Annotated in this window: 61 protein-coding genes and 1 tRNA gene (1 of these 62 running past the window's edge); 39 read left to right on the top strand and 23 right to left on the bottom strand. The window is 61.7% G+C overall.

The features are described from left to right. The 5 genes from nudC to MCUHO_RS02360 form a co-directional block, all read right to left on the bottom strand. Positions 1-685, bottom strand: partial view of an NAD(+) diphosphatase gene (gene nudC / locus MCUHO_RS02380; protein ID WP_067072966.1) — the 5' portion only. Its footprint begins 158 nt before the window's first position; 685 of the gene's 843 nt are visible here — the first part of the coding sequence; the start codon lies at positions 683-685; the stop codon falls past the left edge of the window. 59 nt (positions 686-744) lie between these two features. Next, a complete protein-coding gene (locus MCUHO_RS02375; protein WP_067073202.1) occupies positions 745-1,545 on the bottom strand; it encodes a 4Fe-4S binding protein in 801 nt (266 codons plus the stop codon). A 306-nt stretch (positions 1,546-1,851) separates the two neighbouring features. Continuing rightward, positions 1,852-1,926, bottom strand: a tRNA-Arg gene (locus tag MCUHO_RS02370). A gap of 105 nt (positions 1,927-2,031) precedes the next feature. Then, positions 2,032-2,421: a DUF473 domain-containing protein gene (locus tag MCUHO_RS02365; protein WP_067072963.1), complete on the bottom strand. Its 390-nt coding sequence runs from the start codon at positions 2,419-2,421 to the stop codon at positions 2,032-2,034. Between the two features lie 6 nt (positions 2,422-2,427). After that, on the bottom strand, positions 2,428-3,141 hold the full coding sequence (locus MCUHO_RS02360) for a proteasome assembly chaperone family protein (protein WP_067072961.1): 714 nt from the start codon (positions 3,139-3,141) through the stop codon (positions 2,428-2,430). 59 nt (positions 3,142-3,200) lie between these two features. Between MCUHO_RS02360 and MCUHO_RS02355 the strand changes: the two genes are divergently transcribed. Next, positions 3,201-3,527 carry a DUF5611 family protein gene (locus MCUHO_RS02355; protein ID WP_067072945.1) on the top strand — a complete coding sequence of 109 codons (327 nt, stop codon included), beginning with the start codon at positions 3,201-3,203 and terminating at the stop codon, positions 3,525-3,527. A gap of 639 nt (positions 3,528-4,166) precedes the next feature. Here MCUHO_RS02355 and leuS read toward each other — a convergent pair. From leuS to MCUHO_RS02335, 4 genes are read right to left on the bottom strand one after another with little or no spacing between them, the layout of a single operon-like run. Beyond that, positions 4,167-6,944, bottom strand: coding sequence for a leucine--tRNA ligase (leuS, locus tag MCUHO_RS02350; protein WP_394328820.1), 2,778 nt, complete (start codon positions 6,942-6,944; stop codon positions 4,167-4,169). Positions 6,945-6,979: 35 nt separating this feature from the next. Continuing rightward, positions 6,980-8,878: a PINc/VapC family ATPase gene (locus tag MCUHO_RS02345; RefSeq protein ID WP_067072941.1), complete on the bottom strand. Its 1,899-nt coding sequence runs from the start codon at positions 8,876-8,878 to the stop codon at positions 6,980-6,982. 23 nt (positions 8,879-8,901) lie between these two features. Further along, positions 8,902-9,267: a phosphoribosyl-AMP cyclohydrolase gene (gene hisI / locus MCUHO_RS02340; protein ID WP_067072933.1), complete on the bottom strand. Its 366-nt coding sequence runs from the start codon at positions 9,265-9,267 to the stop codon at positions 8,902-8,904. A 6-nt stretch (positions 9,268-9,273) separates the two neighbouring features. Continuing rightward, on the bottom strand, positions 9,274-10,077 hold the full coding sequence (locus tag MCUHO_RS02335; RefSeq protein WP_067072931.1) for an A24 family peptidase C-terminal domain-containing protein: 804 nt from the start codon (positions 10,075-10,077) through the stop codon (positions 9,274-9,276). Positions 10,078-10,449: 372 nt separating this feature from the next. Here MCUHO_RS02335 and MCUHO_RS02330 point away from each other — a divergent pair, with 372 nt between their 5' ends. Genes MCUHO_RS02330 through MCUHO_RS02315 form a run of 4 tightly spaced genes read left to right on the top strand, consistent with a single transcriptional unit; the run spans position 10,450 to position 15,553 of the window. Beyond that, positions 10,450-11,094, top strand: coding sequence for a hypothetical protein (locus MCUHO_RS02330; RefSeq protein ID WP_067072929.1), 645 nt, complete (start codon positions 10,450-10,452; stop codon positions 11,092-11,094). Continuing rightward, positions 11,075-13,582 carry a type II/IV secretion system ATPase subunit gene (locus tag MCUHO_RS02325; protein WP_067072927.1) on the top strand — a complete coding sequence of 836 codons (2,508 nt, stop codon included), beginning with the start codon at positions 11,075-11,077 and terminating at the stop codon, positions 13,580-13,582. The genes MCUHO_RS02330 and MCUHO_RS02325 overlap by 20 nt, the downstream gene beginning before the upstream one ends. After that, positions 13,579-14,502, top strand: coding sequence for a type II secretion system F family protein (locus MCUHO_RS02320; protein WP_067072925.1), 924 nt, complete (start codon positions 13,579-13,581; stop codon positions 14,500-14,502). The genes MCUHO_RS02325 and MCUHO_RS02320 overlap by 4 nt, the downstream gene beginning before the upstream one ends. A gap of 1 nt (position 14,503) precedes the next feature. Next, positions 14,504-15,553, top strand: coding sequence for a type II secretion system F family protein (locus MCUHO_RS02315; protein ID WP_067072923.1), 1,050 nt, complete (start codon positions 14,504-14,506; stop codon positions 15,551-15,553). A 33-nt stretch (positions 15,554-15,586) separates the two neighbouring features. Here the strand turns inward: MCUHO_RS02315 and MCUHO_RS02310 are convergent, their stop codons facing one another. Then, the gene (locus MCUHO_RS02310; RefSeq protein ID WP_201786412.1) at positions 15,587-16,171 is read right to left on the bottom strand and encodes a GrpB family protein; all 585 of its coding nucleotides are present in this window, start codon (positions 16,169-16,171) and stop codon (positions 15,587-15,589) included. A 105-nt stretch (positions 16,172-16,276) separates the two neighbouring features. Continuing rightward, positions 16,277-17,770, bottom strand: a complete 1,494-nt coding sequence (locus MCUHO_RS02305) for a cobyric acid synthase (protein WP_067072921.1) — start codon at positions 17,768-17,770, stop codon at positions 16,277-16,279. A gap of 59 nt (positions 17,771-17,829) precedes the next feature. Between MCUHO_RS02305 and MCUHO_RS02300 the strand changes: the two genes are divergently transcribed. From MCUHO_RS02300 to MCUHO_RS02290, 3 genes are all read left to right on the top strand, one after another. Next, positions 17,830-19,476, top strand: a complete 1,647-nt coding sequence (locus MCUHO_RS02300; RefSeq protein WP_067072919.1) for an adenosylcobalamin-dependent ribonucleoside-diphosphate reductase — start codon at positions 17,830-17,832, stop codon at positions 19,474-19,476. Positions 19,477-19,519: 43 nt separating this feature from the next. Next, on the top strand, positions 19,520-19,825 hold the full coding sequence (gene yciH, locus MCUHO_RS02295; RefSeq protein ID WP_011844832.1) for a stress response translation initiation inhibitor YciH: 306 nt from the start codon (positions 19,520-19,522) through the stop codon (positions 19,823-19,825). A gap of 132 nt (positions 19,826-19,957) precedes the next feature. Continuing rightward, positions 19,958-20,293 carry a type II secretion system protein E gene (locus MCUHO_RS02290; RefSeq protein WP_067072917.1) on the top strand — a complete coding sequence of 112 codons (336 nt, stop codon included), beginning with the start codon at positions 19,958-19,960 and terminating at the stop codon, positions 20,291-20,293. Positions 20,294-20,298: 5 nt separating this feature from the next. On the opposite strand, the gene MCUHO_RS02285 is transcribed toward MCUHO_RS02290, so the two are convergent. Together MCUHO_RS02285 and MCUHO_RS02280 are read right to left on the bottom strand one after the other, a co-directional pair. Beyond that, a complete protein-coding gene (locus MCUHO_RS02285) occupies positions 20,299-20,559 on the bottom strand; it encodes a hypothetical protein (RefSeq protein ID WP_067072915.1) in 261 nt (86 codons plus the stop codon). After that, the gene (locus MCUHO_RS02280) at positions 20,552-21,049 is read right to left on the bottom strand and encodes a YkgJ family cysteine cluster protein (RefSeq protein WP_235808133.1); all 498 of its coding nucleotides are present in this window, start codon (positions 21,047-21,049) and stop codon (positions 20,552-20,554) included. The genes MCUHO_RS02285 and MCUHO_RS02280 overlap by 8 nt, the downstream gene beginning before the upstream one ends. A gap of 96 nt (positions 21,050-21,145) precedes the next feature. Here MCUHO_RS02280 and MCUHO_RS02275 point away from each other — a divergent pair, with 96 nt between their 5' ends. After that, positions 21,146-22,324, top strand: coding sequence for a sugar phosphate nucleotidyltransferase (locus MCUHO_RS02275; RefSeq protein ID WP_067072913.1), 1,179 nt, complete (start codon positions 21,146-21,148; stop codon positions 22,322-22,324). Positions 22,325-22,366: 42 nt separating this feature from the next. On the opposite strand, the gene MCUHO_RS02270 is transcribed toward MCUHO_RS02275, so the two are convergent. Both MCUHO_RS02270 and MCUHO_RS02265 read right to left on the bottom strand, forming a co-directional pair. Continuing rightward, positions 22,367-23,335: a hypothetical protein gene (locus tag MCUHO_RS02270; protein ID WP_067072912.1), complete on the bottom strand. Its 969-nt coding sequence runs from the start codon at positions 23,333-23,335 to the stop codon at positions 22,367-22,369. A gap of 75 nt (positions 23,336-23,410) precedes the next feature. Further along, positions 23,411-25,417, bottom strand: coding sequence for a hypothetical protein (locus MCUHO_RS02265; RefSeq protein ID WP_067072910.1), 2,007 nt, complete (start codon positions 25,415-25,417; stop codon positions 23,411-23,413). Positions 25,418-25,688: 271 nt separating this feature from the next. On the opposite strand from MCUHO_RS02265, the gene MCUHO_RS02260 reads away from it, so the two are divergent. Both MCUHO_RS02260 and MCUHO_RS02255 read left to right on the top strand, forming a co-directional pair. Next, positions 25,689-27,113, top strand: a complete 1,425-nt coding sequence (locus MCUHO_RS02260; protein ID WP_011844825.1) for a hypothetical protein — start codon at positions 25,689-25,691, stop codon at positions 27,111-27,113. A 1-nt stretch (position 27,114) separates the two neighbouring features. Beyond that, positions 27,115-27,612 carry a hypothetical protein gene (locus MCUHO_RS02255; protein WP_011844824.1) on the top strand — a complete coding sequence of 166 codons (498 nt, stop codon included), beginning with the start codon at positions 27,115-27,117 and terminating at the stop codon, positions 27,610-27,612. Positions 27,613-27,913: 301 nt separating this feature from the next. Here MCUHO_RS02255 and MCUHO_RS12535 read toward each other — a convergent pair whose 3' ends face one another. The 3 genes from MCUHO_RS12535 to MCUHO_RS02240 form a co-directional block, all read right to left on the bottom strand. Further along, on the bottom strand, positions 27,914-28,111 hold the full coding sequence (locus MCUHO_RS12535; RefSeq protein WP_153019980.1) for a hypothetical protein: 198 nt from the start codon (positions 28,109-28,111) through the stop codon (positions 27,914-27,916). A gap of 163 nt (positions 28,112-28,274) precedes the next feature. After that, positions 28,275-29,063, bottom strand: a complete 789-nt coding sequence (locus tag MCUHO_RS02245; RefSeq protein ID WP_067073196.1) for a CBS domain-containing ParB/RepB/Spo0J family partition protein — start codon at positions 29,061-29,063, stop codon at positions 28,275-28,277. Between the two features lie 66 nt (positions 29,064-29,129). Further along, entirely contained in the window at positions 29,130-29,600 is a 471-nt protein-coding gene (locus tag MCUHO_RS02240) for an Hsp20/alpha crystallin family protein (RefSeq protein ID WP_067072906.1), read from the bottom strand. Positions 29,601-29,756: 156 nt separating this feature from the next. Here MCUHO_RS02240 and MCUHO_RS02235 point away from each other — a divergent pair, with 156 nt between their 5' ends. Together MCUHO_RS02235 and MCUHO_RS02230 are read left to right on the top strand one after the other, a co-directional pair. Beyond that, positions 29,757-30,455 (top strand): hypothetical protein, encoded by a 699-nt coding sequence (locus MCUHO_RS02235; RefSeq protein ID WP_067072903.1) that lies wholly within the window; start codon positions 29,757-29,759, stop codon positions 30,453-30,455. A 47-nt stretch (positions 30,456-30,502) separates the two neighbouring features. Continuing rightward, a complete protein-coding gene (locus MCUHO_RS02230) occupies positions 30,503-30,781 on the top strand; it encodes a thioredoxin family protein (RefSeq protein ID WP_067072901.1) in 279 nt (92 codons plus the stop codon). A gap of 3 nt (positions 30,782-30,784) precedes the next feature. Here MCUHO_RS02230 and MCUHO_RS02225 read toward each other — a convergent pair whose 3' ends face one another. Further along, positions 30,785-31,375: an HVO_0476 family zinc finger protein gene (locus MCUHO_RS02225; protein ID WP_067072899.1), complete on the bottom strand. Its 591-nt coding sequence runs from the start codon at positions 31,373-31,375 to the stop codon at positions 30,785-30,787. 32 nt (positions 31,376-31,407) lie between these two features. On the opposite strand from MCUHO_RS02225, the gene MCUHO_RS02220 reads away from it, so the two are divergent. Beyond that, a complete protein-coding gene (locus MCUHO_RS02220; protein ID WP_067072898.1) occupies positions 31,408-31,833 on the top strand; it encodes a DUF371 domain-containing protein in 426 nt (141 codons plus the stop codon). An 18-nt stretch (positions 31,834-31,851) separates the two neighbouring features. Here MCUHO_RS02220 and MCUHO_RS02215 read toward each other — a convergent pair whose 3' ends face one another. Next, positions 31,852-32,040: a hypothetical protein gene (locus MCUHO_RS02215; protein ID WP_067072897.1), complete on the bottom strand. Its 189-nt coding sequence runs from the start codon at positions 32,038-32,040 to the stop codon at positions 31,852-31,854. Positions 32,041-32,180: 140 nt separating this feature from the next. Here MCUHO_RS02215 and MCUHO_RS02210 point away from each other — a divergent pair, with 140 nt between their 5' ends. Continuing rightward, positions 32,181-34,136, top strand: a complete 1,956-nt coding sequence (locus tag MCUHO_RS02210) for a PAS domain S-box protein (RefSeq protein ID WP_067072896.1) — start codon at positions 32,181-32,183, stop codon at positions 34,134-34,136. Here the strand turns inward: MCUHO_RS02210 and xseB are convergent. Both xseB and xseA read right to left on the bottom strand, forming a co-directional pair. Further along, a complete protein-coding gene (gene xseB, locus MCUHO_RS02205) occupies positions 34,111-34,296 on the bottom strand; it encodes an exodeoxyribonuclease VII small subunit (protein ID WP_067072895.1) in 186 nt (61 codons plus the stop codon). The two genes, MCUHO_RS02210 and xseB, sit on opposite strands and share 26 nt — an antisense overlap. Beyond that, a complete protein-coding gene (gene xseA, locus MCUHO_RS02200; protein ID WP_235808132.1) occupies positions 34,280-35,527 on the bottom strand; it encodes an exodeoxyribonuclease VII large subunit in 1,248 nt (415 codons plus the stop codon). Before xseA ends, xseB begins: the two co-directional genes overlap by 17 nt. Positions 35,528-35,566: 39 nt before the next feature. Between xseA and MCUHO_RS02195 the strand changes: the two genes are divergently transcribed. The 22 genes from MCUHO_RS02195 (at position 35,567) to MCUHO_RS02095 (ending at position 49,074) form a co-directional block, all read left to right on the top strand. Continuing rightward, positions 35,567-36,391, top strand: coding sequence for a sugar phosphate isomerase/epimerase family protein (locus tag MCUHO_RS02195; protein WP_067072894.1), 825 nt, complete (start codon positions 35,567-35,569; stop codon positions 36,389-36,391). A gap of 95 nt (positions 36,392-36,486) precedes the next feature. Further along, entirely contained in the window at positions 36,487-37,767 is a 1,281-nt protein-coding gene (locus MCUHO_RS02190; protein ID WP_067072893.1) for a hemolysin family protein, read from the top strand. Positions 37,768-37,788: 21 nt separating this feature from the next. Beyond that, positions 37,789-38,415 (top strand): phosphoribosylglycinamide formyltransferase, encoded by a 627-nt coding sequence (gene purN, locus MCUHO_RS02185; protein WP_067072892.1) that lies wholly within the window; start codon positions 37,789-37,791, stop codon positions 38,413-38,415. A gap of 71 nt (positions 38,416-38,486) precedes the next feature. Then, positions 38,487-38,804 carry a ribonuclease P protein component 4 gene (locus tag MCUHO_RS12225; protein WP_084385877.1) on the top strand — a complete coding sequence of 106 codons (318 nt, stop codon included), beginning with the start codon at positions 38,487-38,489 and terminating at the stop codon, positions 38,802-38,804. Then, positions 38,801-39,061, top strand: coding sequence for a YhbY family RNA-binding protein (locus tag MCUHO_RS02180; protein ID WP_067072890.1), 261 nt, complete (start codon positions 38,801-38,803; stop codon positions 39,059-39,061). The genes MCUHO_RS12225 and MCUHO_RS02180 overlap by 4 nt, the downstream gene beginning before the upstream one ends. A 51-nt stretch (positions 39,062-39,112) precedes the next feature. After that, positions 39,113-39,562, top strand: a complete 450-nt coding sequence (locus MCUHO_RS02175) for a 30S ribosomal protein S19e (RefSeq protein ID WP_067072888.1) — start codon at positions 39,113-39,115, stop codon at positions 39,560-39,562. 19 nt (positions 39,563-39,581) lie between these two features. Then, entirely contained in the window at positions 39,582-39,920 is a 339-nt protein-coding gene (locus MCUHO_RS02170) for a DNA-binding protein (protein WP_067072886.1), read from the top strand. Beyond that, the gene (locus tag MCUHO_RS02165) at positions 39,920-40,510 is read left to right on the top strand and encodes a DUF7411 family protein (RefSeq protein WP_067072884.1); all 591 of its coding nucleotides are present in this window, start codon (positions 39,920-39,922) and stop codon (positions 40,508-40,510) included. Before MCUHO_RS02170 ends, MCUHO_RS02165 begins: the two co-directional genes overlap by 1 nt. 21 nt (positions 40,511-40,531) lie before the next feature. Beyond that, positions 40,532-40,684, top strand: a complete 153-nt coding sequence (locus MCUHO_RS02160) for a 50S ribosomal protein L39e (protein ID WP_054848054.1) — start codon at positions 40,532-40,534, stop codon at positions 40,682-40,684. Positions 40,685-40,688: 4 nt separating this feature from the next. Next, positions 40,689-40,952: a 50S ribosomal protein L31e gene (locus tag MCUHO_RS02155; protein WP_067072881.1), complete on the top strand. Its 264-nt coding sequence runs from the start codon at positions 40,689-40,691 to the stop codon at positions 40,950-40,952. Between the two features lies 1 nt (position 40,953). Next, positions 40,954-41,616 (top strand): translation initiation factor IF-6, encoded by a 663-nt coding sequence (locus MCUHO_RS02150; RefSeq protein WP_067072880.1) that lies wholly within the window; start codon positions 40,954-40,956, stop codon positions 41,614-41,616. Positions 41,617-41,623: 7 nt separating this feature from the next. Then, positions 41,624-41,815, top strand: a complete 192-nt coding sequence (rpl18a, locus tag MCUHO_RS02145; protein ID WP_067072878.1) for a 50S ribosomal protein L18Ae — start codon at positions 41,624-41,626, stop codon at positions 41,813-41,815. Position 41,816: 1 nt separating this feature from the next. Continuing rightward, positions 41,817-42,266, top strand: a complete 450-nt coding sequence (gene pfdA, locus MCUHO_RS02140) for a prefoldin subunit alpha (protein ID WP_067072876.1) — start codon at positions 41,817-41,819, stop codon at positions 42,264-42,266. Further along, a complete protein-coding gene (ftsY, locus tag MCUHO_RS02135; RefSeq protein WP_067072874.1) occupies positions 42,266-43,351 on the top strand; it encodes a signal recognition particle-docking protein FtsY in 1,086 nt (361 codons plus the stop codon). The genes pfdA and ftsY overlap by 1 nt, the downstream gene beginning before the upstream one ends. Next, entirely contained in the window at positions 43,351-44,682 is a 1,332-nt protein-coding gene (locus tag MCUHO_RS02130) for a signal recognition particle protein Srp54 (protein ID WP_067072872.1), read from the top strand. Before ftsY ends, MCUHO_RS02130 begins: the two co-directional genes overlap by 1 nt. Then, entirely contained in the window at positions 44,679-45,248 is a 570-nt protein-coding gene (gene trmY / locus MCUHO_RS02125) for a tRNA (pseudouridine(54)-N(1))-methyltransferase TrmY (protein ID WP_067072870.1), read from the top strand. The genes MCUHO_RS02130 and trmY overlap by 4 nt, the downstream gene beginning before the upstream one ends. Next, positions 45,248-46,486: a tRNA pseudouridine(54/55) synthase Pus10 gene (locus tag MCUHO_RS02120; RefSeq protein ID WP_067072868.1), complete on the top strand. Its 1,239-nt coding sequence runs from the start codon at positions 45,248-45,250 to the stop codon at positions 46,484-46,486. The genes trmY and MCUHO_RS02120 overlap by 1 nt, the downstream gene beginning before the upstream one ends. Positions 46,487-46,488: 2 nt before the next feature. After that, on the top strand, positions 46,489-46,782 hold the full coding sequence (locus MCUHO_RS02115; protein ID WP_067072864.1) for a 50S ribosomal protein L21e: 294 nt from the start codon (positions 46,489-46,491) through the stop codon (positions 46,780-46,782). A gap of 21 nt (positions 46,783-46,803) precedes the next feature. Beyond that, on the top strand, positions 46,804-47,154 hold the full coding sequence (locus MCUHO_RS02110; RefSeq protein ID WP_067072855.1) for an RNA polymerase Rpb4 family protein: 351 nt from the start codon (positions 46,804-46,806) through the stop codon (positions 47,152-47,154). Between the two features lie 17 nt (positions 47,155-47,171). Then, on the top strand, positions 47,172-47,735 hold the full coding sequence (locus MCUHO_RS02105; protein WP_067072852.1) for a DUF655 domain-containing protein: 564 nt from the start codon (positions 47,172-47,174) through the stop codon (positions 47,733-47,735). Then, positions 47,732-48,505 carry a 16S rRNA (adenine(1518)-N(6)/adenine(1519)-N(6))-dimethyltransferase RsmA gene (gene rsmA, locus MCUHO_RS02100; protein ID WP_067072850.1) on the top strand — a complete coding sequence of 258 codons (774 nt, stop codon included), beginning with the start codon at positions 47,732-47,734 and terminating at the stop codon, positions 48,503-48,505. Before MCUHO_RS02105 ends, rsmA begins: the two co-directional genes overlap by 4 nt. A 2-nt stretch (positions 48,506-48,507) precedes the next feature. Continuing rightward, on the top strand, positions 48,508-49,074 hold the full coding sequence (locus tag MCUHO_RS02095; protein WP_067072848.1) for a HemK2/MTQ2 family protein methyltransferase: 567 nt from the start codon (positions 48,508-48,510) through the stop codon (positions 49,072-49,074). A gap of 135 nt (positions 49,075-49,209) precedes the next feature. Here the strand turns inward: MCUHO_RS02095 and MCUHO_RS12720 are convergent, their stop codons facing one another. Then, positions 49,210-51,021, bottom strand: coding sequence for a C45 family peptidase (locus MCUHO_RS12720; RefSeq protein ID WP_067072845.1), 1,812 nt, complete (start codon positions 51,019-51,021; stop codon positions 49,210-49,212). A gap of 477 nt (positions 51,022-51,498) precedes the next feature. Between MCUHO_RS12720 and MCUHO_RS02085 the strand changes: the two genes are divergently transcribed. Continuing rightward, entirely contained in the window at positions 51,499-52,878 is a 1,380-nt protein-coding gene (locus tag MCUHO_RS02085; protein WP_235808131.1) for an MATE family efflux transporter, read from the top strand. A gap of 145 nt (positions 52,879-53,023) precedes the next feature. Continuing rightward, positions 53,024-53,884, top strand: a complete 861-nt coding sequence (locus MCUHO_RS02080) for a methyltransferase domain-containing protein (RefSeq protein ID WP_328585624.1) — start codon at positions 53,024-53,026, stop codon at positions 53,882-53,884. Positions 53,885-54,452 lie beyond the last annotated feature (568 nt).

Below are 54,452 nucleotides of genomic sequence, written 5' to 3'. Positions count from 1 at the left end.
TCATGAGCGAGTCGGGGAACGGCCAGGGCTCGCTCCCGAAGTACCGGAGGTTTTGCACCGTAATCCCGACCTCCTCGCCGACTTCGCGGTGGACGGTCTGCTCGAGGTTCTCACCGGGCTCGTTGAAGCCGGCGATGACCGAGAAGAGCCCCGGCGGGAAGCGGGGGGAACGGGCGAGCAGAACCTCCTCCCCCTTCTTGATCAGCACGATGACGGCGGGGGAGATCCGGGGGTAGACGACGCGGTCGCAGGCCGTGCAGATCCGTGCCCGCTCGGTCGTGAGCGGGCGGGTCGTTGCACCACACCTGCCGCAGAAGGCGGTCGACCGGTCGAAGTCGAGGATCCGAACGGCGTAGGCGGCAACGGCCAGGTCGTCGTCCGGAACCGCTCCGAAGAGTTCCCTGACCGGCGACGGCTGCCAGCCGGCCGGCGGCGCGGTTCCGGCAGCGACCTCGGCGGCGTAGTAGACGACGTCGCCGCGGGTGCCGAGGTACACCGGCGCGCCGCACGCGAGACCGGCGGGGAGCGGGTCTTGCATGAGAGCGGTGCCGGGTGCCGGGTTGCCCGTGAAGAGCACGGAGTTCCCCTGAACCAGTATCCAGCGTCTCCGTGCCGGCGGCGTATCCTCCGGCTCCGGGTAGACGGGGAGGAGAGGGCGGACTGTGTAGAACGGACGGTGCTCCATACGTATAATCTCGGTCTGTATCACTGAAATATCTCCCGATTGGCGGCAGAATCTACCCGTTACAGGAAGTATTCCGGCTCCTTTCGCTCGCTGTACAGTGTATGAAGACGCACCGATGCGTCTTTGACCAACCCGGGTTTCATCGTTCGGGCATGCTGCGGGCAGTTCTTGATGCACGCACAGCAGGTGATGCACGTTGTCGTGTCGACCCGGGTACTATCCCTCGGATCGATCGCGCCGACGGGGCATCCCTCCGCACAGATCCCGCACTGGATACACGCGTTGCTGACCGCGATGAAATCGACGGTCCACAGCCGCGAGTCCCCCCGGTAAGGACGGCAGCAGGGGATCTCGACCCCGGCGATCCGGTCGGCGGAGGGGATGGCGGCGAGTTTCTCCCGTATCATTCGCCCGAACGACTCTGCGTGGGAGAGGTCGCCTGCATCCGGACGCCCTCCCGCCGTCGGGGTCTCTTCGGTGGAGAACGAGTGCTCCCCGATGTAGGCCGCACCCGCGATCGGCCTGCACCCGCACCCGGTCAGGATATCCTTCAGTTCGATGAGTGCATCGTCATACACGCGGTTGCCGTAGACGACGACGCATACTGCAGGCGTATTCTGAGCGGAGATCGCATGCAGCCACTCGTTCAGGAGTGCCGGCATCCTTCCCATGTAGACCGGCAGACCGATGACGAGGAGCTCGTTCTCCGATGTTTGGAGGGGTTCCACTCTCGCATCCGGCCGGGTGATGTCGAGCATCTCCACGCCGGCGGGTTTTAATCCGCGTGCAATACCCTCGACAACCGCTTTCGTCGTCCCGGTCGGTGAAAAACAAACCAGTTTCACGGACTCAATCTTCATTGCAAACACTCCATCATTCAACTCTTCACTCGACGCTTCTTTTCCTGCAGAGCCCAATCTTCAGGACTCAACCGGGTTCCTCGCCCCTCAGAGGGATGGTTCCCGGAGCGAGTCTCGCCAGAGGAGTATGCTCGTTGATCGTAATATAACTGTTGGTTATTTACTAACTATCGGTTGGGTGGCGTGGCACGTCGGGTGCCTCTCATCCCCGATCTGAAGAAGGTGCCGAAGTCCCCCTGGCTTTCTTTGCCCGGAAACCGGAGAGACGCCTATACCTGTTACTCATGACTGAACTTCAAAAACAGACGGGCCTGGGGGGATTCGAACCCCCGACGTCCGGGTTAGAAGCCCGGCGCTATGTCCTGGCTAAGCCACAGACCCCTGTGGTATTCCCATACATTTTGGTCGCGTGGAGTTATTAACCCTTTGAGGAGGGTGCTCAAAGCTCCGTCCCTTCGGGACACCGCATATAGAAAAGGGAGGGTATCATCCGGCCCGGTAACATGCCGAACGGACGATCTCGACCTTGGTCGGGTCTCCCCACTTCCGCCCCTCCACGTCGCGCGTGAGGGTCACCCCCCGGAACTGAACCTTGATCCGGGCGGACATCCGCTCCCGTTCCTCGTAGAAGAACGAGTTGGCGACCTCGAGCCGCCTCATGCCGATGTTGAGGGCGAGGAGGTCGACCATGATCCCGGGATCGCCGGGCGCGAGGTCTTCCTCGTTGACCGACGTCACGAAGAGACACTCTCCCGGGGCGGTCTCGGTCAGCGTGATGATGTTGTGGGCGCTGTTCAGCTCGAGGGTGCGGGCCTTGCCGCTCTTGAGTTCGGCAATGACCGACGGCGAGATTCCGGTTAACGCTGCGTACTTCATTGATCGTCACCCGTACATCGGCAGCTGTTCTCTCCGGGGCGAGGCCTCGGTCTTCTGCACCTGCTCGGCGATCTGGGACATTGCAGCCTCGATCTCCACCGCCTGTTCGAGCAGTGGCTGGATGTCCAGGTTGAGGCCGTAGATCTGGTTCAAGACCTCGATCGTGGCCGCGGACGACCGCGGGTCAGGGGTGTTCACCGTCTCACCGAGAAGCCCTATCCCCGGGATGCCCCGGGTCTTGCACTCCGTGAGGAGGCTTGCCGCGACGCCGGAGATGCTTCCCATCGGAAGGATGATCGTCTTCTCTTCGACCCGCTGCAGCACTCCGCTGCTGGTCGCGACCCCGAAGACTCTCTTTTCCGGTTCGTTCGTGATGATCCCCGCGATCGTGACGACCTCTTTGATGTCGAACTGTACGAACCAGTCCATGATGCCGTTCGCCACCTCGTAGCAGATCGCCGGGTGAACGGGAACGTCGGAGACGACCGCGACGAGGTGTTCCTTCTCGTAGAGGCGTACCGGGGCGTTGATCACGCCCTTCGACATAAGGGCGACCGGCGGGAAGTATTTGCTCGTGATCGCCCCGATCTGCTCGAATTCCATCTGCTCGACGAGATATTGCAGGGCAATACTCCCGACGAGCCCGCTCCCGGGAAAGCCGATCAACACTGTTTTTTCGGCGCCCTTGAGCGCTCTGGATATGACCTTTATATCGTCCATGGGATCAATCACTCACTCCTGGATTAGTTTAACATAGCTGGATGTCCCTTAAAAATATTATGCAGGAATACCAGATCAAGCGCGGATACACGAAACAACTCGCAGAATCCATGATTCAGGGTCTCCGCGACCAGTTCGGGATCGAACCCCGTGCGGCGGAGGACGGCCACTATACCATCTCCTACGGAGCGCTCCTGCGTCTTGAGGTCTGGCTGGGTGCAGGAGGAAAAACGCTGATCGTCGATACCGAAGCGAAGAAGGATGTCGACGACGAGGCGATCATCGACACCAACCGCCGGTTCAGGACATATCTCCAGCAGGTGACCGGATATACGGCGAAAGAGCGGGCGAAGAAAGCACAGCAGGCACTGAAGGGAAAGGAATAACCGGATTCTTCTCTCTCCGGCAGGGCGTTTCTTCTTTTTTTGCGGGCTATTACTCCGCATTCTTCATTCCGATTTTCGGTGCAACGAGGTAGCGTGCTCCTACCGCTCTGATGTCGTTGCCTGTCACTTGTACGCAGGTCATCTCCTGCTTCAGTTTTATGGCTGGGTACACAAACCCATGCACGGCTTTCCATTGGCTATCGCCACGCACTGCCCCCGCCCCTCAGGGGCGGGGAACGACGGGCTGTAGGGCCGGAGCATGAGCACCGTAGGTGCGAATGAGGAGGCCGGAGGCCGGGAGGGGTGGGGATTACAACTATCCTCGTATGAGGTGGAGACAGGGGAGGGGGAGTTACCCCCCTTCCCACCTGACGGTGGTCGAGCTCCGGTTCTACGAACCATCGCACTCCCCGTCGGCCCCACCCCCAATGGCGATACCCCCACGGTCCACCGTACCGGGCTCTTCCCTCGCTTTGGTTGTTCAAGACGCATGTGACGGACAATGGCCTTCATCCTTATCGCATACCAGATCCTCTGCCCCGGCTCCACCGCCGACTCTCCATGGAGATACGAGAGACGTGGGGGATGGACGCTTAAAGAACCGTGCTCGAAAAACAAACGTAAAAAAAAGTGAGTATCCTACTCAATCACGATCGCCGGCTTGAACGGCAGCGCCCCCGAGGCCTTCGGGTGCGTGCTCGCTTCGGCGTCGAGAACCTTCACCGGCACGCCGAACTCGTGCTCCAGGAACTCCCGTGCGCCCTCGAGGACGGTCTGCTCGTCGAGCGGTGACGCTTCGAGTTGCTTCACGAGTTCGGGCGGCAGTTTCAGGACGAGTTTCGTGATCTGCTTCGCGGCATCGGTCGCCTCGCGGCCGCGCTTGCGCATCTCCTCGTTCTGCATGATCTCCCGCATCACTCTCGTCTTGTCGGCCGAGACCGCGATGATCCGGAACGCCTCGTGCTTCCAGGCCGGGGCTACGAAGAGGCTGATGGATGTGGGCTCCATCGGGATGAGTCTTCTGATCGACTCGATATCCTCGACCGTCCGGTCGAGGAGTTCCTCGGCGAGTTCGATCTCCGGGCTGACCCGTGCTTCGTCGACCTCCGGCCATGGAGCGAAGGAGATCATGCCCTCCCCGCCGACGCTCTTCCAGAGCGCCTCGCAGGTGAACGGGATGAATGGAGCGAGCAGCCGCACCCAGGTGCGGCAGAGGTCCTGCATCACCGCTCCGCCGGTTGCGCCCTCGGGCAGGCGGCGGCGGTACCACTTCAGGTCGGCCTCCACGCCGAAGAACGCCTCCTGCAGCGCCTGCCGGGTCTGGAACCCCTCGAGCGCAGTGGTGGCGTTCTCGATGCGCCGCTGGAGCCTGCTCGCGAGCCAGGCATCGATGTCGTAGGCGCCGGTCGCCCCTTTCGCCTCCTCGACCGTGTTCCAGAACCGCTCGATCTGCCTCCTCGTCGACGAGACGAGTTCGTTCCTCCAGTCGAAGTCCTGCCAGGGCTCGGCGCTTCCGACGAGGAACATCCGGACGGTATCGGCGCCGAACTCCTCCACGGCATCCTCGAGCAGGAAGACGTTGCCCTTGCTCGAGGACATCTTCGCCCCGTTCAGAAGGCCCATCCCGAAGACCACCATGCCCTGCGGCTGCAGTTCCTGCGGGAAGATCGCCCGGTGGTGGAAGAGCTGGAAGGTGAGATGGTTCGAGATGAGATCCTTTGCCGAGAACCGGTAATCGTAGGGATACCAGTAGAGGAACTCGCTCCGGATCGTATCGAGAGTCCCGCGGTCGACCGTGGTCGGGTCCCCCTCGCCCTTGAAGATGTACTCAAAGACCTCGGGCGTCAGGTTCTCCGGCGGGATGGCCTTCAGGTGATGGGCGATCGTGTAGTAGGCCATGTAGATCGTCGAGTCGGAGAGCGGCTCGATGATCCAGGTCGGATCCCAGGGCAGTTTCGTCCCGAGCCCCACCCGGCGGGTGCAGGCCCAGTCCTTCAGCCAGTCGACCGTCCGGTCGAACTCCGTCCTGACCTCGGGCGGGACGAGCGCCATCCGCTCGAGCTGGGTCTTCACTTGCTCCTTCCAGCACGGGTCGCTGTATTCCAGGAACCACTGGTCGTGCAGGATCTTCACGAAGACCCTTCCGCCGCACCGGCAGATCACCTGCCGGTTGTCGAACTCGTGCATCGCGATGGAGCCGTAGCGCTCCATCATCACGGCCGCCACGTCGTCCCGGGCCTCGCGAACCGGCTTTCCGCCGTACTTCTCGAAGACCTTCCCGCGGGAGAACTCCGCGCTGTAGACCTCCTGGGTGAGCGCCTCCATCCCCGGGTCGTTCTGGTCGCGGATGCCCGCCCGCTCGACCGCGTCCTTTGCCGGAACCTCGCCGTAGCCCTCGACGGAGATGAGCGGGATCGGCTGGATGGACGTGTACTTCCCCTGCTGCTGCAGGTCGCGGAGCGCGATGTAGTCGAAGGGTGCATGGGCGGGGACGCTCATCACGAGCCCGGTTCCCATGTCCGGGTCGACGAACGCCGCCGGGAGGACGGGGACGTCGCCGGAGAGTGGGTGGGAGACCGTCTGATCGACGAGCGCCGTCCCGGGGATCTCCTCTCCCACGCGGACGTCGTGATCCTGCAGGGCGAGTTTTGCCGCGGCTTCCCGACTCAGGATCCACTCATCGCCGTCAAGCGTCACCCGCACATAGGTGACGTCCGGGTTCACCCAGAGGTTCGTCACGCCGTAGACCGTCTCGGGCCGGAGGGTTGCGCAGGGTATCCTGGCGCCGTCCCAGGAGAAGAGCACCAGGGTGAACTTGATGATCTCGGCCTTCTCCCCCTCGAGGAGGTCGTGATCGCCGACCGGGTTCTCGCACTGGGGACAGTACTTGACCGGGTGGGCGCCCCTGACGACGTGCTCCTCCTCGTGCAGGTGCTTGTACTGCCATTCGATGAACTTGCTGTACTGCGGGTCGACGGTGATGAACCGGCGCCGCCAGTCGATCGAGAGCCCGCACTTCTGCATCACGCGCCGGTACTCCTCCGAGAAGTGCCGGACGATCTCCATCGGGTCGATGAACCGGTCGAGGATGTCCTGCGGCACCCGGTAGAGGTCGCGGTAGAGCCCGATCGTCTTCGCGTCGCCGTTTGCAATCCTCTTCGAGATCCCGATGACCGGGGTTCCGGTGACGTGGAACGCCATCGGGAAGAGAACCTGTCTCCCCCTCATCCGCTGGTACCGGGCGAGGACGTCCGGGACGATATACGTCCGTCCGTGCCCGACGTGCATCGCCCCGCTTGGATACGGGTACGCCACGGTCAGGTAGTACTTCTCCTTCTCTGCCGGATCGGCCTCGAACGCGTGCTCCCACCGGGCGATGCACTCCCGTTCGTTGCCCTGCATATCTAATCCGCTCACTCTAAGCCTCCAGATTCTGGTTCCTCATAACTATATCATACCGGCCGCAGCCGGATCGTCTCGCCCTCGTTGTAGCGCTTGATCATCTCCTGGGCGATCGTGCTGTTCTTGGCGAGGAGGATGTCTCCCTCCTCGTTCACCGTTGCCGTGAAGAGATACTCCTTCCCGGCGAAGACGTCCACGATCTTGCCCCTGTTCTCGGGAGATACGATCGTCAGCTGTTTCTTGTCGATTCGGATCTTGATGCCGCCGGCAAGGTGCATCTCCTCCTCGACGGGTTTCTGCGCTTCGAGTTCGCTCCTCGGCCGGATGTCGATCCCGATGCCCAGTTTATTCACGATCGCCGAGACGTTCTTGCCGCCCTTCCCGATCGCCGCCGGGACGTCCTTGTCCTCGATATAGACGACGGCCTTGTTGTCGCTGATGATCCGGACCTCGACCGGGCCGCTCGTGTAGCGCCCGATCTCGCGCTGAACCTCCTTCTCGGCGACCTTCCAGGTGACGTTCTCCTCGGGCTCCGCTGCTGCCGGTGCCGCGACGACCGGCGGCTCCGCCGGTGCGGCGGCAGGTCCTGCGGCGTTCTTCTTCCGGGCGAGCGGCATCACCAGGGTCTCCCCTTCATAGCGGAAGATCTCGATCTCGGGTTCCCGCCGGGCGTGTTCGCGGACGACGATCACCGGGCGGATATGCACGTCGCCGGGCATGCCCTCCGGTGCCTTGATCGTCAGTTCGAGGTCGTAGATCTTCGCGATAGCACCCTGGACGACGTAGATGACGGTGTTGATGATCTGCGGCAGGATGCTGTAGTCCACGCGGTCGCAGAACCGCCGGAGGCAGTCGTGCACCTCCATGGCGTGGACCACGCTGACCATGCCCATCCCGGCGAGGCGCATATCCGCGTAGACGGTGAAGTCCTCGTTTTTGCGGAGTTCATCGAAGATCACGTAGTCGGGCCGGACGAGCAGAAGGGCTTCGGCGGTATTCGCCATGCTTCCCTCGAGCGCCGTGTACTGGGTGATGTGGTCGGGCACCTGCAGGTCCCGCGGGGCCTCCATCGTCTTCACGACGAAGTTGTTGTCGGCGAGGAACGTCGCAAGGCTCTGGGCGAGGGTGGTCTTCCCCGCCCCCGGCGGGCCCGCAATCAGGACACCGCGGCGGTTCCCGAGGATCCGCTGCTTGATCTCCGGTGCCATGTCGTAGTCATCGAGCGAGAGGTCGACAAGCGGCCGAACGACCGTGATCTCCATCCCGTCCGAGAACGGTCGCCGGGCAATCGAGATCCGGAGCGACCCGATCTGGACGACCGTGATCCCACGCTTCTCGAGTTCGATGAAGCCGTCCGGATCGCGTTTCGCCCGCTCGAGGAGTTCCTGCGCCATGCCCTTGAGTTCGTACTCGGTCATCGGCGCATCCCGGAGGGTTACCAGGCGGGTATCCCGGAGTTTCCCGATCTTTGCAACCGGCCGGGCCCGCTCCTTGAGCGTGATCGCGATCGTCTCCTCGTCGAGATACTGGTCGATCGAGAGCGGCGAGAAGTCGCCGATCTGCGGCCGCAGGTAGGTGACGTCGAGCCCTTTTGCCTTCGCCACCTCCGCCTGCACGAGATCGCTCGTGATGAACCGTGCATCGTGGTCGATCGCGACGTTCCGGATCAGGGCATCGATCTCGCCACCGCTGGAGAGTTTCACCTGATCGAGGCTCGGGCGTTCTCCGGCAAACCGGAGTTCGATGACGTTCTCCTCCGACATCCGGAAGAGTTCCTGGAGTTCGTTCAGACCGGAAAACCCTATCTCCCGCCCCTGATTCGCCTGGGCCTCCAGCTCGGCGACGACGGCTTCCGGTATGATTATTGTTGCGCCCTTATATTCTCCGGTTTTTATCAGCGATGTTATGCGTCCGTCTATTACGACGCTTGTATCGGGTACAATTTTCATAAAAAATCACCATAGTAATGAAGTCATTCACCCTTATTAGCGTATACCTTCTCCGGATCGAAGACCAATCCGGCGATCTCTTCTCCATCTGCCGTCCGGTAGAAGCACGAGGCGTGGCCGGTATGGCAGGCGGCACCGGTCTGTTCCACCTCGTAGAGGACGGCATCCTCGTCGCAGTCGACCAGGATGCGGCAGACCCGCTGGACGTGTCCGCTCTCCTCCCCTTTCTTCCAGAGTTTCTGCCTGCTCCTGCTGTAATAGTGTGCGTATCCGGTGGTCCTCGTGAGTTCCAGTGCCTCCGCGTCTGCGTAGGCGAGCATCAGGACATCACGAGTCCGTCTTTCCTGCACGATAACAGGCACCAATCCGTCCTTGAACTGTATCGTCATATCTATTCACATTCCTGCGATTGTCTTCATGATTACAAAGAGGATATCTCCCATGAACAGTGCGGTCAGGAATCCCGCTGTGATTGGTATGATGAATGGAATGCCGTAGGATATCCAGACCTTGCCGGCCTTCCTGTAGAGGGAAAGTTCCCTTCGGTAGTCTTCGGGGTGCAGCCTGAGATCTTTTGTGTATAGCCGCCGCTCCCCCCGCACGATGCGCCCGAGCGATTCCGCAAATCCGACGAACCGCCTGACCAGTCTGCCGTCTTCCTCCTCGATATCTTCCATCACGAAACCGAACTCGTTCTGGATCGTTTTCCCGTCGACGGGAAAGCCGAGCAGGAGACAGGGCAGCGGCGCCCGGTTCCCCTCCAGGATGTTCTTCGCAAGGATTGCGACGGGTGCCGCGATATTGAAGAGCACGGCGTTCGTCAGCACGCTGAACGGGAAGAATCCGAGGGGCGATGCACCGAAGAGCGGTTCGAGCGGGTAGAACGGGATGCATGCGGTTATGATGATGAGAGCGTACGCATCCGCCCCCCCGAAGAGGTTTACGGCCTGGAAGAGGTAAAAAAATCCGCAGAAGACCGCGACCAGGATGAGATACGCCGCCGCTGCCTGCCAGTCCGCGAGGATGGTCAGTCCGTATACCCAGACGGCCGCCGGAATCGCCAACGCGAGTGCGGGGCGCCAGGTTTTGTGAGGCACCCGCCGCTCCTTCGCATCCAGGATGGACGCATATATGAGTGTGACCCCTATTGCAACCGCTGCAATCATGAGGGGAACAGTTACCACGGGCGGAAGAATCATGGGCGGGTACTTTATTCACCTGTTATCTCTTATTTCTGGCGATCATTCTTCGCAGGGGATCGCTGCCGTTTGGATGCATTTCCTGGATGGATCCGGGACGATTCGGGCCCCCCTCGCCTGCCGGGGCGGCCTGAACGTCCCGGATCTTCGGTCGCACCTACCGCCATGGGCAGAAACCCATCGGAGCCGGCTGAGCGTAAACGGTCTCCTCTATACTCACGGATACGCCTCTTTCTCAATAATATTTGTTAGAATCCCGATTCCATTATCACAAGGTATTAATAATAGCATACTGATGTGATATATTGTGGTAGGGGGTAAAAACCCCCTTTCCGGCATAAAAACTACAAAATACCGTACCTGAAGATCTGCATGGAAATAAACGACCTTATGGGCGAGATCCTTCGACAGTCGACGAGCGAGGGACATTTCACTCTTGACGAGCTGCTCCACTACAGCCGCAGCAATCCCCTGACCGGAATTGGGGTTTCAAAGGCACAAGAACAGACGTTCTTCCTGTTTCTTGCCGGGGGCGAGCCGGACGGCGCCATGTATGTCGATTCGATGGGGACACTCTTTGGTGACTCGGCCGCCCTGCGCCTGACCGGGGAGGAAGAGTTCGAACTCTTCCTGGTAGCGCCGTCGATCGTCGACGCGCTGGTTTCACGGTGCAGGGTCTTTGACAAGAGCCACCTGAAGAAGAACGGTCGCCTCGACATCCCGACCGTCGACACTTCTGCCCGGCAACGGATTGGGGTGCTCAGCCTGATCGTGCGCGACGGCCGGATGCCTCTTGCCGGGGCCCACGTCGCGATCCGGAAAGGAAAACTCGTTATGACGAGTGATGTGACGGATTCTGCTGGAAAGGTCAGTTTTCGCCTGCTCAATGGGCGCTACATGTGCGTGGTCTCGGATCGGATCGGAGAGCGGGCACGGCGCATCGTTGAGTTTCATAAACCTCAGGTAGTGGAGTACATTGAGATTGGGGGCACAGAGGATGAGTTCAGGAGAAGATGAAGAACGTGAATTGATAGCAGCGGTCAGGGGCCTTCTCACGCAGCCCGGAAAGCAGGGTGCCGGCAATGGAGAAACCACGACGGAGAGCGTCGATACAGATTTGCTCTTTTCGTCCCCCGACGGAGGTGTGCAGGAAGGGACGGGTCCGGCGGTTGCCGGGCACGTTACCGATGACGAGGACGAGCACCCGGAGCCGTCTCCGATGGAGGCACAGCAGAACGCGGAGATCCGTTCGCTCATCGACACGGTGGCGAGGTCGGGCGACCACGCCGAACCGCGTGTAACCGTCGCCAGGGATCCCGTCCGGGCGCTTCTCGACCGGATAGGTCGGAACGGGTCGGACGGCGGCGAAGAGAGGGAGCCCGCCCCGGCGGTAGAGATGCAGGATCTCCATGCAGAACCGGAGTTGCCGGCTGATCCGCCGGCCGGGGTTGAGGAGTTCGTGGAGAAGCCGGACGCGCCGGCTTCTTCCCACGGGCGCCATATCCCTGCGGGAATCCTCGACCGGGTGAAGGAGTGGCGTGACGCCGAGGGATCCGGATCCACCATGCCGGAACCTCCCGTTGTGGAGGAAGTAGAGGAATCAGGCACCCCCGAACCGAAACCCCGCGTTGTAGAGGTGATCGACGATCCCGGAGAAGCGATCCCCGACGGCGTGGTGACGGTGGAGGAACTCGGGAACCTGGCGGATCTCATCCTTCCGAAGAGCGCGACGTTCACGATCGATGAACTGAGCATCAACCGCAGCGATCATTCTTTTGACTTCGTCGACAACGCCCGGGTCGTATCGGAGTTCGACGATATCTTCTCCCAGTCTTTCTCCTCCGCTTCGCTTGCTGCGGCCGCCGCACAGGTGGTGACCCCGGCCGAAGAGGTTCCGCAGTCCCGGTTTGGGTTCCTCAAAAAACTCCAGGTGCCGAAAGTCGGCGCCGTTGTCGAAGAGTACAACTCCACGCTCCACGGTCCCCTTGTCGATCTCGCGATGCGGCCGTCACCGGGGGTGGAGGAGATCGAACTCTACCCGGTGAACGAACCGTATGCCTATGTCCGGGTGACCTACGACAGCACGACGCATGATTACACCTATAACGTCATCGAGCCCGTGCTCACCCCCGGAGAGCACGAACTCTTCCTGGAGATCAAAGAACGGCTCTTTGAGACGCTCAGCATCGCGTCCCGTGACCTCACCCGCGATGAAGCAAGGATAGCGCTCCGCGGTGCGGCAAACACGATCATCGCCGACTATGGGATCCGCCTCGACCCACTCGGGCGCGAGAAGATTCTCTATCACGTCGAGAAGGAGTTCCTCGGCGACGGGCTGATCGACCCGGTGATGCACGACAAGTACATCGAGGATATCTCCTGCGACGGTGTGGGCAGTGCCATATTCGTCTATCACACGACGTATGAATCGATGAAGACGAGCCTCGTCTATCACGATCACGTGGCGCTCGACTCGTTCGTCACGAAACTTGCACAGCGGGCCGGGAAATACATCTCCATCGCCGAGCCGATGCTGGACGCCACGATGAGCGACGGATCGCGTATCCAGATGACGCTCGGGGCGGAGGTGACCGCACACGGCTCGACGTTCACGATCCGTAAGTTCCGTGAGGAGCCGATCACGCCGACGGACCTGATCGAGTGGCATACCTTCTCGCCGCTCGGGATCGCGTTCATCTGGCTCGCGGTCGAGAACGCCAAGTCCTGCATCTTTGCCGGCGGGACGGCGTCCGGAAAGACGACGACCTTAAATGCCATATCGCTCTTCATCCCGCCGCTCGCAAAGATCGTCACCCTCGAGGATACCCGGGAGCTGAAACTGCCTCACCCGAACTGGATCCCGAGCATCACCCGCGACTCGTTCTCGCAGGACGGGCGGGGCGAGATCGATATGTACGAACTCCTGCGTGCCGCACTCCGGCAGCGTCCGGAGTACATCCTGGTCGGTGAGGTCCGTGGCAAGGAGGCCCTGACCCTCTTCCAGGCGATGAGCACCGGCCACGTCACCTACGCGACGATGCACGCCGACTCGGTGGCGAGCGCCGTCCACCGTCTGGAGAACCCGCCGATCGACGTGCCGAGAAACATGCTCTCCGCACTGAACCTGATGTCCATCCAGGTGCAGGCCCGTATCGGCGGTCAGCGGATCCGGCGGAACAAGCAGCTCATCGAGATCCTGGATATCGATCCCCGGACGAACGAACTGATCACGAACGAGGTCTTCCGGTGGCATCCGGCAACCGACGAGATCCGGTATTCCGGTAAATCCTACATCCTCGAACAGATCATGGAAGACCGGGGCTGGAGCGAGGAGCGGATGCGCGAAGAGTTGAAACGCCGGCAGGAAGTCCTTGAATGGATGCGTATCAAGAAGATCCGCTACTTCAAGGACGTGAGCAAGATCCTGGTCTCCTACTTCCGTGATCCGGAGACGGTTGTCCAGCGGGTGCGTGCCGACCTCTACGGGGAGGGTGGTTCCGCATGAACAGTCTCGAGCGGATCTGCTTCAACCTGATCGGGCACGGGCTGAAGGCGAAGCGGGGAGACTACATCAGCCTTAGAAACGACCTGATGGGTGCCCGGATGACTACGCCGTTCGAGGCGTATCTTGCGACCGCTTACGTCTGCTCGGTCGCCGTGGGACTGGCCGCCGCCGCGCTGATCGGGCTTCTGACCTACCTCCTGCGGGTTCCCGATATGATCGTCTATCGCGGAGCGGTTCCGGAAGTCCTGTACGTGTTGAACGATTACAAGATGCTGCTTGGAACCGTCGCCATCACGGTCATCTCTCTCCTGGTCTTCGGCGGGCTGACCTACCTGATCTTCCTCCTCTATCCCGGTATCAGGGCCGGAGAGCGCCGCCGGAACATCGATGCCACTCTCCCGTACGCCATCAACTACGTCACCGCCATGTCTTCGGCCGGGATCACTCCCGACGAGGTCTTCCGGCTGCTCGGTCAGAGCACGATCTATGGCGAAAGCGCGGTCGAAGCGCGCTTTATCTCCCGGGAGACCGATTTCTTCGGAAAAGATCTCCTTGAGGCCCTGCGGACGGTCTCGCAGGCGACGCCGAGCGAACGGATGCGGGAGTTCCTGCAGGGGTCCGTTGCGAGCATCTCCAGCGGGAGCAACCTCACGGAGTACTTCCGCACCAAGGCCCACCAGTATACGCTCGAGAATAACCAGCAGCAGAAGACGTTTTTAGAGACACTCGGACTGATCGCGGAGTCCTACGTCACCGCGATGGTCGCAGGCATGCTCTTTCTGATCATCCTGCAGTCGGTGATGACGATCCTCTCGGGCGACTCGAACCCGTTCTTCCTCTACATCATCATCTACATGATTGTGCCGTTCGGGAGTATGATGTTCGTCGTCCTGATCAGTTCTATGACTCCGGAGGTGTGATATGGGATTTAAAGACATTTTCAATGATTTCCTGAACAGGAATCCTTCGGCTCCGGAGAGTGTCCCGGATGACGCCCTGGAGCCCGAGCTGTTCGTGGAGCAGGATCAGGAGATCTTCGGCAGGATTGAGAACTGGCGGAAGTACCAGGAAGGGCTCTACCGGTTCCTCAGGCACCCGATCAGGGTGATGATGGAGGAGCCCTACACCGTCCTCTTCATATCCGTTCCGGTCGCGCTCCTCCTCCTTATCGGCGGTTTCGTGAGTATGGTGACGTCTTACGGCGTCAATTCCATCTTCACGACGACGATGCTCGACGACGTCTTCGTATTCGCGCTCCTCATCGCCATCGTGCCGCTTGCTCTCCTCGATTTCAAGGAGGCGTGGCGCATATCGAGCGTCGAGGCGTCGCTCCCGAACTTCTTCCGTGACGTGGCCGGGATGAACGATTCGGGCATGACGCTCCCGCATGCCATCCATATCGTCTCGGAGGGTGAGTACGGGGCGCTCACACCGCACATCCGCAAACTCGATACCGAGATGTCCTGGGGCGTTCCGTTCGTGGAGGCGATCCGCCGGTTCGGAAAGACCGTGAAGACTCCTCTTGCGGAGCGGAGCGTCGACCTGATCGCCCACGCGAGTTCCGCCGGCGGCGACGTGAGCGAGGTGCTGCGGGCGGCGGCACACGACGCATACGAGTTCTTCAACCTGCAGTCGGAGCGCAAAAACGGGATGATGATCTACATGATCATCATCGTGATGTCGTTCTTCGTCTTCCTCTTCGTCATCGGGGTGCTCTCGAGTACTTTCCTCACCACGATGGCGGAGGCGGGCGAAGCGGTCGCTGCGTCGGGTTCAAGTTCGGCCCAGTCGTTCATGGGCAACGTGGACCTCTTCCTCTACAACCGGCTCTTCTGCCACTCCGCGCTGATTCAGGGATTCTTCTCGGGGCTGGCGGCGGGCATCATGGGCGAAGGCCGGATGGTCGCGGGGCTGAAGTATTCGGCGCTGATGGTGCTTATCGCCTGGATAGCGTTCCGGTTCATCATCTGAAAGAGCCGGGACAGCGTTTCTTTTTTTGAAAGTCTAACACCGGCCGGTTGCCCCGTATTGTTTCCAGTACCATTGTAACGCGTCACGTTCCACGCGTTTGATAAAACCGTCTTTGCCGTCACAGTATTGCCCTATATCTCGCGGATACCGGGCGGCAAGTTCCGACTTGAGAGCGGCATACGCACGGCTGATCTCGGGACGGCACCTCAGGTAATCCCGAAAGGCCAGGTGCCTTGTGATATTCTGGACGTTATCGAACTGGAAGGCATGTATCTGGTGGGTGCGGTTCTCCCCGCCTTTGCGGAAGTATCTTCTGCCGGGTATGCCGAGTTCACCCATGGTTTCATAGCCGATAGCCTCGAACCGTTCGGATCTCTCATCAACCTGCTCGATATCAAGGACAGCCGGCATGATATCGATGATCGGTTTTGCCCGGAGGCCCGGCACGGACGTGCTGCCGATGTGAAAGATCTCTACAAGGTTCTCTTTCAGGATATCCTCTATCAGGCGGGCTTCCGTCCGAAAGAGTTCCGGCCAGGCAGGATCATACTCGACGACGCGGACGTGTATGTAATCGAGAACGGTTGCGTCCGACGGATCTGTCTGCCTTTCGCTCATCTTCTATCACCTGGGCCGGCAATCCATAATAGTATGGCTCCAGACGGACTCCCCTCAAGCTCCGGACGTGCCATCCGTCGCCGTTCGAAAACGCTTCGCGTTTTCTCATGCTCCGGTTCTGCGAACCGTCGCATCCGTGAAGTACGCTAAAATAGCCTCCATATCCACGTGCTCCTCGAAGTGCCGTGCCAGGTCGTCGTAGGATGCCGCGGCCCCGAGGGCGCCTCCGCCGGCTTCCGCCACCGGCTCGAAGGCCACGCCCCGCCGCCCTGCGAGGTGGGCGAGGAGGGCGTTTACGGCGCCGGGGTTCTGGAAGAGGCCGTGCATGTATGTCCCGAAGACCAGGCCGTCGGGGGTTGCGGCCCCTTCGCCGGCGAACGCCTCGGGCAGTTCTCCATGCTCCGTCTCGCCCATGTGGATCTCGTAGCCCTCCACCACCCCCATTGCGGTGAGGATGGGGCCGGGGCCGGTTGCCCGGCGCCGGACCTGCACCGTCGTCTTGTGGTAGCCGGTAAAGGCGGTGACGACGTCCAGGAGCCCGAACCCCGGGTAATCCGCGGGGTTCTCCGACTCGATGCCGGAATCAACGATCCGGTTCCCGAGCATCTGGTAGCCGCCGCAGATCCCGATGATCGGGACGCCCCGTTCGCGGGCGAGCCGGAGTTCTTCCCCCACACCGTGGCGATTCAGCACGGTGAGGTCTTCGACGGTGTTCTTCGTCCCGGGGAGGATGATGCAGTCGTAACCGGAGAGCGATCCGCCGGGCGGGACGTAGTCCACCGTGGCGTGCTCTTCGAGGAGCTCGAAGTCGGTGAAGTTTGAGATCCGCGGTAGGCGGAGGACGGCGATCCTGACCGGGCAGGCGGCCGCCCTCTGTCCTTTATCGGCGATCGAGAGCGAATCCTCGCTCGGGAGGGGGATATCGGCGAAAGGAACCACTCCGAGCACCGGAACGCCCGTGAGTTCCTCGAGTTTCTCGACGCCCGGGGCGAAGAGTTCCGGGTCTCCCCGGAACTTGTTGACGATGACCCCGACGACGAGGGGCCTGACATCCTCCGGGAGGAGGGCGAGCGTTCCGTATACCTGGGCGAAGACCCCGCCCCGCTCGATATCGGCGACCAGGACGATGGGGAGGCGGAGCGAGCGGGCGAGCCGTATGTTCGCGATGTCGCGGTCGTAGAGGTTCACCTCCGCCGCTCCTCCGGCACCTTCGATCACCACGTTCCCGAACCGGTTCCGGAGCCGTTCGAACGCAGCGACGGCCTCGGCAAGAAGCGTATCGGTCTCTCTGTAATAGTCCCGGATCTGCACATCCTTATATGGGCGGCCGAGCAGAACCACCTGCGAGACCGAATCCCCCTTGGGTTTGAGGAGGATCGGGTTCATTTCGGCCTCCGGCTCGATCCCGGCCGCGAAGGCCTGGACGGCCTGGGCGATCCCGATCTCGCTCCCGTCGGCCGTGACGTAGGAGTTGAGACTCATGTTCTGGGATTTGAACGGCGCAACCGGGATCCCGCGGCGGTAGAGCGCACGGCAGAGCGCCGCAACGGTCATACTCTTGCCCACGTGGGATGCAGTTCCGAGCACGATGAGAGACATTGCCGGCAGAAGAGTTGGGCACGACGGGTTATTAAGGGCGGGGTTCCATCAGGGATCCTATGGAGTTCTCCCCGCAAGCCCGCCTCCTCCTGGAGAGCCGCTACCTCCTCCCGGGCGAGACGCCGGACGCCCTCTTCTCCCGGGTCGCGGACGCCGTGGGCGGGACGGCACGGGCCCGCGAGTTCTTCTCGCTCCTCTCAGCCCTCCTCTTCCTCCCGAACTCCCCGACCCTGATGAACGCGGGCACTTCCGCCGGGCAACTCTCGGCCTGCTTCGTCCTTCCCGTGGAGGATACGCTCGAAGGGATATTCGGGACACTCGGCCATATGGCACTCATCCACCAGTCCGGGGGAGGAACCGGATTCTCGTTCTCCCGTCTGCGGCCCCGGGGCGACGCCGTCAACGGGGTTAAGGGCGCCGCAACCGGGCCGGTCTCGTTCATGCGGGTCTTCGATGCGGCGACCGGGGCGGTCAGGCAGGGCGGCCGGCGGCGAGGGGCGAACATGGGGGTGCTCGCGGCTTCCCACCCCGACATCGAGGAGTTCGTCACCGCGAAGCAGGACGGGGGGCTCTCGAACTTCAACATCTCGGTCGGTGTCGACGAGCGGTTCTTTTCGTGCCTCGCGACGGGGAAGGATTACGACCTCGTTAACCCCCGCGACGGCACGATCTGGAAGAGCATCGACGCCCGATCGCTCTGGCGCCTCATCGCCGCATCCGCCAGTGCCTCCGGCGAGCCCGGGGTGCTCTTCCTCGACGAGATCAACCGCCGGAGCACCACCCCGCACCTCGGCCGCATCGAGGCGACCAACCCCTGCGGCGAGCAGCCGCTCTACCCCTACGAGAGCTGCAACCTCGGAAGCGTCAACCTCGCCCGGTGCATACGAAAGCACGACCTCGACGAAGACCTGCTCGCGAAGGTCATCCGGTGCGGCGTCGACTTCCTGGATGCGGTCATCGATGTGAACCGATTCCCCCTCCCCGAGATCCGGGAGAAGACCCAGTCGACCCGGAAGATCGGCCTCGGGGTCATGGGGTTCGCCGAGGCGCTCATACGCCTCGGAATACCCTATGAGTCGGAGGAGGCACTCCGGTTTGCCGGGAGCCTGATGGAACATATGGAGGAGATGGCCCGGGAGCGGTCGGAGGAGCTCGGAAAGGAGCTCGGGTCGTTTCCGGCGATCGAGGGCTCGGTCTTTTCAGGTGAGATGCGGAACGCCACCGTCACCACCATCGCCCCCACAGGCTCGATCCACCTCATCGCCGGAACCACAAGCGGCATCGAGCCGCTCTTCTCCTTAGCCTACGACCGGACGATCGACGGCCGGCCGGTCAGCATCGCGAGCGGCCTCGCCGCCGAGTTCCTGCCCCGGACAGCCGGAGGGAAGGACGTGGCCGGGCACATCCGCCGCCACGGCACGGTCGCCGGCCTCCCCCTCGACGACCATGCCCGCGACCTCTTCAGGACGGCCACCGAGATCGCACCGGAGCACCATGTCCGGATGCAGGCGGCATTCCAGAAGCACGTGGACAACGCCGTCTCGAAGACCGTGAACCTGCCACAGAGTGCAACCGTCGACGAGATCGCCCGTGTCTTCTCCCTTGCCCACGACCTCGGATGCAAGGGCACTACCGTCTACCGCTACCGAAGCAGACCCGACCAGATATTCTCGCTAGGGTGCGATGTCTGCCTGATTGACGGATGACCATGCCAAATAATATATAACGAGAGCTGAAAGGTACAATGCAATGAACGGTGGGATATGTCCGACCTGCGGACTGCCAAAAGAACTGTGTATCTGTGAAGAAGTAGCCAAAGAACAGCAGAGAATCAGCGTAAAGATAAACAGGCGTCGGTATGGAAAGGAAGTCACGGTCATCGAGGGCCTCGACCCCTACGACATCGATCTCGAAGACCTCTCCAAGTTCCTGAAAGCGAAACTGGCCTGTGGCGGCACGGTCAAAGACTCCTCGATCGAGCTGCAGGGCAACCATCGCGAGCGAGTGAAAGACCTGCTCGCCCAGAAAGGATACAACATGGAAAATATCAGTTGACCGGGCCGTCCTCGATAGAGGACCCGGGCACTTTTTTTTGCGAAGACGCTGCACCCAGGAGGGCGACTCATTTCCGGGCGGCAGACACTATAATCAGCAGATAGGTATTACAATACAGGGAGTGGACGACCTATGGTGATGAGATGTTCGTTTGCGCTCGATCCCGACCTGATGGAGCAGATCGATCAGTTTGCCAGGGATCACGCGTTCGACAGAAACGAGGCGATTCTCGAGTTGATCGAGGCCGGCCTTGCCTGCAAGGAGGCGGGGACGCCGACGACCCGGCAGCCGCGAACGTTTGAGGAGTTGAGCCGGCTCCTGCAGGAACTTGAGGATGTCAAAGGAGTCCTTACCGAGCTCCGGAACGAAGTCCGGCTGGTCCACCACACGATCGAGACCGACTGGAACGACGAGGCGAAGGGTGTTCCGTTCCAGACGAAACACCCCTGGGAGTTCTGGCGGAAGTAGTCCGATTAACTGATGATGTTTGCGATGCTGCGGAACCCCTCGCCGGAGAGGTCATCGCAGAGAACCGCCTCGACCTTCGCCATATCGATATCGGGTGCATCGCGGCACCGGCTGCAGTAGGCCCGTGCCGGCGACGGCAGTTCTATCCCTTTTACCACGACGCGGGCGGAGTGGACGCAGAGCCGGCATTGATCGATGGGGACGCTCTCTCTCTCCGTGCACCGGACCCGGCCCCGGACGACCGGGAGGCGCCGGGGTTCACTCATAGGCTTCGACCCGGTATCCCGCCCGGCCGAGGATCGCGGCAACCTCGCTCTTCCAGGCGATGTCGTCGTCGATTGCGAGCGGTGCGACTCCCTCCTCCCAGCACCGGCGGAGGGCAGCATCCTCGGTGGCGAGGCTTCTCCGCCCTTTCACCCTCCCGACCTCCTGCTCGCCGGCATCGAAGATCCGCATGGTGCAGCAGATGTAGGAGCGGCAGATCAGCGGCCGGCTGTTGTGGATGGTGCAGACGTACTTCCCCCTCTCCCCCGGGAGAGGCCGGAGGAACGGGCACCAGGAAGGGTGTCTCTCGTTCTCGGAGGTCTCCCTGAAGGCATCGAGGAACCGCTCCTCGACCCGGGCGCGGAACGTGCCGCCGACGACCTTCTGCCGGCAGAGGAAATCGCGGCTCGTGAGCCTCTTATCGACCTCGATGAGCGCGCCGCCTGCCTGCATGCAGCACTTTCCGCAGAGGTTACATTCGAACGCCGTCATCCTGTAGATTCTTTGCATAACGATGGATAAAGGTTCGCGAATGGAGTGCTTTGCCGCCCCAATAGGGTTAAATCGATACGCATACAATGGAGTGGCATGAAGGTGTGCATTATGTGCGGAGGGGAGGGCACACGGCTCCGCCCCCTCACGTTCGGGCGTCCTAAGCCGTGTATTCCAATCGTCAACAAACCCTCGATCCAGCACCTGGTCTCACACCTCGCGAACCTCGGGTTCACCGACGTGGTGATCACGCTCGGGTACATGAGCGAGTCCATCGAGGAGGCCCTCGGGGACGGGTCGCTCTTCGGGGTCAACGTCACCTACGTCCACGAGAAGACGAAACTCGGGACGGCGGGGAGCGTCAAGAACGCCCAGAAATACCTCGAAGAACAGCCGTTTCTGGTCGTCGGCGGCGACCACGTGGTGGGCCTGAACCTGCTCGAGTTCTACCGCGAGCACCTCAACAACGACTCGATCACCACGATCGGGCTCATCAGTATCGACGACCCGACGGAGTACGGGATCGCCGAGATCGATGCAGACTACCAGATCAAACGGTTCAAGGAGAAGCCGAGCCCCGGGGAGATCTTCTCGAACCTCGCGAGCACCGGGATGTACGTCTGCAACCCGGAGATCTTCGACCATATCCCGACCGGGGAGAAGTTCGACTTCGCCCGGAACCTCTTCCCCGAACTGATGGAGAAGGGCTACGCCCTGAAGGCCTGGCTCGCCCGCGGCAACTGGTCGGACGTGGGTAGCCCCCGGTCGCTCCGTGAAGCGGAACGGTGGAAACTGCAGGATATCGGGTTCACGAACATCTCCGGCGACCTCTACATCAAGGGCGCCCGGATCCTCGGCCCGGCGCAGATAGGAAGCTGCGTCTCGATCGCGGCGAACTCCCGGGTGATCGGGCCGGTCTCGATCGGCGCCGGAACGATCATCGAGGAGAACGTCATCATCGGGCCGTACACGAGCATCGGGGAGGGCTGCATCCTCAAGAAGAACGCCAAGGTCTTCTCCTCGTCCATCTACAACCGGGTGCTGATCGGGAGCGACAGCACCGTCAGCGGGAGCATCATCGACAACGATACGCTCATCGGGAGCGGGTGCAACATCGAGCACGACACGGTCATCGGTCCGCGTGCGGTCTTAAAAGGCAGCGTGGTCGTCCACTCGGGAACCCGGCTCTGGCCGGAGGTGATCATCCCGGAGGGGACGATCGTCAAAGAGCACGTCCTGAACGAGGACTTCGATACCCGGACGGAAGGGTCCTGAGCGTCCGGGCACTCCCGGATCGGATTTTTCCGTTCCTCTTTTTTAGACCCTGAGGCTCAGGACGATGATCTCCGAGCCGTCGGCTCCGCGGGCCACGACCACGACGTCCACCGGCGTGCCGTTGTTCGAGACCCCGGCTCCCGTCCAGGCAGCATCTGCTCCTTTAGCGGGCGAAAGCCCTCCGGGCGGCTCGACCGTTGCGGCAAAACCGCTTGCGGCGCACGCGGAGGCGTTCGAGACATCGACGCCGTTCATGAAGACCGAGAACGGCTTCCCCGGGTCGAGCACGGAGGCGGGAGGCGTCTCCTCGACGGTGATGACGATGATCCCCGGAGCGGTGCGTTCGGCGGAGACCGCGGTCGTCATCAGCGCCGTTCCGGGGTTCACGTTGACCATCCCCGCACCGAGCATCGCGTGAGCGGCGAGCGGGGGGAGAACCACGACGACGAGGATAGCGGCGGCCGTGGAGCAGAGGATGAGCCTCGATGCCGCGGCACCCTCGTTCGGCCCGGCCGCTCTCTCCCGGAAGAACGAGACGACGAAGGCCCCGATGGCGGTGAGGGCTGCCATAGCAAGGGCAAGGGCGAGGAGGGGAAGTGCGTGGTTTGCGAAGGGAAAGATGATCGCAGAAAGGACGTCGGAGAGTTCGGGAGCGTATCCATGCCCGAAGACCGATGTGGCCTGGGAATAGAGGTAGTTGACCATAACGGCCGTGAACCCGGCGATCCCTCCCGCAAGGACGGCAAAGTCCCTCTTCATCCCGCCCTCCCGCGAAAGGGCGACCGGGAGCATCCCGGTGAGAAGGAGGGAGAGGATGCCGAGCACCAGGTTCTGGAACGTGCCGATGCCGTCGAAGAGTCCGTGGTTGTAGCAGGCGATACCGCTCCAGCACCATGTATGGACGTAGGTCGGGAGCACCACCAGCAGTCCGCCGCCGACGAGGCCGGCGATGAGCGAGGCAGGGAGGAGGCGTCTGAGGTTCTGCAGGGTCGTCTGGCGGTCGGACGTCATGGATCTACACTGAGCGTATGGTTGTCGATAGCTGCTTTTACCTTTCCGGAATTCACCCGCAGAGGATTACGCGATTCACCCCTTCCGCCCCGCCGCTGCCTGGACTGCGTAGATCACCACCGCCCACGCGGCGGCAAGGCAGAACCCGAGGGCCATCCAGGCAAGAAGAGAGATCCAGGGGGCAGGACGCAATCCCTGCCAGACGGCATGCATCATCATGAGCGGGTAGATGAGGATGCCGAAGACGAGGGTGCCCGAGACGAGGACGGCCCGGAAAGGCCGTTTCAGGGGAAGATGGCGCCTGAGAAGGAGGTACGGCGCGATCACCCCGAGACCGATGAGCGTGAGGGCCGACAGGAATATCAGGAGGTTCAGAAGGACCTCGAGAAGAGTCGATACGCCGAGAGGCTCGCTCGTGGGGAGGTAAAACGGCGGGATTGGCATCCATGTCGAACCGGTCAGGTAGCCGGAGATGAGGGAGAGGAACAGGAGGACGGCGGCGAGGAGCGGAATCGCAACCGCGAGTCGCCTTTTTTGGGTCTCCAGTTCGGTCAGCGCACCCGCAAAGAGGAGCGCGGCGGAGCACCCGAAGAGGAAGGGCGTCAGGAGGAGGATGCCGGCATACCGGATCATCTCGGAGATGTAGAGGAACGGTTTCGCCTCCGGCATCCGGTTCAGGTGTTCTCCCTCGTCGAGCCCCTCGCCGGGAGCCCGGATCGCCGACGGGGAGAGCCGCTGTGCGATCAGCGCTTTGAGAGACCTGTCCGGGTCGGGGCCCACGGTGTTGAATGTCCCGTAGTAGACGATGAAGAAGTCGTTGCTCCTTCCGTCGTCGAACGGCCTCTCGTAGGTGAGGATGTAGCCCCTCGCGGTCTCGTTGACAAAGAGCCAGGCGGGATATTTCCGCTCCGCGTCGGAGCGCTCGAACCCGGCGGCAAGGAGGTGGTCGCCGAGATCGAGTGTCGTCTCGGAGATCTCGCCGGAACCGGTCAGTGAATCGAGTAGCCTCATCTTCTCGTCTCTGAAGGTTCTCTGGTTATTGTACCACCATTGATCGACGACGTACTGTTCACCCGTATGTTCACGGGTGTATACTGCGCGAAGGGCCGTTCCGGAGAGAGGGGAAGCAGGAGGGCGGATCAGGAAGCGATCTTCATCGATGAGATAGTTGCCTTCGATCGTGGGGACGGCGAACCGCGAATATTCGTGATCCCCGGAGTCATAGGGGATAAACCATTTCATCTTCAGCCCGGGATCAGGGTAATCGTGGCCCATAAGGAACAACCCGGGCTCGAGATACCCCGGGACGAACCAGACGAGGAGGAGACAGAGGAGAAGCAACCCGAAGACCCGGGCCTGCCGCGGGGCATTGCCGCTCCCCTTCAGGAGACGGCGGACGACCAGAGGGATGGAGAGCACTGCCGCCCCGGCGACCCCGAGGCAGAGGACGGAGAGGGTCGAGAGGGAGAGGGAGAGCCAGGGGATGAGGGACGGCACGGGATCGACCATAAAGATCGCCGCCGCCAGACAGGGAAAGAGGAGGATGCCGAGCGCCAGCGCGGCGGCATATGGCCGCTTCATCGGGACGTACCGGTCGATGAGGAGGATGGGCGCGATCGTCGCGAGAGCGAGGAGGGCGATGCCCGAAAGGGAGATGGCGGCGCTCATCAGGACGTCGACGGCGGGCGATAGGCCGAAATACACCCACCCGGGGACGTAAAACGGCAGTATCATCTGCATCGATCCTGCAAGATAGGCGGGAACCAGGTAGAGCAGGAAGAGCGCGACGGCCAGGGCGATTACCCGCCCGCCCGCTCCGGTCTTCCTCCTCACCAGTGCGAGGAGGAGTGCCGCGGAGCACCCGAAGAGGACGGCCGCGAACAGGTATACGCCGCCGTATTCGAAGATGATGAACGGGTAAGCGTTGCCCCCGCCGAAGAGTTCCGGCGCGAGAAAGCCCGGGAGGAACCAGAGGAGCGAGATGCAGAGCAGGTAGAGTTCGGCGATCGCCGCCGGGTGCGGCGGCTGTTCCCTGAGGTAGTTTCTTGTCCAGCGGGTGATGGTTTCTCGTATTCCTCTCATCTCGACGCCCCGTTCAGGCCTCCATGCCCCTTCTCGTCCGCGAATAGGCATGTCGGCTGCGAAACGGTCTTCTTGAGGTGCCTTCAGAGCATTTGAGGTCCACTGGCCCCCTGAATCAAGAGCGGCCGTTTCTGGTTGTTCGAAATGCTATTTAATGTTACATATACTTTCTGATATATTCAAGCAGGTTAAGTAGACCTTATGCGAATTTGACGCCTGTCACCGGCGCACCGGGGCGAAATCCGCCTGGGACGACTACGGCAACCTCGGCATGACCGTTCGCTACTACGACTCGGGCGGCTCTTGCGACTCCATGGTCAGCGATCTGGTGGTCTCCGCCCCGGTCCTTCAGTTCACTCACGCGGGCGGCCAGATCGGGATGTGGAACCATGATTCGGGTATCCTGAGCGACAACGACGGCGATGTGACCTATACCCTGCGGTTCTACCAGGATATCGATACCGACGGCGACGGCATCCCCGACTGGCTCGAAGTGGCCGGCTGGTGGGACGGCTTCGGGAACCGGTACTTCACCGACCCGTACAGCGCTGATTCCGACGGCGACGGCCTGACCGACGGCGAGGAGGCCGGACAGATGGTCCTGGTCAACGGGAAGATCTACTTCATCCTCGTGAGCGACCCGAACAGCGTCGACGGGGATGGGGACGGGATCAGCGACGCACTCGAACTGGACGAGTTCGGTACCGACCCGCTGGCGCGCGACTCGGATCACGACGGCCTGACCGATGCCTACGAGCTGGACAACGGTACCAATCCCAATAATCCCGATTCCGACGGCGACGGCTGGGTCGACGGCAAAGACGGCGAACCTGGCGATGCCGACACGCACGAGTACAGCGCCGGGCGCGCAGCGGCCGAACTGGTCCTCGGGTTCACCCTGGGCGCCTACGCCGAGGAGAACCACGACAACGTCTACTACCTGATCGGCTCCTCATTGAGCGGAATCGTCTTTGTCGGCGACATCCGGGACGCCGGGGTGTACATCTCCCAGGGGGACAAGCAGATGGCGCTCGTCTGCCTCGTCGGGCTGGTTCCCACGGGTGGTGATGGAGCACGGTACATCTCGAAGATCGGGAAAGAAATGGCCGAATACTCGGCGGAAAATGCTGCCAAAGTGTCCGCGAAGATTGAGTTCCGGCGCACGGCCGTTGAGGCCATCCAGAAGAGCGGTGCGGGTGAGGTGGAGAAAGTCGCCTTGCTCGACGAAGCGTTCCTGGGGCTGGGGACAAGAGTTGTCAGAGCAGCGGATGGTGTTACTGCCGATGACGTGCTTGATCTCGTTGGCGATGAGACAAAGAAACTCACGCCAACCGAGATGCTGCGAGTGACCAAACGTGGGGACGGAACTGCTGTCTGGCTGGAGGAAGGTACACTTGACTCGGCTGGTGGTGAGGTTCTGGGAACCGTATATGACAATGGTGGATCCGGATGGGTTCATATCCAGAATAATCACATCTACTATCATGGTACCAACCAGTTTAGAGATGTCTTCGGCCCTGTGTATGAGGATCAGGATGCAATAAAGAATCTTATCCTGGATGGGGCGAAGAATGGGCAAAAGATTAATGATAACGGAGTCTACCACTACGTGGAGCCGAATTCTGGGGAAATATTGTTGTTGATTATTGGAAGTAATGGCTATATTGTAACGGCACACCCCTTGAGGATGAACTAACATGATGGATGAGTTGAAGGAAAAACTCAAATTTCCAACTTTTATTCGGGGTACGGTACCTGATGCTGTATATCTAGATAGCGTCTACACACAGCTTGTTCTTATCGAATTTGCTAGCGGGCAAAAGGCATACGTCTTTGATGGTGCCTTCGAAGGTCATATGCTCTGTACCCCTGATATGATTGGGGGGATTAGAGAAGTCATCTTGGCCATGTTAGTATCATCTCTGGAAAAAATGGAGGCCGCTGAGAAAAGTGTAGATGCACCATTAGACCTTCAAGGAGATTACGCCGGACCTGACCTCGACATCAATGGCTGCATAGAAGAGATCATCATTCCAGATGACCCTAAAAGAGCTGAACGATGGCACGGTGCCATCGTCGATTTTGAAGCTGGAAGGATGCTAATTGACATTGATAAAAAAAATTCCTACCTCCAACTCGATGTAGGAGACTACGTTCACGCTTACGGCCGTGTAGACCTCCGGGGAATTGAGTAGACTTTACCCCGGTATTTCTTTTTTGTACGATTTTCATCATAACTTGTATCCAGCAGGAACTGCTGACTCTCAGAGACCTTTTTGGGCATCCCCGTCGGCTTTCACCGGGTCGACATCCTCAAGAGCAGCTACGCCCTGCTTACCATGACCTCGCGCAGCGTGGCTCCGGCTGGATCGACGGCAAAGACGGCGAACCTGGCGATGCCGACACATACGAGTACAGCGCCGGGCGCGCAGCGGCCGAACTGGTCCTCGGCTTCACCCTGGGCGCCTACGCCGAGGAGAACCACGACAACGTCTACTACCTGATCGGCTCGTCGCTGAGCGGGATCGTCTTTGTCGGCGACATCCGGGACGCCGGGGTGTACATCTCCCAGGGGGACAGGCAGATGGCGCTCGTCTGCCTCGCCGGGCTGGTTCCCACGGGCGGTGACGGAGCACGGTACATCTCGAAGATCGGGAAGGGAATGGCCGAATACTCGGCGGAAAATGCTGCCAAAGTGTCCGCGAAGATTGAGTTCCGGCGCACGGCCGTCGAGGCTATTGCAGAACCTTTGTTTGGGATGGCTTCTAGGCCTTCCTATCCTCGATATTAACCGGAGGCCGGGCTCGCAGCCTCCGGGCTGAAAACCCCGGGGTGCCCCCGACGGGAGGGGTGCCTGTCACCCGTGCCTGACAAGCCGGTGGGTCAGCGCGACGAGGGGATGGCGGGCGTAATCGAGCACTTTGATGTCGTCGAGCGTCTTTAAGTTCAGCGTCCGGGCCGTCCGCTCCATCCCGAGCTCGATGTTCTCCCGGACCTCGATGATGTAGGCGTCGAGGTTCGTGATCCCGAGCCTCTTCGCCGCGATCGCCCGGTGGTGCCCGTCGACCAGGATCCAGCGGCCCGGCCGCCTGACCACGATCAGGGGTTCGGCAAGCCCCTTCTGGATCTCGTACATCCGCCCTTCGAGTTCGTCCTCGTAGATCTTCGACTGGGTGGGCAGGAGGTCGTTGATCGGAACCGAACCCCTTCGTAAGGCCGGCTCGACCCCGTAGAGTTTTTTGAGGGTCTCGATGAACTTGAAGACCTTCTCCGGCGAGACGTGCTCGATCTGGGACCTGATGACGTCGGCGTTCGACATGATCCCGATGAGCTCGTTCTTCTCGTTGACGACCGGGAGTTTCTGGATGCCGGAGCGGAAGATGACCCGGGCGGCGTCGTTCACGCTCATGTCCGGATCGGCGACGATGAGATGACGGGACATCACCTGCTCCACCGGCGTCGACGGATGGGCAAAGAGGAGGTCCCGTGCCGATATGTAGCCCACCACCTCTTTTGAGTTCTCCACGACCGGAAAGCCGTCATGGTGCGTCTTCTTTATTGTCTCGATGACGTCCCTGACCGTCCCGTGGGCGTTGACGGTGACGACGTCGTAGGTCATGTAATCCTTGACCTTCTTCTTATCCATCATGATAGTGTCACGCTGGCCCGACATGAAATGTTCGGTCAAACCCGGCAAAGTCCCAAAAAATGGTTATTCAATGGGGATCGTGGTCCCGGTCTCGGTCGGCGCCTTCTTCAGCCGGACCTCGAGAACCCCGTTCTTGAACGATGCAGCGGAGTTATCCTCGGTCACTTCCGCCGGAAGCAGCACCGTGCGGCTCATCTGGCCGTAGACGCGCTCCCGCACGAAGAAATCGCGGCTCTCCTCTTCGGTCTCTCCCGTCCGCCTGCTGGAGATCTCCAGGTGCTGGGGATCGATGAGCCGGACGGCGACGTTCTCCTTCTCGATGCCGGGCAGATCGGCAACGACGATCACCTCGTCCTCGTGGTCGCGGACATCCACGCGGAAGTCGCGGACGGCCGGGACGACCCGGCCCCGAACCTCTTCTCCCCGCGCGCCGATTCCCCCGAGCATGGACTGGAACCTGCTCTCCATCTCGGCCATAAGGTCGTCGAAGTCCTGCCAGATCGTCCGGTACGGCCCTCGTTCGATTCTTGCCATGGTAATCACTCCTGTTGACTCGGATCGCCCCGGACGAGCTGGCCGTCCGAGGCTAACCTTTAGGTAGTGGCGATAAAATATAAATTTATCTCTGGCATCTCCGCTCCTCTCCAGAACGATATCATTTTATTTCACCAAACGGCGATTGTACTCATAATGAAAAAGACACAGCAGAAGACCTCGAAGGACGACAACGCCCCGTGGATGAAATGGGCCTACGTGGGCATCGCCCTGCTGGTTGCGGTTGCCATGGTGGGCACCTACCTCGCCCCGATGTTCGAGAAGAAACCGGCCGCCCAGGTAGGCAACATGGCGGTGATCGACTATACGGTTCTTGCCGAGGACGGGCGCCCCCTCATCACGACCGACCAGAACCTCCTCGAGAGCGAATACAAGAAAGGGAACGTCGTCCTCCTGACCCAGCGTCTGGAGATGCCTGTCGGCGGGCAGGTCTCGGGCGAGAACATTGCCGTTATCCCTGTCGTATACCCGGAGATCAACGGCTTCTCGGGATTCGGCCTGCTCGGCTTTGAGACCAACGCAATCTCCGTGGGGCTCGTCGGGATGCGAGCCGGCGAGACGAAGACGATCAGTTTCTCCTACGGGGAAAACGACCTCGCCATGAACCTGAGTGAAGAGGATGCAGACGGCATCGGCCTCAACTTTACCGAGACGGAAGTGGGCGAACTCGTTCCGCTCGGGCTGACGACGACGCCGGATATCAACCTCGGCAACGAGACCAACGAGAGCCCTGCGCTGCGCTTTGGCAAGGTCACCGCCAAGAACCCTGACTCGATGACCATCGCGCACCGCTACGGCAGCGCCCGGGTCACGCTCGGCGGTATAACCGGGTGACGGCACCCCCCCACAGTTTTTTATAATCTCCCCGCGACCTGCCGTACATGGCGGTAAAGGTGATCAGTTTCTACCAGGAAGGATGCATGGGGTGCGAGGAGCAGACCCCGATCCTTCGCGAGGCCGAGAAGAACCTTGGAATCAGGATAGAGGAGATCGATGCCGTGAAGAACCCGGAGTACATCCAGAAGTATAACCTCCGGGTGACGCCGACGACCATCGTTCTCGATGGTGACGAGGTCAGCGAGCGGATGGAGGGGCTCGTCCACCGTGAAGACCTCGAAGCCGCGGTCCGGCGCCATCTCACCGAGCCCCTGCCCCGGTGAGGGTCAGCGCCCCTGGTAGCGTCCCTCGAGATACCCGTAGATCCGCTTCACCCTGCGGGCAAATGTCTTCCATCCCTCTTTTCGTATAACCGGGCCTTCACGGAGTTTGATGTGCGAGATCCGGATCCGACGGCCGCCGAAGGTGTAGGTCTCCCCGACGACGAACTCGTCCTCGCCGTCGGCGGTCTGGTAGAGCGGGAGGGTCGTGCGTCCGGTATGGATCGACGCCTTCACCACGACCTGCTCGATCCCCCGCGTCCAGATGGTCGTCACCTCGCGGGCCGCAGCCCGGCGAACCCTCTTTGCTCCGACCTCGATGCCGGTGACCTCGACCCCGAAGACCTCGTCGCCGCACTCCGCGACGATGCGGTCGCCGAGGGAGACGCCCTCGTCCTCGAGCATCTCGATGCTGCAGACCATCGATTCGGTCTCCTGGCTCACGATGGCCTTGATGGTGAGGATCTCGGGCTCGGGGGGCTTCGGCACCCGGTGAACCTGGCCGCACTCGCAGCACTGCACCACCAGATCGGCGGCTTCCCGGAGAATCTGGTGTTCGCACTCCTCTTTACAGACGGGGCAGACGATGCTAATCATTCATTAGCAATAGCATCCCTCTCCTAATAAGCATGAAGGCGAGGGATATCGTGCGGGCACGGGGGCACCCGCTGGTCAGGGGAACTCATCGGACGACATTCGAGGTGACAAAGGACGATACGCTGACCGAGACCGGTGACTGCATCATCGGCGTCGCCGCCGACAAGGGCGCCGCCGACCTCGATCCCGGCTTCAAAGCGCTCCTTCGCGACGAACGGGCGGTGCTCACGACACGGCTTACCGCGGGGGGAGAGACCGTCGAGGTGACGTCGCGGGGCAACGCGGCGTTCAGCCTGGATCACCCCGCCGACCTCGTCTGGCGGCGGAGCGATTTCGTCTCCGACCGGACGGTGGGCATCCGCTCCGACCGGGTCGCGGCGACCCTCCCCCGGGAGTTCATCGAGGCGCTCCGGCGCGAGGAGGAACTCGTCGTCGAACTCGAGGTGGAGATCCCCTAGGGTTCTGAACGGGACCTGTCACCGGGCGTCCCGCATCCCGTCCCGGATATCGCCGAGCACCAGTACGCTGATCCCGAGGAGCAGAACCGCCGCGAAGAGCCCGACGATCATGACCACTCCCGCCGGGGGACCGCCCAGGAGATCCAGGATCGCGACGGCGCCCACGGCAAAGACCATCATGACCGCCCACGCCTTCCCGTCTACCATGATGCATGGTGCGCCGCTCTGTGCGATGTACGCTTTGAAAGGAGTTCCGCGATCACGGCCGGTTCCCGAACGCGGATGCCCCCCGCGATGCCGCCAGGGATAGATTTATGCACTCAAGGTGCGGGGAAACGGGTGAGATTATGCAACCGCTCACCCCGGCGATCGAGGACCTTCTCGAACACCTGGAGGATCTCGACCGCCGCCTCCGCCCGCTCAGGGCCGGCGAGGGTGCGGCTCCCGTGGGGAACCTGCTCCTGCTCAAACCCGCTCTTGCCGAGATCTACGATCAGGTAGATACACTGATCGCCGGGATCCGGAGCATCGACGCCGCATACCAACGATACCGCGACCGGTTCCTCAATCTCCCGGCCGTTTGCCTCAGCACGGGCGCGGACGGCGTCATCCTGGAGGCGAACCGGGCGACGGCCCTCCTGCTCGGGCTCGCTCCCGACCGGCTCCAGGGTCTGCCCCTCGATGCGCACCTCCACCCGGAGAGCATCCCGGCGTTCCGGTCGGCTGTTGCAGCGCTCGGCCGGGGGGAGGGTCTACCGGCACAGGAGTTCCTGCTCGTCCGCGCCGACGGCGGCATCATTCCGGCAGCCGTGGGAGTATCGGCCTCTTACGGGCCCGGCGGCCGTGCAACCGAGTTCCTCTGGGTCTTCCGCGACATCTCAGGAGAGAAGCAACTCGAAGAAACCCTCCGGGAGAGTGAAGACCGGTACCGTGAACTGACCGAGAATGTCAGCGACGCGTTCCTCGCCCTGGACAGGGACGGCCGCGTCATCTCCTGGAACCGGACGGCCGCCCGCCTCTCGGGCCGCCCGATGGAGGAAGCGGTTGGCAAGAGCATCTACGACCTCTTCCCGGAGCTCCGGAACGATGAGGTCGTCGAGTTTTTCAGGGAGATCGTCACGACCGGCCGACCCGGCGTGAAAGAATGCAGGTTTCATCTCCGCGGGCGGGAGCATGCCTTCGAGGTGCGTGCCGTTCCCACCCGTGCGGGCGTCTCCATCTACATCCGGGACATTACGGCCCGCCGTGAGGCTGAAGGTGCCCTCCTGCGGAGCGAGGAGCGGTGCCGGATGGTCGTGGAAAGCCAGACCGAGTTGATCTCCCGCAGGCTCCCCGACGGCACCATCACCTTCGCGAACGATGCCTACTGCCGTTACATCGGCATCCCGTGCGGCGACCTCGTCGGGCGGCGGTACGCCCTCACCGTCCCGGCAGACGACCAGGCCCGGATCCAGGAGAGCCTCGCCTCCCTCACTCCCGACCGCCCCGTATCGACGGTCGAGCACCGGGTGATCATGCCGGACGGCAGCGTCCGGTGGCAGCAGTGGACAAACACGGCGTCCTTCGACGAACGAGGCTCTGTCGTCGAGCACCAGTCGGTGGGCCGGGACATCACCGATGCGCGGATGGCCCGGGAAGCGCTCCTCCTCGCAAACCGGAAACTCAACCTCCTCTCCGACGTGACCCGGCACGACATCTTGAACCGGCTCACCGTGCTCACCGGCTACCTCGAGATCTTCCGGGAGCAGGTGAGCGACCCGGAGTTGCTCGTGTACCTCCAGAAAGAGGAAGAGGCCATCCGGGAGATCCAGCACTATATGGCCTTCACCGCGGAGTACCGGGACGTCGGCGTGGCCGCCCCCGCCTGGCAGGAACTCCGGCGGATCGTCCGCGAAGCGGTGGTGGGGCTCAACCCGGGCAATATCGCCATCGAGGTGCGGACGGGCGATCTCGAGGTGTATGCCGACCCGCTCATCGTCAGGGTCTTTGCAAACCTCATCGACAACTCGTTCCGCCACGGCGGACAGGTTACCCGGATACGAATCTATCCCGAGGAGTCTGATGGGGGGATCAGCCTTGTCTACGAGGACGACGGCATCGGCATTCCTTATGAAGAAAAAAAGAACCTCTTCGAGCGTGGGTTCGGGCGGCAGACCGGGTTCGGACTCTTCCTCTCCCGGGAGATCCTCGGCATCACCGATCTCTCCATACGGGAGACCGGCGAGCCCGGGAAGGGTGCGCGATTCGAGATCGCCGTCCCGCCGGGATTCTACCGCTTCACCGGTCGCGACCAAGCTCGGTGAGTTTCATCTCGGCCGTGCCGAGGAGGTCTTCGCACTGTTTAACGAGGAGCGCGCCCCGTTCGTAGATGGCGATGCTCTCCTCAAGGCTCGTCTCGCCGTCTTCGAGTTTCCGGACAATCCCCCGGAGTTCTTCCAGTTTCTCTTCAAAGGTCTTCGTCATATGTTCTCTCCTCCACGACGGCGACTGCCCGGCCGTCCACCATCCTGATCGTTACGCGCCCGCCCGGCTCAAGGCTCGCGGCGCTTCTCGCGACCCTGCCGCCCGTCTCGACGATGCAGTATCCCCGCTCAAGGATCGCGAGCGGGCTCTTTCCTTCGAGGATAGCCCGAACCTCCGCGAGGGCCGCGCGTTCCCGCTGCACCCGGACGGTCGCCGCCCGCCTGAGCAGTTCCTCGTGCTCGGCGAGGCGCTGCATCCGTTCGTTGATGCGGCGCGCGAGCCGCCGGGGGTGCATGCGCTCCCGGAGTTCCTCGACCTCGCTCTGTGAAGCGGCGAGGCGGTGGAGGAGGAGCGCTCCGATCCTCTCCTCGAACCCGGCAAGTTCCCTGAGCACCTCACGGCGTTCCGGCACCGCCCGTTCTGCCGCCGCGGACGGCGTCGGCGCCCGGAGATCCGCGGCAAAGTCGCAGAGGGCGGTATCCACCTCGTGCCCGACGGCGCTGATCACGGGCGTCCTGCACGCTGCGATTGCCCGCACGACGTCGGGGTGGTTGAAGGGGAAGAGATCCTCGAAACTCCCTCCCCCGCGCCCGACGATGATAACGTCCACGAGCCCGTCGATCCGCCGGATCGCCTCCGCGATCTCGACGTGCGCCCCATCCCCCTGGACGGCCGTCGGGGAGAGGAGAACTTCCGCCGGGTAGCGGCGGGAGATGATCGAGAGGATATCCGCGAGCGCCGCGCCGGTCGGCGAGGTGACCACGCCGATCCGTTGCGGGAAGAGAGGCAGAGAGCGTTTCCGCCCGGGATCGAAGAGCCCTTCGGCGTCGAGTTCCTGCTTCCAGCGCTCGACCATGAGGTGGCGTTCGCCGAGGCCCGCCGGGAGCATCTCGCGGACGATGAACTGATACCTGCCGTGAGGCTCGTAGACCTCAACAGATCCCCAGGCGAGGACGTCCATGCCGTCTTTCGGCGTGAACGCGAGCGCTGCCGCGGCGGTGCGCCACATGACGCAGTTGATCACCGCGGGGTTCCTCCCGCTCCTCTCCGAGAGCGAGAAGTAGCGGTGGCCTGAGCCGTGGTTCTTGTAGTTGGTCACCTCCCCCCGCACCCAGATCTGGTGCAGGCGTGCGTCGTCGAGGAGGTCGCAGATGAGCCCCGAGACCTCCGAGACCCCGAAGATGGGGGTTCCGAACCGCTCCGGGCCGGTGGAATGACCGCCGAGCATCATCACAATCTATTAGACCGATGGTTTATATCAAGTAGTGTTATGGGCCGTTTCGCCGTCTCGACCATGTTCTTCCACGAGTATCCCTGCGACCATATCTTCGACTACGTCGCCGAATCCGGCCTTGATTCGCTTGAATTCTGGGTCGAGACGCCGCATTTCTGGCTTCGCGACCGCCCTGAAGACGAACTCTCCGGCTGCATCGCGGGTCACCCGGAACTCGCGCCGATCACCGTCCATGCCCCGTCGCTGGACCTGAACCCCTGTTCCATCAACCCCCGGGTCGCCGATATCTCGGTCGACTACGCCGTCGAGGCCGTCCGGATGGCGGAGCGGGTGGGCGCCGCCGTGGTCACCGTCCACCCCGGGAAGCGGACGGCGAAACGGCACCCGAGCGCCTACGACTACCGGCGGTTCGAGAGTTACATCGCCCGGCTCCGGGAGGTGGCGGAGGGAACGCGGGTGAAGGTGGCGATCGAGAACCTGGAGCCCCGGGTCAACGCTCTCCTCTCCACGGCGGAGGATGCCGCCGAGGTGCTCGAGCGGGAACCCTGGCTCTGGTTCACGCTGGATATGGGGCACGCCATGATGACGTCCTGCGAAGAGACGATCCGGTTCATCGATCTCTGCATCGAGCGGATGGTCAATGTCCACGTCAGCGCGCTCGGCGGGAACGGGCGGCCCCACCACCCCATCCACGACGACCCGAAGGCATTGCGGGTGCTTACGGAACTTGCCGACCGGGGCTACGGCGGATACCTCACGCTGGAACTCGAAGATATGGTCTTTCCCGGAGCGCTCTCGTCCGAGGAGAAGGTCGTGCTTCTCTCGCGGGAATCGGAGGCGTTACGAGAGGTATTCTCCTGAAGCGCTGGTTTTATATCATCTGCGCACGACATAATTCATAAAATGCCGGGAATCAATCAATACCGGATGCTGCCGCTTGATGCGGCGTGGAGTCAATGGTAGTCGTAGACCTTCTAACTATAGAGATCATTTTATTCATTGTTTGTCTGCTCCTTTCGGGCTTCTTCTCGAGTTCGGAAGTCGCCCTCATATCGATAACCCGGGCGAAAGTCCGCGCCCTCCTAAATCAGGGTAGAAAAGGAGCGAAAGCACTCGATACGCTGAAACGATCGACCGACGGCCTCCTGATCACCATCCTGATCGGGAACAACATCGTCAACGTGGCCGCGGCATCGCTCGCGACCGCGATCGCGATCGCCATCTACGGCGACGTCGGTATCGGGATAGCGACCGGGGTCACGGTCATCCTGATGCTGATCTTTGGTGAGATCGGGCCGAAGATGTACGCTTCCCGGCACACCGAGGCACTCGCGCTCCGTGTCGCCCTGCCGGTCCTCTACCTCTCGAGAGTGCTCTACCCGGTGCTCTGGGTCGCGGATCGCATCAAGCGGCAGTTCGCCTTCAGGCCCGGCGTGACCGAACCGGTCGTCACCGAGGAGGAGATCAAGGAGTGGATCGACGTCGGCGAGGAGGAGGGCACCATCGAGGAGGAGGAGCGGGACATGCTCTACTCGGTGCTGCGCTTTGGAGACACGACGGTTCGCGAGGTGATGACGCCGCGAATAGATGTCATCATGATCGAGGATGTGTCCACGCTCGAGAACGCCCTCGCCATCTTCAACGAGACGGGGTTCTCCCGGATCCCGGCTTACCACGAGCAGATCGACAACGTCGTCGGGCTCTTAAACGTGAAAGACGTCTTCTCGGCGGTCTTCCGGCAGCAGACGAGCGCGACGATCGGAAACCTGATGTACGAGCCCTACTTCGTCCCGGAGAGCAAGAAGATCGACGAGCTCTTGAAGGAGCTCCAGGTGAAGAAGCAGCACATGGCGGTCGTCCTCGACGAGTACGGGTCGTTTGCCGGGATCGTGACCGTCGAAGACATGCTCGAAGAACTGGTCGGCGAGATCATGGACGAGTTCGACGAGGAGGAGCCCGAGGTTCAGCAGGTCGAGGAGGGTGTCTACCTGGTCGATGCGCGGGCGTGGGTGGAGCACCTCAACGAGGACCTGGGGTTATTCCTTCCGCTGACGGATGCCTACGAGAGCATCGGCGGCCTCGTCATCGACCGGCTGGGCCACATCCCCCGCCGCGGCGAAGTGGTCAAGATCGAGGAGAGCAACATCACGCTGGTGGTGATGCAGATGCGGGGTCGGCGGATCGTCAAGGTGAAACTGATCATCGCCTCTCAGAACGGGCCGGACGAGGCCCGCTAAGGAATTCGGAGAATGATACGTATGCGTAGAGAGTTGCCTGTTGATAAGAAACGGCTTGCGTTCCTCGCCTCGGGGCGAGGATCGAACTTTCAGGCGGTGATCGACGCCGTCGCTGCCGGGGATATCCCCGGGATCTGCGTCGGGCTCGTCACCGACAACCCGAAAGCGTACGCGATAGAGCGGGCAAAGAGCGCCGGCATCCCGGTGACGGTCGTCGACTACGCGCGTTTTCCGACGAAAGCAGCCTACGAGGAAGCGCTTTTATCCGCGATGCGGGGCTGCCGGGCCGACCTCTTCGTCCTCGCCGGCTACATGCGGATCCTCGGGGCCGGGATCGTCCGCGAGTTCTCGGGCCGGATGATGAACATCCATCCCGCCCTGCTCCCGGCGTTCTCCGGGCTGCACGCACAGCGGCAGGCGATCGAGTACGGGGTGAAGGTCGCGGGCTGCACCGTCCACCTGGTCGACGAAGGGATGGATACCGGTTCCATCATCGTTCAGCGATGCGTGCCGGTTCTCCCGGACGACGACGAGACGATACTTGCCGACCGGATCCTCGCAGAAGAGCACAAAGCCCTCCCGCTCGCGGTGAAACTCTTCTGCGAGGATCGCCTGGAGGTCGACGGTCGGCGCGTGCGGGTTCGCTGACCGCGGCAATCAACCTCTTATATATTCTCCCGCCTCCAACCTCATGACCCACCACTGAGACGGATCGCACCATGGCAGACAAAACACGAAAATCAGGCTCCCGGAGACTCGCCCGCGAGAGGATCGCTATTCTCTTTGCGCGTGCCGCGGAGTTCTACCCCGAAAACCCCGGCTGGAGCAACCGGTGCGTGGAACTGGCCCGCAGAATCGGCATGCGTCATCGGGTTCGGATAGAGCGGCCGCTGAAACGTCGTTTCTGCCGCCGGTGCTACACCTACCTTGTCCCGGGTTCGAACGCCCGGGTCCGGGTTCACCGGGGGCGCGTGGTCGTCACCTGTCTTGCCTGCGGGCACCGGTCGCGGTTCCCGGTCGGGAGGCCTCGACAATGAGTAGAGAATCATTCCAGGATATCAAACCCACCATCTGGATCGGGAAGCGCGGCATTACGAACGTCATGATCGACGAGATCCGGCGGCAGCTCAAGGACCGGAAGGTCGTCAAAGTGAGGTGGCTCAGAAACACCGAGGTCAATCCCGAGGAGATAGCAGCATCGGCCGGCGCGGTCCTGGCCGAAGTCCGGGGGCGGACGCTCGTCCTTACGGAGCGGCGAAACCGATCGCCCGGGCACAATCCTCGAAATATATAAAACATCACTGGACGAATATGTAAAGACTGTTAGCGAGAGTGAGGTTCATCTATGACGACTGTATATGACATCCCTGCCGATATGCTCATCCGGCAGGTGGCAGAAGAATTCAAGAAAAATTCGCAGATTCAGCCCCCAGACTGGGCAGCTTTTGCAAAGACGGGGGTACACAAAGAGATGCCCCCCGAGAATGACGACTGGTGGTACGTGCGTGCGGCGGCGGTCTTCCGTCGAATCTACACCGACGGCCCTGTTGGCATCCAGAGGATGCGCTCCGCTTACGGTGGAGCACTGAACCGCGGCTCGGCTCCGAACCGGTTCAAGCGGGGGAGCGGGTCGATCGTTCGGAAGATCTTCCAGCAGCTCGAAGCGGCCGGATACGTCGCCCACGGTAGTGGGGGGCGCACGGTGACCCCGGCGGGCAGGTCCTTCCTCGACAACGTTGCGAACGGCCTGAAATCCGAGGCCGCCGCAACCGCCCCGGGTCTTGCGAAGTACTGATCGACAGGAGGTATGACTGATGGTAGACGACGAACTCGCCGAACTGCGCCGCCGCAGAATGGAACAGATGCAGCGGCAGGCGATGGATCAGCAGGGTATGGAGGAAGAGGCCGCACGCCAGCAGCAGATCGATGCACAGGTCCGTGCCGCGCTCATGGAGATCCTCGAACCTGAAGCGAGGGAGAGACTCAACACCATCAAGTTGACCCGACCGGAGTTTGCGAAAGCGGTCGAGCAGCAGCTGGTAATGCTGGCCCAGAGCGGCAGGGTCCGTCAGCGGATCACCGACGAGCAGCTGAAAGCCCTGCTTGGCCAGCTGACGCCGACGAAGAGAGATTTCAGGATTACGCGGAAATAATGGAAGCAGGTGTGCTCTTCTCGGGTGGAAAAGACAGCGCGCTCGCGGCGATAATGCTCGCGCGCGATTACGGCGTGGAACTGAATACCTGTGTATTCGATCCCGACCGCGAGGTTCCCGGGGTGCAGGCCGCAGCGGCCGCCCTGGGCCTCCCCTTCCGTAAGAGAGTGCTTGGAAGAGACCTGCTCTCTGAAGCCGTCGACCTGCTTCTCTCGTGCGGATACCCGAACGACGCGATCGATATGGTTCACCGGACGGCTGTCGAGACCCTCGCGGCCGAGTATGCGGTGGTCGGCGACGGCACCCGCCGTGAGGACCGGGTCCCCCGGCTCGAACGCCCCGAGGTCCAGCACCTGGAGATGACCACCGGCTGCTCCTACGTCCGGCCGCTCCTCGGCTACGGGAAAACCGAGGTGGAGCGGCTCTGTAAGCGATTGCTCGTGGTGCGGTACGGGGAGACCGGCAGCATCGGGAACGGCGACTACGAAGGAGAGATAAGGAGCGCCCTTTGCGCCCGCGGCATCGACCCGGCGTCGCTCTTCCCCTCCAGCCACCTGCAGTCGCTGGTGGTCGCGAGGAGAGAGACCTGAATATTACGAGAGTGAACAATCATGAGTAAATTAATGAAGGGCCGGAAGATCCGGCTGGCAAAGGCATGCGAGCAGAACCGCCGCGTGCCTGCATGGGTGATGATCAAGACCAACCGTGCGGTTGCGTCGCATCCGAGGCGCCGCAACTGGAGACGGAGTTCCCTGAAGGTGTAAGGCTATGGCAGAAGCATTGAAGGAGCATATCTATATCATACCCCTCCGCGAGGTGAAGCGTTCACCCCGGTGGAAGCGGGGCAACACCGCAATCAAGGACATCAGGGCATTTCTTGTGCGGCACATGAAGAGCGAGGACATCAAACTCGATAAGAGCATCAACGAGAAGGTCTGGGAGAACGGCAGTTCCAAACCGCCCCGCAAGATTCGCGTTCGCGCGATGAAGTTCGAGGACGGGCAGGTTCAGGCCGAACTCGCCGAGGAGTGAAATGACGGGGACGATCGATCTCGCCGGCGATCCGAACATCGGCGTTTATGCCCGGGTGTTTGAGGATATAGCGATCGTATACCCCGGGGCGCCTGCGGAGTTCACCGAGACCCTCGTACGGGAACTCGATCTCGAGATCGTGAGCACCTTCATCCAGGGTAGCAGCATCATCGGTTCGCTTGTCTCCGGAAACAGCCAGGGCCTGGTCGTCAGCGGCCTTGCCACCGACGAGGAACTGGCGGTCCTGAGCGAGTACCGGGATATATTCCTGCTCGAGGGGGCCATGAACGCGGCCGGCAACGTTATTCTCGCAAACGATTACGTTGCCGCCGTCCACCCCGAGATGCCGTTCGATGTTGCCGAAGAGATCGGGTCGTTCCTCGGGGTGCCGGTGGTCCGGTTATCGCTCGGCGGTATCAAGACCGTCGGCATGGCCGGGTTCGCGACGAACAAGGGTATCCTTGTCCACCCAAGAGCCAACGATACGGAGATCGCGAACCTCGAGCGGGTGGTCGATCTTCCGATTGGGCTTGGGTCGGTCAACATGGGCAGCGGTCTCGTGGGTACCGGGCTCCTTGCAAACAGCAGGGGATACGTCGCAGGATCCGTCACGACCGGGTTTGAGCTGGGACGAATAGAAGAAGTCTTTGGGTTTTTGGAGTGATACAAGCATGGAGAACCAGATGTTTGAAGTTGTAGGCGCGTGCAAGATCAACAACGAGTGGAAACCGTACCGCAAGGTCGTCGGCGCCCCGAACGAGAACCAGGCAAAAGAAAGGGTTCTTGCCGATATCGGGAGCAAACACCGCCTGAAGAGAAGTTATATCTCTATCGAATCGGTTAACGTAGTAGCTGGTGAATAACGTGAATCAGGCAGATCCTCGCGAGATACAGACCCTCCAGATGTACTTGAACGAGTACGGGCAGCAGATCGAACTCATGACGCAGCAACTCTCGATGATCGAGCAGCAGCGCCTTGAGGGCACCGCCGCCATCGAGACTCTTCGCGCCATCCAGGAGAACGCGGACGGTGCCGTCCTGCTCCCCATCGGTGGAGGTGCCTACCTCCGGGTGAAGGTGCTCGATGCCGGCAACGTTCTCGTGAACATCGGGGCGGACGTCTCCGTCGAGAGGGCCACCGCGGATGCGGTGGAGTATCTGGAGGATCGGATAACCGAACTTGAGGCGCTCGCGAAGAAGGTCGCGGGTTCGGTCGAACAACTTCAGGGCCAGGCAACGGAGATCTCCCGGCGCCTCGAGGCGGCGTATCGGGGGGCCCGGCAGGCTCAGGCAGGCCAGGGCGGAAGTTCATAATGTTTGATTCCTTAAAGAAAAAACTTCAGAATATCAGGACAAAATTCGCCTCGAATATCGAGGAGGCTGCCGCGGCCGAACCGGAGCCGCAGGTTGCAGAACTCCCGGAGGGAGCGGGGACTCAAGAACCCGTCCCCGCCGTACAGCCCGAACCTTCCATCGCGGAGGAGGCGGTGCAGGAGGCCCGGGAGAAGCCTACGTTTTTTGAGAAGGTGAAGGTTCTTGTCCGGGACAGGGAAGTTCTCCTCCAGGAGAAAGACCTCGAGGAGTCACTCCTGGAACTCGAGATGGTGCTTCTCGAAAACGATGTCGCGCTCCCGGTCACGGACGAGATCATCGCCCGGATGCGCCGCGACCTCGTGGGCAGGCACCGTAAGATCGGCGCCTCGGTCGACGACCTGGTCGTATCGACCCTGCGCTCCGCGCTCTGCGGGGTGCTCGGGGAGGGGCTCGACCTCTCGCGCTACATCCGTGAGCACGAGCGCCCGGTGAAGATCCTCTTCACCGGCGTGAACGGGACCGGCAAGACGACGACCGTCGCGAAGGTCGGGCAGTACCTGCAGAAGAACGGCTTTACGGTCGTGATCGGTGCAGGGGACACCTTCCGTGCGGGTGCGATCGAGCAGATACGGACCCACGCCGACCGCCTCGGGATCAAGACGATCCAGCACCAGGCGGGCGCCGACCCCTCCGCGGTTCTCTTCGACGCCGTCCAGTACGCAAAAGCGCACGATATCGACGTCGTCCTCGCCGATACGGCCGGCCGGTTCCACAACCGGGCGAACCTCATGAACCAGCTCGAGAAGATCCGGCGGGTCATGAAGCCCGATCTCGTCGTCTACGTCGACGAGGCGGTTGCGGGGAACGATGCGGTCATCCGTGCCGACGAGTTCAACAAGGCCGTCGGCACCGACGCGGTCGTCCTGACGAAGGCGGACATGGACCCGAAGGGGGGCGCGGCCATATCGGTCGCCCACACCGTGGGAAAACCGATCCTCTTCCTCGGCACCGGCCAGGGCTACGACGACATCATGGCGTTCGAACCCGGGGCGGTGGTGAGCGAACTTCTGGGAGATGAATCCTGATGCTCGATAACCTCGGCACGTCCTTAAAGGACGCCGTCAAGAAACTCGCCGGCAAGACGGTGATCGACCGGGCGGCGGTCGACGAACTGGTGCGCGACCTGCAGCGGGCGCTCCTCTCCGCCGACGTCAACGTCAAACTCGTGATGCACCTCTCCCAGGCGATCAAGCAGCGCGCCCTCGAGGAGGAACCCCCGAAGGGGATGGGCGTCCGCGAGCACGTTCTGCGGATCGTCTATCAGGAACTCGTCCGGATGATGGGATCGCCCGGCGAGGTGGCGCTCGAGCCCCAGACGATCCTGATGGCGGGACTGCAGGGGAGCGGGAAGACCACGACGACGGCGAAACTCGCCCGCTACTTCCAGCGCAAAGGGCTGCGGGTCGGGGTGATCTGCGCCGACACATTCCGGCCGGGTGCCTACGAGCAGTTGAAGACGCTCTGCGACCGGATCAGCGTCCCGTGCTTCGGGGACCCGAAGGAGGCCGATGCACTCAAGATCGTCCGCGAAGGCCTCCCGAAGTACCGCAAGCTCTACGAGGTCATCATCATCGATACCCAGGGGCGGCACGCCCTTGAGGAGAACCTGATCGAGGAGATCGTCAACATCAACGAGATCTCACACGCCGAGCACCGGTGGCTCGTGATCGATGCGGCGCTCGGCCAGCAGGCGAGCGAGCAGGCCCGCCGGTTCCACGAGGCGATCGGGATCGACGGCGTCCTCGTCACGAAGATGGACGGCACGGCGAAAGGCGGCGGTGCGCTCTCGGCGGTTGCCGAGACGCAGAGCGGCATCGTCTTCATCGGGAGCGGCGAGACGATCGACGACCTCGAGCGGTTCGACCCGGACGGGTTCATCTCCCGGCTGCTCGGGATGGGCGACTTGAAAGCGCTCGTCGAGCGGGCGGAGGAAGCCGTCTCGGGCGAGGATCTCGACGTCAACGCGATGCTCAAGGGCAAGTTCACGCTCCGGGACATGTACAAGCAGCTCGAGGCCCTGAACAAGATGGGGCCGTTACGGCAGATCATGAGCATGCTCCCCCTCGGCGGCATGCAGATCCCGGACGACGCCTACGACATCACCAGCACGAAGATGCAGCGCTACAAGGTGATCATGGACTCGATGACGCCCCCGGAACTCGACGACCCGTCGATGATCGGGAGTTCCCGGATCCAGCGCATCGCCCGGGGCGCCGGCGTGACGCCCGACGACGTCCGCGACCTCATCAAGTACTACAAGATCATGCAGCGTGCCTTAAAGGGCATGCGGGGCATGGGCGGCGGCAAGTTCAACATGCAGCGCATGATGAAGAAGTTCGGCGGACCCAGTAGATGAAGCGGTTTGCCGTCGTGGGGCACCTTGCCGTGACGAGCGGCACCTTCAGCCTCAACGATCTCCCCGGGAGCGGCGGGAGGATGGACGTCCTCTGCCGCTCCGTCAACTCCGCGTTCTTCCTTTCTCACGATCTGCGCCGCGACGTCGAGTGCTACCTCGTTCTCTGCGGGGAGCCCGGCCCCGAGAAGACCGTCCTCTTCCGGGGGAACGAAGTCCGGCACCTCTCGCCCGACGAGCGGAGCAGCGCCGCCCTGATCAAGAAGGCGCTCTCGATCCCCTGCGGAGACGAGTTCCGGGAGTCGACTCCGGGCGTCTACGTCCGCCGCGGCGGGCTCTCCCGGCTGCTTGCCGAGATCCCGTTCGCGGTGCTCGACGAGGCGGGCGAGGACGTCAGGGAGGTTCCGGACCTCCCGGAGAACTATCTCCTCTCGGATCACCACAACTTCACCGGGGAGGAGGAGGCTTCGATCGCGGGCTACCCCCGCTACTCGGTCGGCCCGCGGTCGCTGCACGCCGATCACACGATCACCGTCCTCTTAAACGAGATGGACCGGAGGGAATCCTGATGGATATCATACAAGAGGTAGAAGCAATTCTTGGATACGGCGATACCTGCAACCACTGCCTCGGGCGTTTCTTCGGCAAGCGGTCGTTCGGACTTACGAACGAGGAGCGGGGCAGGGCTCTCAGAGTCACCCACGAGCTTGCGGCGAACGAGCCGCACCGCGAACCGGACCCGGATTCTTGCTGGATATGCGCCGGCGAGCTCTCCCGCGCCGAAGACTGGGCAAAGAGAGTCGTCGAGGCAGTGGACGGCATCGAGTTCGAGACCTTCCTTATCGGGACGAAGGTGCCGCCGCTCGTCGCGGAGAGCGAGGAGATGGTCTGGAGCGATCTCTCGCTCCGCGACCCCGAACCGCTGAAGGCCGAGATGAACCGGGAGGTCGGGAAAGCCGTCTCGGCTCTCTCGGGAAAGACGGCCGACTTGAAGAAGCCCGACATCGTCGCGCTCCTCGACCTTGCGGACGGCACTGTCGAGGTGCAGGTGAACCCCGTCTTCTTCGTCGGCCGCTACCTGAAGTACGAGCGCGGGATCCCCCAGACCCACTGGGACTGCCGTGCGTGCCGGGGTGCGGGGTGCGAGAAGTGCAACTTCACCGGCAAGCAGTATGCCGACTCCGTCGAGGAACTGATCGGCCGGCCGGCGATTGAGGCATTCGACGGCGAGAACGCCGTCCTGCACGGTGCCGGAAGAGAGGATATCGACGCCCGGATGCTCGGGTCGGGCCGCCCCTTCGTGATGGAGATTGAGGCGCCGCGGAAGCGTTCGGTGGATCTTGCGGCACTTGAAGTGGAGATCAACCGTACGGCCGAAGGCCGGGTGGCGGTTCACCTTGACGGATGGGCGGACCGGAAGAAGGTGCAAAGCCTTAAATCCGACAAAGCGCATAAAAAATACAGGATCCTGGTCGAGATCGACGGTTCTGTAACCCCAGATGAGTTCAGAGCGGCCCTCGATCAGTTAAAAGGTGTAACGATACGACAGCGCACCCCTTTACGGGTGTCACACCGACGGGCAGATAAAGTTCGGGAACGGCGTGTCCTCGATATCGAATGTACGGGTAGCGTCGACGGCAGATACTGGGTTGAAGTCGTCGGCGAAGCGGGCCTCTACATCAAAGAACTGATATCGGGTGACAGCGGCAGAACCCAGCCCGGCCTTGCCCAGATCCTGGGGCGCACCGCAAGTGTTGTCAGCCTCGATGTGGTGCTGGTCAAAACAGCAAACGAGTATGGTGAGTAATCATGGCACATCACAATGGACCACGCAAGAAGACGCGGTATAAGTTCAAGAAGGACCTCAGAAAGCGCGGTATTCCGCCGGTCACCTCGGTGATCCAGAACTTCGAGATCGGGCAGAGAGTGCACGTCGTGGTCGAGCCGAGTGTCCAGAAGGGCATGCCCCACCGGAGATTCCACGGGAAGACCGGAACGGTCATCGGACAGCGCGGACGCGCATGGGTGCTCGAAGTCAGGGATGGAGATTCGGTAAAACAGGTGATTGCGAGACCGCAACATCTAAAAGCGCAGAAAGTATAATCCTCAACAGTAGTGGTTGGCATGAAGGTAAAACGAATTGTAAGCGAAGAGCGGATGCTGCTTCCCGAGTTGCGGGACACTCTTCTTACGGTGGAGGCAGTCCGGCTCGAGTCCGGAGAGGAGATGTCCTACGAACTTCGTAAGAGCATCGAGCATGCCAACCAGCTTTCAAAAACATCTTCCGAGAAGGCTCACGCCCTTGTCGAGGAGCTCGTGAAACTCGAGAAGATGAAGGAGGATATCGCCTACCGCATCGCGAACCTGATGCCGCGAACCCGTGACGAACTGCGGGCAATCTACGCCAAAGAACGGTTCAACCTTACAACGGAAGAGCTGGACGAGATCCTCGACCTGGTAATGACCCACTTCTGATTGAAGGGGTGGTGCCGATGAAGACCGAAAGGAAAGAGGAGAACGCGGTAGTTATCGATGTCCTCCCCATGGGGTACGTGAGCGAGCAGCGCCCGGTCTACAAGCGCGAGCCGGTTGTTCAGGCGGTCGGCGTGGATCAATTCAAACTGCTCGAACTCATCCCGAAGCAGGGTGCGGATATCCAGCTCTACGATCGCGTCTATATCGGCGATGCGGAACGGGAGAAGATCGAGCGCGTCAAGCGGCGGATCAGCTTCGACGACCTGACGGCGACGGCGAAACTCGAGTTACCGTTCGTGGTCGAGCAGATCGTCCGCGAGAACGAATCGCGGTTCGTCGACTTCTTCAACAAGTCCGTGCCTATCACGCCGAAGTTCCACATGCTGCACCTGCTCCCCGGTATCGGGAAGAAGTTGATGTGGGAGATCCTCGAACAGCGCGGAAAGAAGCCGTTCGAGAGTTTCGCCGAGATCTCCGGGCGGATCAAGTCGCTCCCGCATCCGGACAGGATGATCGTCAGCAGGATCCTGCGCGAGATCGAGGATCCGGACGAGAAATACCACGTCTTTACCTCGAGATGAGCGCTCCGAGAGACCAGCATTTTCTCGTCGACAAAAGGGCCGTCGAGAAGATTGCCGGTTTTGTCGACGTCTCCGGGAGGAGGGTGCTTGAGATCGGGCCCGGTGAAGGGATCCTCACTCGCGCTCTCCTCGACCGGGGCGCAACCGTCATCGCCGTAGAGATCGATCCGGCTCTCGTGGAGGAGCTCGAGATCACGTTCGCCGGCGAGATCGAGGAGGGGCGTCTCGAGATCATCCTGGGCGACGCGAAGAAGGTGGATATCCCGCCGTTCGATATCGTCGTCGCAAACCTCCCCTACTCCGTTTCTTCGAAGATCACGTTCCGGCTGCTTGAGATCGGCTTTGAGGTCGCTGTCCTGATGTATCAGAAGGAGTTCGCCCAGCGGATGGTCGCGCCGCCGGGGACGCCGAATGTGGGCCGTCTCTCGGTGATGGTGCAGACCTACGCCTCGGTAAAACCGCTCCTCGACCTCGGGCCAGGTTCGTTCCGCCCGAGGCCCGCGGTTCGTTCCTGGGTGGTCAGAATCACGCCGCACGAGCCGCCGCACCCGATCGCGGACAGGCAGGTCTACGCGGACATCGTCCGGGTGCTCTTCTCCCACCGGCGTAAGACCGTCCGGAAGGGTCTCCGGAGCGGGAAGGATGCGTTTTCGCCGGAGGCGATCGGGCGGACGATTGCGAGTCTTCCCGATGACCTCCTGCAGCGCCGCCCCGAAGACCTGACGCTCGAGGAGTTCGCCCTGATCGCGAACAAGATGAGCGGGGGTTAGGGATGCTCCCCGATCAGGTTTATCCTCCCGCCGAAGACTCGTTTCTCCTCCTCCGGGCGGCAGAGCGGGAGGTCCGGGCGACTGATCGGGTGCTCGAGGTCGGGACCGGGAGCGGCTACGTTGCTGCCGGGCTTCTCGGCCGGGCGGCGAGCGTGGCCGCGACCGATATCAACCCCCACGCGGTGGCGTGCGCCCGCGCCCGTGGGGTGGCGACGGTCAGAACCGACCTTGTCGCGGGGCTCTCCGGCCCCTTCGATCTCATCCTCTTCAACCCGCCTTACCTCCCGACGGCTCCCGATGAGCGTATCGGCGACTGGCTGGAGTATGCTCTCGACGGTGGGCCGACGGGGCGGGCGACGATCGAGCGGTTCGTTGCGGAGGCCGGGCGGGTGCTTTCGCTCTATGGGCGCATCCTGCTCCTGGTCTCGTCGCTGACCGGGCCGGGTGAAGTCCGGGAACTCTTCGCCCGCCAGGGGTTCGTCTCGTTCGTCGTCGACGAGGAACCGCTCGAGGGGGAGCGGCTCTACGTCCTCCGGGCGATACGGGACCTCTGCCGGATGGGGGCGTGATGTTCCGGGTAGCAGGTTCGAGTCTCGCACGGCGTCGCCTGTTGTCTGGATTTTCGGCCGGAAAATAATCCGCAAAACAGCATCTGCGGTTTTCTTGCGTGTTTTGATGGAAAAAAGAGTGGCGAGTCCTTCCGGTCACACCGTCGAGGGCCTCTCGAACACCTCGTCGAAGGTGAAGTGCGCGAACTCCGCGAACGGTGCATCTAAAATCCCCTTCGCGAGGTCCTCTTTTGCAACGGCGAACGCACCCGCGTCCGGGTACGCGATGAAGGTGTACTCGGTGGTGCCCCGGTACTCCTCCGAGACGGACGCCGACTGCATGAGCGCGATCATCTCCGGCGTGCCGATGGTTCTCTTTTGGTAACTGTCGAGGAGGGCGAGCATGTTCTGGTAGCGGTAGTCCTCGGGCCTGACTTCGGCGTGATAGCCGTCCACCCGCTCGACGGCGGAGGGATAGGCGCCCCGGTAGAGGTAGTAGTTGTTCGCGATAAGCAGGCAGTCGCCCGGTTCGACGACGCCCGGTCCTCGCACCGCGCCGCCGTAGGAGTCCGTCTCGAAGGCCGCCGGGACGCTTCCCGTCCCGTTCCCGTAGGGAGCCGAGACCCCTGCGTTGTTCCCGCCGGTCCTGGTTCCGTTGGCCTTCTCCCAGTAGGCCCATGCCCCGGCAACGTCGTTCTCGCTCTGGAGCGTATTCCTGTAGAGGAAGGTGGTGGGCATGAGATCGGTCGCGTTCCAGTCCGGGATCGACGGCGACGAGTGGGGCACGAGCACCAGGCCGTCCTCGTTCATGCCGTTGAACGTCCCGATGAACCCGGGCCAGTCTATCCCGACCGTGCGTTTCGCGCCCGGACCCGGGTCGGTCGCGATGACGAGCAGGCTGTTCACCGTGACCTTCCGCAGGTCGTTCTCACCGTCCATGTTCTTGCCGTGGATCAACCCGCCGGCAAGCTCGTCGTTCTCCGTCAGGTTGCCCCAGGCGATCGCGCTCGTGCAGAGATGCGGCGAGACGCCGGCGTCACCGGTCACGGTGCGGTTGATGCCGAGGTCTCCCATGTAAAGGCCGTAGAGTTTGTAGTAGAGCATGAAGTCGTAGGTGTTCTCGGCAAGGAGGTCGTAGCGGGTGATGTTCCGCGAGACCGAGGGAAGGTAGAGGTCAGTGCCGCTCGCGGCCATCCCGGCGAGCATGGCGTCGAGCTCGGCCATGTATCCCGGGTTTGCCGGTGCCATATGTTCCCTGATGTAGGGGACGAAGAGTTCCTCGTAGTCGGCGGGCGACTGCATGAACGACTCGATCAGGACGTAGTCGATCCAGTCCCGGATCTGCGGGCCGCAGAGGTAGCCGTAGGCATACGCCCGTTCCTCCGGCGTTCCCCATACCTGGAGGACGTGGCAGCCTTTCTGGACAGTGAGCCTTCCGCCGCCGTTGCCGACGGCGATCTCCCGATCGTCGTCGGGGTAGGGCGTCGGGGCGACGAGGGTTACATCGATGCCGGTCGCGGCACTTCCGGGCGTAACGGCGACTCCGACGGGGGTAAGGTGCGACGGCGTGCAGTACCACCCGGTCGGGTCGCGGTAATCGAGGTGGTCGATCCGGTTGTCATCATCCGTATCCGCCCAGGCGTAGACGGTGTAGTTGCCCGGGGGAAGTTTGGAGATGACGTAATCGCCCGGCGCATCGAGCGCGGCAAAGCCGCTGACGTACTGCGAGCGCTCGGGATGCTCCCCGGTCTCCATAACCCTGATATCCGATGCCGTATACGCCGCGGCGTCGATCGCCGCGACGTAGATTGTTCCTCCCGCGTAATCCCCCATCACACTCCCGGAGATGGAATTTCCACCGGTCGAGGCGGTGTTCGTGCAGCCTGCAGCGGCGATGAGAAGGATCGCCACGCCGAGGATGCACGCGGGCAGGCAAACGCGCAGGAGGCGCTCTGGTACCTGGTTCATTACTTTTTCTTCCGACAGAGGAGGATAAAATCGTATTGAAGTGTTCCTGTGTGCGATACGTGCCGAAGCGCGAGAATCCTGGTCAATTTTGCTGGTTATCGGCTTTTTAAGTCCAGGATGGTTCAAGAGTGAGGGGGCGGAGCGTGATGGCCTGCAGGACTGCCGGGCGGCCCGTTGCCGAAGGTATAGAGCCTGTTGATGCCCTCCCAAGTCCGGTTTCGGCCGGAACGTGGAAACCGGGTCGGTATTCGCCGTTATGCGGCATTTCCTCGGCGGTTTGACCTTCCCCGGAGTTTCCGCAGGATTTTTTGCGAAGTGCCGGGCGATGATTCTCTGCTAAAAACACCCCTCGTTCGAGTGCTTCTAATGGCCTGATTGAATCCTGTATTCGCCCCTTTTTCTAGATTCTGGGGAAAATTATAGTTTAATGTATTGGTCAATCTTTATTCTTCTTCAACTCATATGATAGGTAATACCTTGACGATAAAATACTCCAATAATCTCCTCACCGAGGGACCGGTCGGAAAAGGTCTTTTGGTCGTGGCTCTTCCGATCATCATCAGTAATCTCCTCGCGAGCGTTCTGGAGGTGGCGGATATGTATTTCATCGGCAAACTTGGCGACGTCTCGATCGCCGGCGGAGCGATGAGCATATCCATCATAATAGTGCTTACAACAGTGATCTTTGGGACCGTAACGGCAACGGCTGCATTCGTCTCGCGAGCCTACGGGTCAGAGCGGTATGAACGCATCCCGGTGATCCTTTCGCATTCGCTTTATCTGGCACTCGCCTTCTCGGCGATCCTTATGGTCATCGGTATGTTCTGGTCACAGGATCTCCTCCTGCTTCTCGGAGCCGATCCCGGGGTTGCAGCGGAGGGAGCACGCTTCCTCTCCCCGATGCTGATGGGAATGTTTGCGTTCGTCACGCTGATGATCCTGACGACCGTGTTCCAGAGCACGGGAGATTCAAGAACACCGATGTACGTGATGATCGCAGTGAACATCGTGAACATTGTTCTGAACCCGACGCTGATCATGGGTCTTGGCGGACTCCCGGCGTTTGGAATAGCCGGATCTGCGTATGCGTCCCTTGCCTCGCGCGCGATCGGCGTGCTGCTTCTGATCGGGGTGATGTATCTGCCGTCGAGAAAGAACGGACCGGTCAGGTTTCCAGAGAAATGGACGCTCGAACCACAACTGATCAAGGACGTCGTGAAGGTCACGATACCTTCGGCGGTGCAGAGCGGAGTCCGGAGTTTTGCGTTCCTGGGGATGACAGCGATCGTTGCGCTATACGGCACGGCGGCGGTGGCGGCATACGGCATCTGCCAGCGTCTGGATATGCTGGGTCTGGTCTTCGTGATGGGGCTCTGCACAGGAGTCGCGGTGATGGTCGGGCAGAACCTGGGAGCGGGAAAAGTGGAGAGAGCGGAGAAAGCGGTCCGGCTCGCAATGATCGTGAACGCATCGTTCATGGCGATCGTGGGCGTCTTCTACCTGCTCTCCGCGAAGCATCTCCTGGCGTTCTTCGGCGCGACGGGCGAGTCGCTTGCAGACGGCGTCCTGTTCATGCAGATAATCCCGACGTCCTACTTCGTGATCGCTATGGCGATGACGATGGGGTTTGCGATGAACGGTGCGGGGATGACGAGACCCGGCATGTATGCGGCGATCGCAGGGCAGTTGATCGTGCAGGTGGGAGTTGCTGCGGTCTTTGTGGCGATGCAGATGCCGCTGCAGGCCATCTGGTTCGCGGTGGTCTGCGGCACCGTGGTGGTGTTCCTGTGCGATCTGTTCTTTTACAGGCAGGGGGCCTGGAAGACAAAGAAACTGAATCTCGGCGGAGAGAATTGATCCGGAGAATCTCCGGCAACCATTTTTTCGATCAACCCCGCACGGAGTCTCCGGCCGGGGTGCTTCGCTGACGGCTGAGAATCCGGATGTCTCAAGCACCTGCCGTCACGACCCGTTGCAGGTAACTTGATGCCTTGTAGCGGCGATACCTCTCATCTGTGAGAGCCTGGCCGCTGTTCCGGCGGGGAACTCGCACGGAGGGAGTATCATCACGCACGCGTGGAATCCAAAGGACTATGGGCAGCACTCCGCCGCGCAGCAGGCCTGGGCGCATGAACTGATTGCAAAACTCGCGCTTGCCGGCGACGAGCGGGTGCTCGACCTCGGGTGCGGCGAGGGGAAGGTGACCGCGGAGATCGCGGCCTGCCTCCCCTCCGGCTCGGCGCTCGGCCTCGATCTCTCCTGCGATATGATCGCCTTCGCCCGGGAACGCTTCCCCTCAGAGCAGTATCCGAACCTCCGGTTCATCGAGGGCGACATGCTCGACCTGCCGTTCGATGAGGAGTTCGACGTCGTCTTCTCGAATGCCGCCCTGCACTGGGTTCCCGACCACGGCAGGGTCTTTTCCGGTATCGCTCACGCTCTCCGGCCGGGGGGAAGGATCCTTCTCCAGATGGGCGGGAGAGGCAACGCCGCGCCGATCATGGCGATCGCGAACGAGATGCTCGCAGATGATCCGTGGAGGAAACTCTTCGCCGGCCTGGCCCCGAGTTACGCCTTCTACGGCCCCGAGGAGGAGCGTGAACTGCTGGAAGCGGCAGGGCTCACGCCCCTGCGGGCCGAGTTGATCGGGAAAGACATGGCGTTCGATCTCCCTGACGGCCTTGCGGGGTGGGTTCGGACCATCTGGCACCTCTACCTGAAGCCGCTGCCTGAAGATCTCCGGCCGGCGTTCATCGAAGAGGTGGTGAGCCGATACGTGGAGCGGTTCCCCTCGGCCGACGGCCGGATCCACGTCCCCATGGTGCGCCTGGAGGTGGAGGCGGTCAGAGACCCGGAGCCCTGACCCGGATTTGGGGTGCTCGCGCCCGTCGCCACTCGCACCTGAGGTGTTCCGGCTCCGTTCCTTCGGAACGTCGCCACTCGCACCTTGCGGTGCTCGAGCTCTGTTCCTTCGGAACGTCTCCACTCGCACCTTGCGGTGCTCGAGCTCTGTTCCTTCGGAACGTCTCCACTCGCACCTTGCGGTGCTCGAGCTCTGTTCCTTCGGAACGTCTCCACTCGCACCTTGCGGTGCTCGAGCTCTGTTCCTTCGGAACGTCTCCACTCGCACCTTGCGGTGCTCGAGCTCTGTTCCTTCGGAACGTCTCCACTCGCACCTTGCGGTGCTCGAGCTCTGTTCCTTCGGAACGTCTCCACTCGCACCTTGCGGTGCTCGAGCTCTGTTCCTTCGGAACGTCTCCACTCGCACCTTGCGGTGCTCGAGCTCTGTTCCTTCGGAACGTCTCCACTCGCACCTTGCGGTGCTCGAGCTCTGTTCCTTCGGAACGTCGCCACTCGCACCTTGCGGTGCTCGAGCTCTGTTCCTTCGGAACGTCGCCACTCGCACCTTGCGGTGCTCGAGCTCTGTTCCT

Origin of the sequence: Methanoculleus horonobensis (genome assembly GCF_001602375.1) — an archaeon.
Classification (GTDB): domain Archaea; phylum Halobacteriota; class Methanomicrobia; order Methanomicrobiales; family Methanoculleaceae; genus Methanoculleus; species Methanoculleus horonobensis.
This window is presented reverse-complemented; position numbering and strand designations above follow the sequence as displayed.

Coding starts and splice junctions, on each gene's coding strand:
- MCUHO_RS02375 (WP_067073202.1), bottom strand. CDS start 1,545: ATGAAGATTGAGTCCGTGAAACTGGTTTGTTTTTCACCGACCGGGACG.
- MCUHO_RS02365 (WP_067072963.1), bottom strand. CDS start 2,421: ATGAAGTACGCAGCGTTAACCGGAATCTCGCCGTCGGTCATTGCCGAA.
- MCUHO_RS02360 (WP_067072961.1), bottom strand. CDS start 3,141: ATGGACGATATAAAGGTCATATCCAGAGCGCTCAAGGGCGCCGAAAAA.
- MCUHO_RS02355 (WP_067072945.1), top strand. CDS start 3,201: ATGCAGGAATACCAGATCAAGCGCGGATACACGAAACAACTCGCAGAA.
- MCUHO_RS02345 (WP_067072941.1), bottom strand. CDS start 8,878: ATGAAAATTGTACCCGATACAAGCGTCGTAATAGACGGACGCATAACA.
- hisI (WP_067072933.1), bottom strand. CDS start 9,267: ATGACGATACAGTTCAAGGACGGATTGGTGCCTGTTATCGTGCAGGAA.
- MCUHO_RS02335 (WP_067072931.1), bottom strand. CDS start 10,077: ATGATTCTTCCGCCCGTGGTAACTGTTCCCCTCATGATTGCAGCGGTT.
- MCUHO_RS02330 (WP_067072929.1), top strand. CDS start 10,450: ATGGAAATAAACGACCTTATGGGCGAGATCCTTCGACAGTCGACGAGC.
- MCUHO_RS02325 (WP_067072927.1), top strand. CDS start 11,075: ATGAGTTCAGGAGAAGATGAAGAACGTGAATTGATAGCAGCGGTCAGG.
- MCUHO_RS02320 (WP_067072925.1), top strand. CDS start 13,579: ATGAACAGTCTCGAGCGGATCTGCTTCAACCTGATCGGGCACGGGCTG.
- MCUHO_RS02315 (WP_067072923.1), top strand. CDS start 14,504: ATGGGATTTAAAGACATTTTCAATGATTTCCTGAACAGGAATCCTTCG.
- MCUHO_RS02310 (WP_201786412.1), bottom strand. CDS start 16,171: ATGAGCGAAAGGCAGACAGATCCGTCGGACGCAACCGTTCTCGATTAC.
- MCUHO_RS02305 (WP_067072921.1), bottom strand. CDS start 17,770: ATGTCTCTCATCGTGCTCGGAACTGCATCCCACGTGGGCAAGAGTATG.
- MCUHO_RS02300 (WP_067072919.1), top strand. CDS start 17,830: ATGGAGTTCTCCCCGCAAGCCCGCCTCCTCCTGGAGAGCCGCTACCTC.
- yciH (WP_011844832.1), top strand. CDS start 19,520: ATGAACGGTGGGATATGTCCGACCTGCGGACTGCCAAAAGAACTGTGT.
- MCUHO_RS02290 (WP_067072917.1), top strand. CDS start 19,958: ATGGTGATGAGATGTTCGTTTGCGCTCGATCCCGACCTGATGGAGCAG.
- MCUHO_RS02285 (WP_067072915.1), bottom strand. CDS start 20,559: ATGAGTGAACCCCGGCGCCTCCCGGTCGTCCGGGGCCGGGTCCGGTGC.
- MCUHO_RS02280 (WP_235808133.1), bottom strand. CDS start 21,049: ATGACGGCGTTCGAATGTAACCTCTGCGGAAAGTGCTGCATGCAGGCA.
- MCUHO_RS02275 (WP_067072913.1), top strand. CDS start 21,146: ATGAAGGTGTGCATTATGTGCGGAGGGGAGGGCACACGGCTCCGCCCC.
- MCUHO_RS02270 (WP_067072912.1), bottom strand. CDS start 23,335: ATGACGTCCGACCGCCAGACGACCCTGCAGAACCTCAGACGCCTCCTC.
- MCUHO_RS02265 (WP_067072910.1), bottom strand. CDS start 25,417: ATGAGAGGAATACGAGAAACCATCACCCGCTGGACAAGAAACTACCTC.
- MCUHO_RS02260 (WP_011844825.1), top strand. CDS start 25,689: ATGACCGTTCGCTACTACGACTCGGGCGGCTCTTGCGACTCCATGGTC.
- MCUHO_RS02255 (WP_011844824.1), top strand. CDS start 27,115: ATGATGGATGAGTTGAAGGAAAAACTCAAATTTCCAACTTTTATTCGG.
- MCUHO_RS02245 (WP_067073196.1), bottom strand. CDS start 29,063: ATGGATAAGAAGAAGGTCAAGGATTACATGACCTACGACGTCGTCACC.
- MCUHO_RS02240 (WP_067072906.1), bottom strand. CDS start 29,600: ATGGCAAGAATCGAACGAGGGCCGTACCGGACGATCTGGCAGGACTTC.
- MCUHO_RS02235 (WP_067072903.1), top strand. CDS start 29,757: ATGAAAAAGACACAGCAGAAGACCTCGAAGGACGACAACGCCCCGTGG.
- MCUHO_RS02230 (WP_067072901.1), top strand. CDS start 30,503: ATGGCGGTAAAGGTGATCAGTTTCTACCAGGAAGGATGCATGGGGTGC.
- MCUHO_RS02225 (WP_067072899.1), bottom strand. CDS start 31,375: ATGATTAGCATCGTCTGCCCCGTCTGTAAAGAGGAGTGCGAACACCAG.
- MCUHO_RS02220 (WP_067072898.1), top strand. CDS start 31,408: ATGAAGGCGAGGGATATCGTGCGGGCACGGGGGCACCCGCTGGTCAGG.
- MCUHO_RS02215 (WP_067072897.1), bottom strand. CDS start 32,040: ATGGTAGACGGGAAGGCGTGGGCGGTCATGATGGTCTTTGCCGTGGGC.
- MCUHO_RS02210 (WP_067072896.1), top strand. CDS start 32,181: ATGCAACCGCTCACCCCGGCGATCGAGGACCTTCTCGAACACCTGGAG.
- xseB (WP_067072895.1), bottom strand. CDS start 34,296: ATGACGAAGACCTTTGAAGAGAAACTGGAAGAACTCCGGGGGATTGTC.
- xseA (WP_235808132.1), bottom strand. CDS start 35,527: ATGATGCTCGGCGGTCATTCCACCGGCCCGGAGCGGTTCGGAACCCCC.
- MCUHO_RS02195 (WP_067072894.1), top strand. CDS start 35,567: ATGGGCCGTTTCGCCGTCTCGACCATGTTCTTCCACGAGTATCCCTGC.
- MCUHO_RS02190 (WP_067072893.1), top strand. CDS start 36,487: ATGGTAGTCGTAGACCTTCTAACTATAGAGATCATTTTATTCATTGTT.
- purN (WP_067072892.1), top strand. CDS start 37,789: ATGCGTAGAGAGTTGCCTGTTGATAAGAAACGGCTTGCGTTCCTCGCC.
- MCUHO_RS12225 (WP_084385877.1), top strand. CDS start 38,487: ATGGCAGACAAAACACGAAAATCAGGCTCCCGGAGACTCGCCCGCGAG.
- MCUHO_RS02180 (WP_067072890.1), top strand. CDS start 38,801: ATGAGTAGAGAATCATTCCAGGATATCAAACCCACCATCTGGATCGGG.
- MCUHO_RS02175 (WP_067072888.1), top strand. CDS start 39,113: ATGACGACTGTATATGACATCCCTGCCGATATGCTCATCCGGCAGGTG.
- MCUHO_RS02170 (WP_067072886.1), top strand. CDS start 39,582: ATGGTAGACGACGAACTCGCCGAACTGCGCCGCCGCAGAATGGAACAG.
- MCUHO_RS02165 (WP_067072884.1), top strand. CDS start 39,920: ATGGAAGCAGGTGTGCTCTTCTCGGGTGGAAAAGACAGCGCGCTCGCG.
- MCUHO_RS02160 (WP_054848054.1), top strand. CDS start 40,532: ATGAGTAAATTAATGAAGGGCCGGAAGATCCGGCTGGCAAAGGCATGC.
- MCUHO_RS02155 (WP_067072881.1), top strand. CDS start 40,689: ATGGCAGAAGCATTGAAGGAGCATATCTATATCATACCCCTCCGCGAG.
- MCUHO_RS02150 (WP_067072880.1), top strand. CDS start 40,954: ATGACGGGGACGATCGATCTCGCCGGCGATCCGAACATCGGCGTTTAT.
- rpl18a (WP_067072878.1), top strand. CDS start 41,624: ATGGAGAACCAGATGTTTGAAGTTGTAGGCGCGTGCAAGATCAACAAC.
- ftsY (WP_067072874.1), top strand. CDS start 42,266: ATGTTTGATTCCTTAAAGAAAAAACTTCAGAATATCAGGACAAAATTC.
- MCUHO_RS02130 (WP_067072872.1), top strand. CDS start 43,351: ATGCTCGATAACCTCGGCACGTCCTTAAAGGACGCCGTCAAGAAACTC.
- trmY (WP_067072870.1), top strand. CDS start 44,679: ATGAAGCGGTTTGCCGTCGTGGGGCACCTTGCCGTGACGAGCGGCACC.
- MCUHO_RS02120 (WP_067072868.1), top strand. CDS start 45,248: ATGGATATCATACAAGAGGTAGAAGCAATTCTTGGATACGGCGATACC.
- MCUHO_RS02115 (WP_067072864.1), top strand. CDS start 46,489: ATGGCACATCACAATGGACCACGCAAGAAGACGCGGTATAAGTTCAAG.
- MCUHO_RS02110 (WP_067072855.1), top strand. CDS start 46,804: ATGAAGGTAAAACGAATTGTAAGCGAAGAGCGGATGCTGCTTCCCGAG.
- MCUHO_RS02105 (WP_067072852.1), top strand. CDS start 47,172: ATGAAGACCGAAAGGAAAGAGGAGAACGCGGTAGTTATCGATGTCCTC.
- rsmA (WP_067072850.1), top strand. CDS start 47,732: ATGAGCGCTCCGAGAGACCAGCATTTTCTCGTCGACAAAAGGGCCGTC.
- MCUHO_RS02095 (WP_067072848.1), top strand. CDS start 48,508: ATGCTCCCCGATCAGGTTTATCCTCCCGCCGAAGACTCGTTTCTCCTC.
- MCUHO_RS12720 (WP_067072845.1), bottom strand. CDS start 51,021: ATGAACCAGGTACCAGAGCGCCTCCTGCGCGTTTGCCTGCCCGCGTGC.